The sequence below is a fragment of the Bordetella holmesii genome (assembly GCF_020735985.1).
GTDB lineage: Bacteria > Pseudomonadota > Gammaproteobacteria > Burkholderiales > Burkholderiaceae_B > Bordetella > Bordetella holmesii.
Window position 1 is genome coordinate 114,486 of record NZ_CP085973.1, and the last position, 56,227, is coordinate 170,712.

At 65.0% G+C, this 56,227-nt stretch carries 47 protein-coding genes and 3 pseudogenes (2 of these 50 only partly in view); 23 read left to right on the forward strand and 27 right to left on the reverse strand.

The genetic code is table 11. The annotated features are described in order from the left end of the window. Positions 1-435, reverse strand: the start of a protein-coding gene (locus LK440_RS00535; RefSeq protein WP_005020195.1) for a tripartite tricarboxylate transporter substrate binding protein. Its footprint begins 522 nt before the window's first position; only the first 435 of its 957 coding nucleotides appear in the window; the start codon lies at positions 433-435; its stop codon lies beyond the left edge, outside the window. Positions 436-614: 179 nt separating this feature from the next. Here LK440_RS00535 and LK440_RS00540 point away from each other — a divergent pair, with 179 nt between their 5' ends. The 7 genes and pseudogenes from LK440_RS00540 (at position 615) to LK440_RS00570 (ending at position 7,054) form a co-directional block, all read left to right on the forward strand. Continuing rightward, positions 615-1,382 (forward strand): crotonase/enoyl-CoA hydratase family protein, encoded by a 768-nt coding sequence (locus LK440_RS00540; RefSeq protein ID WP_005016532.1) that lies wholly within the window; start codon positions 615-617, stop codon positions 1,380-1,382. 64 nt (positions 1,383-1,446) lie between these two features. Beyond that, the gene (locus LK440_RS00545) at positions 1,447-2,970 is read left to right on the forward strand and encodes a fumarate hydratase (protein ID WP_005016529.1); all 1,524 of its coding nucleotides are present in this window, start codon (positions 1,447-1,449) and stop codon (positions 2,968-2,970) included. Positions 2,971-3,145: 175 nt separating this feature from the next. Next, positions 3,146-3,976, forward strand: coding sequence for an FAS1-like dehydratase domain-containing protein (locus tag LK440_RS00550; protein WP_005016526.1), 831 nt, complete (start codon positions 3,146-3,148; stop codon positions 3,974-3,976). Beyond that, positions 3,973-5,160 carry a CaiB/BaiF CoA transferase family protein gene (locus LK440_RS00555; protein WP_005016523.1) on the forward strand — a complete coding sequence of 396 codons (1,188 nt, stop codon included), beginning with the start codon at positions 3,973-3,975 and terminating at the stop codon, positions 5,158-5,160. Before LK440_RS00550 ends, LK440_RS00555 begins: the two co-directional genes overlap by 4 nt. Further along, a pseudogene (locus tag LK440_RS00560) lies at positions 5,160-5,895 on the forward strand (HpcH/HpaI aldolase/citrate lyase family protein); the annotation flags it as partial. The gene LK440_RS00555 and the pseudogene LK440_RS00560, both read left to right, overlap by 1 nt. Before the next feature lie 75 nt (positions 5,896-5,970). Continuing rightward, on the forward strand, positions 5,971-6,159 hold the full coding sequence (locus tag LK440_RS00565; RefSeq protein ID WP_230580976.1) for an SNARE-associated domain-containing protein: 189 nt from the start codon (positions 5,971-5,973) through the stop codon (positions 6,157-6,159). Positions 6,160-6,259: 100 nt separating this feature from the next. Beyond that, positions 6,260-7,054 carry a PhoX family protein gene (locus LK440_RS00570; RefSeq protein ID WP_005016519.1) on the forward strand — a complete coding sequence of 265 codons (795 nt, stop codon included), beginning with the start codon at positions 6,260-6,262 and terminating at the stop codon, positions 7,052-7,054. On the opposite strand, the gene LK440_RS00575 is transcribed toward LK440_RS00570, so the two are convergent. Then, positions 7,022-8,142 (reverse strand): IS3 family transposase gene (locus LK440_RS00575; protein WP_101557886.1). Its coding sequence is split into 2 segments (ribosomal slippage): positions 7,022-7,890 and positions 7,890-8,142, totalling 1,122 coding nucleotides; the frame shifts between segments, so codons are not numbered across the junction. The two genes, LK440_RS00570 and LK440_RS00575, sit on opposite strands and share 33 nt — an antisense overlap. Here LK440_RS00575 and LK440_RS00580 point away from each other — a divergent pair. Further along, complete coding sequence (locus LK440_RS00580; RefSeq protein WP_005016516.1) at positions 8,142-9,542, forward strand: PhoX family protein; 1,401 nt, start codon at positions 8,142-8,144, stop codon at positions 9,540-9,542. The two genes, LK440_RS00575 and LK440_RS00580, sit on opposite strands and share 1 nt — an antisense overlap. Before the next feature lie 72 nt (positions 9,543-9,614). Here the strand turns inward: LK440_RS00580 and LK440_RS00585 are convergent, their stop codons facing one another. Genes LK440_RS00585 through hda form a run of 4 tightly spaced genes read right to left on the reverse strand, consistent with a single transcriptional unit; the run spans position 9,615 to position 12,833 of the window. Continuing rightward, complete coding sequence (locus LK440_RS00585) at positions 9,615-10,088, reverse strand: 2-amino-4-hydroxy-6-hydroxymethyldihydropteridine diphosphokinase (RefSeq protein WP_005016512.1); 474 nt, start codon at positions 10,086-10,088, stop codon at positions 9,615-9,617. Beyond that, the gene (gene pcnB, locus LK440_RS00590; RefSeq protein WP_005016511.1) at positions 10,085-11,443 is read right to left on the reverse strand and encodes a polynucleotide adenylyltransferase PcnB; all 1,359 of its coding nucleotides are present in this window, start codon (positions 11,441-11,443) and stop codon (positions 10,085-10,087) included. Before pcnB ends, LK440_RS00585 begins: the two co-directional genes overlap by 4 nt. Continuing rightward, positions 11,443-12,141 carry an HAD family hydrolase gene (locus LK440_RS00595; RefSeq protein WP_005016510.1) on the reverse strand — a complete coding sequence of 233 codons (699 nt, stop codon included), beginning with the start codon at positions 12,139-12,141 and terminating at the stop codon, positions 11,443-11,445. The genes pcnB and LK440_RS00595 overlap by 1 nt, the downstream gene beginning before the upstream one ends. Continuing rightward, positions 12,138-12,833, reverse strand: a complete 696-nt coding sequence (gene hda / locus LK440_RS00600; protein ID WP_005016507.1) for a DnaA regulatory inactivator Hda — start codon at positions 12,831-12,833, stop codon at positions 12,138-12,140. The genes LK440_RS00595 and hda overlap by 4 nt, the downstream gene beginning before the upstream one ends. Before the next feature lie 254 nt (positions 12,834-13,087). Between hda and purM the strand changes: the two genes are divergently transcribed. Beyond that, positions 13,088-14,137 carry a phosphoribosylformylglycinamidine cyclo-ligase gene (purM, locus tag LK440_RS00605; RefSeq protein ID WP_005016502.1) on the forward strand — a complete coding sequence of 350 codons (1,050 nt, stop codon included), beginning with the start codon at positions 13,088-13,090 and terminating at the stop codon, positions 14,135-14,137. 52 nt (positions 14,138-14,189) lie between these two features. On the opposite strand, the gene miaA is transcribed toward purM, so the two are convergent. Both miaA and mutL read right to left on the reverse strand, forming a co-directional pair. Continuing rightward, entirely contained in the window at positions 14,190-15,140 is a 951-nt protein-coding gene (gene miaA, locus LK440_RS00610) for a tRNA (adenosine(37)-N6)-dimethylallyltransferase MiaA (protein ID WP_025341252.1), read from the reverse strand. A 2-nt stretch (positions 15,141-15,142) separates the two neighbouring features. Continuing rightward, complete coding sequence (mutL, locus tag LK440_RS00615) at positions 15,143-16,996, reverse strand: DNA mismatch repair endonuclease MutL (RefSeq protein ID WP_005016498.1); 1,854 nt, start codon at positions 16,994-16,996, stop codon at positions 15,143-15,145. A gap of 119 nt (positions 16,997-17,115) precedes the next feature. Here mutL and LK440_RS00620 point away from each other — a divergent pair, with 119 nt between their 5' ends. After that, entirely contained in the window at positions 17,116-17,748 is a 633-nt protein-coding gene (locus tag LK440_RS00620; protein ID WP_005016496.1) for a VTT domain-containing protein, read from the forward strand. 75 nt (positions 17,749-17,823) lie between these two features. Here the strand turns inward: LK440_RS00620 and LK440_RS00625 are convergent, their stop codons facing one another. Next, a complete protein-coding gene (locus tag LK440_RS00625; protein WP_005016489.1) occupies positions 17,824-19,200 on the reverse strand; it encodes an N-acetylmuramoyl-L-alanine amidase in 1,377 nt (458 codons plus the stop codon). Further along, the gene (locus tag LK440_RS00630; protein WP_005016487.1) at positions 19,131-19,664 is read right to left on the reverse strand and encodes a bifunctional alanine racemase/tRNA (adenosine(37)-N6)-threonylcarbamoyltransferase complex ATPase subunit type 1 TsaE; all 534 of its coding nucleotides are present in this window, start codon (positions 19,662-19,664) and stop codon (positions 19,131-19,133) included. Before LK440_RS00630 ends, LK440_RS00625 begins: the two co-directional genes overlap by 70 nt. Before the next feature lie 148 nt (positions 19,665-19,812). Between LK440_RS00630 and fumC the strand changes: the two genes are divergently transcribed. Then, positions 19,813-21,204, forward strand: coding sequence for a class II fumarate hydratase (gene fumC, locus LK440_RS00635; RefSeq protein WP_005016485.1), 1,392 nt, complete (start codon positions 19,813-19,815; stop codon positions 21,202-21,204). 54 nt (positions 21,205-21,258) lie between these two features. Here fumC and LK440_RS00640 read toward each other — a convergent pair. Continuing rightward, positions 21,259-22,149, reverse strand: a pseudogene (locus LK440_RS00640) (AEC family transporter). A gap of 223 nt (positions 22,150-22,372) precedes the next feature. Here LK440_RS00640 and LK440_RS00645 point away from each other — a divergent pair. Next, a complete protein-coding gene (locus LK440_RS00645; RefSeq protein WP_005016482.1) occupies positions 22,373-23,353 on the forward strand; it encodes a tripartite tricarboxylate transporter substrate binding protein BugE in 981 nt (326 codons plus the stop codon). Between the two features lie 100 nt (positions 23,354-23,453). On the opposite strand, the gene LK440_RS00650 is transcribed toward LK440_RS00645, so the two are convergent. Beyond that, positions 23,454-24,353: a LysR family transcriptional regulator gene (locus LK440_RS00650; RefSeq protein WP_005016480.1), complete on the reverse strand. Its 900-nt coding sequence runs from the start codon at positions 24,351-24,353 to the stop codon at positions 23,454-23,456. A 97-nt stretch (positions 24,354-24,450) separates the two neighbouring features. On the opposite strand from LK440_RS00650, the gene ggt reads away from it, so the two are divergent. Further along, the gene (gene ggt / locus LK440_RS00655) at positions 24,451-26,187 is read left to right on the forward strand and encodes a gamma-glutamyltransferase (protein ID WP_005016477.1); all 1,737 of its coding nucleotides are present in this window, start codon (positions 24,451-24,453) and stop codon (positions 26,185-26,187) included. 9 nt (positions 26,188-26,196) lie between these two features. On the opposite strand, the gene purU is transcribed toward ggt, so the two are convergent. The 6 genes and pseudogenes from purU to LK440_RS00685 all read right to left on the reverse strand — a co-directional run bounded on the left by purU (position 26,197) and on the right by LK440_RS00685 (position 31,210). Then, positions 26,197-27,051, reverse strand: coding sequence for a formyltetrahydrofolate deformylase (gene purU / locus LK440_RS00660; RefSeq protein WP_005016475.1), 855 nt, complete (start codon positions 27,049-27,051; stop codon positions 26,197-26,199). A gap of 28 nt (positions 27,052-27,079) precedes the next feature. Beyond that, on the reverse strand, positions 27,080-28,189 hold the full coding sequence (locus LK440_RS00665) for an NAD(P)/FAD-dependent oxidoreductase (protein ID WP_005016474.1): 1,110 nt from the start codon (positions 28,187-28,189) through the stop codon (positions 27,080-27,082). A gap of 5 nt (positions 28,190-28,194) precedes the next feature. Continuing rightward, complete coding sequence (locus LK440_RS00670; protein ID WP_005016471.1) at positions 28,195-28,698, reverse strand: flavin reductase family protein; 504 nt, start codon at positions 28,696-28,698, stop codon at positions 28,195-28,197. Between the two features lie 10 nt (positions 28,699-28,708). Then, entirely contained in the window at positions 28,709-29,341 is a 633-nt protein-coding gene (pdxH, locus tag LK440_RS00675) for a pyridoxamine 5'-phosphate oxidase (RefSeq protein ID WP_005016467.1), read from the reverse strand. A 70-nt stretch (positions 29,342-29,411) separates the two neighbouring features. Beyond that, positions 29,412-30,038, reverse strand: a pseudogene (locus LK440_RS00680) (gamma-glutamylcyclotransferase). A gap of 35 nt (positions 30,039-30,073) precedes the next feature. Further along, positions 30,074-31,210, reverse strand: coding sequence for an MFS transporter (locus LK440_RS00685; RefSeq protein ID WP_005016462.1), 1,137 nt, complete (start codon positions 31,208-31,210; stop codon positions 30,074-30,076). A 430-nt stretch (positions 31,211-31,640) separates the two neighbouring features. Here LK440_RS00685 and LK440_RS00690 point away from each other — a divergent pair, with 430 nt between their 5' ends. Genes LK440_RS00690 through LK440_RS00705 form a run of 4 tightly spaced genes read left to right on the forward strand, consistent with a single transcriptional unit; the run spans position 31,641 to position 36,986 of the window. Continuing rightward, entirely contained in the window at positions 31,641-32,822 is a 1,182-nt protein-coding gene (locus LK440_RS00690) for an efflux RND transporter periplasmic adaptor subunit (RefSeq protein ID WP_005016461.1), read from the forward strand. After that, positions 32,819-34,786: a MacB family efflux pump subunit gene (locus LK440_RS00695; protein WP_005016459.1), complete on the forward strand. Its 1,968-nt coding sequence runs from the start codon at positions 32,819-32,821 to the stop codon at positions 34,784-34,786. Before LK440_RS00690 ends, LK440_RS00695 begins: the two co-directional genes overlap by 4 nt. Next, on the forward strand, positions 34,783-36,153 hold the full coding sequence (locus tag LK440_RS00700; RefSeq protein WP_005016458.1) for an efflux transporter outer membrane subunit: 1,371 nt from the start codon (positions 34,783-34,785) through the stop codon (positions 36,151-36,153). Before LK440_RS00695 ends, LK440_RS00700 begins: the two co-directional genes overlap by 4 nt. Continuing rightward, entirely contained in the window at positions 36,150-36,986 is an 837-nt protein-coding gene (locus tag LK440_RS00705) for a tRNA threonylcarbamoyladenosine dehydratase (RefSeq protein ID WP_005016457.1), read from the forward strand. The genes LK440_RS00700 and LK440_RS00705 overlap by 4 nt, the downstream gene beginning before the upstream one ends. Before the next feature lie 14 nt (positions 36,987-37,000). On the opposite strand, the gene LK440_RS00710 is transcribed toward LK440_RS00705, so the two are convergent. The 3 genes from LK440_RS00710 to uvrA are packed head-to-tail and all read right to left on the reverse strand — an operon-like array spanning position 37,001 to position 44,540. Then, positions 37,001-37,633: an aminotransferase class IV family protein gene (locus LK440_RS00710; RefSeq protein ID WP_005016456.1), complete on the reverse strand. Its 633-nt coding sequence runs from the start codon at positions 37,631-37,633 to the stop codon at positions 37,001-37,003. A 7-nt stretch (positions 37,634-37,640) separates the two neighbouring features. Next, a complete protein-coding gene (locus tag LK440_RS00715; protein ID WP_005016455.1) occupies positions 37,641-38,771 on the reverse strand; it encodes an aminodeoxychorismate synthase component I in 1,131 nt (376 codons plus the stop codon). Positions 38,772-38,777: 6 nt separating this feature from the next. Further along, positions 38,778-44,540, reverse strand: coding sequence for an excinuclease ABC subunit UvrA (gene uvrA / locus LK440_RS00720; protein ID WP_005016454.1), 5,763 nt, complete (start codon positions 44,538-44,540; stop codon positions 38,778-38,780). A gap of 372 nt (positions 44,541-44,912) precedes the next feature. Here uvrA and LK440_RS17785 point away from each other — a divergent pair, with 372 nt between their 5' ends. The 3 genes from LK440_RS17785 (at position 44,913) to LK440_RS00730 (ending at position 47,690) form a co-directional block, all read left to right on the forward strand. After that, a complete protein-coding gene (locus LK440_RS17785; protein WP_005016451.1) occupies positions 44,913-45,041 on the forward strand; it encodes a hypothetical protein in 129 nt (42 codons plus the stop codon). Positions 45,042-45,240: 199 nt separating this feature from the next. Beyond that, positions 45,241-46,029 (forward strand): META and DUF4377 domain-containing protein, encoded by a 789-nt coding sequence (locus LK440_RS00725; protein WP_005020191.1) that lies wholly within the window; start codon positions 45,241-45,243, stop codon positions 46,027-46,029. 92 nt (positions 46,030-46,121) lie between these two features. Continuing rightward, on the forward strand, positions 46,122-47,690 hold the full coding sequence (locus LK440_RS00730; RefSeq protein WP_005016444.1) for a tetratricopeptide repeat protein: 1,569 nt from the start codon (positions 46,122-46,124) through the stop codon (positions 47,688-47,690). A 72-nt stretch (positions 47,691-47,762) separates the two neighbouring features. Here the strand turns inward: LK440_RS00730 and LK440_RS00735 are convergent, their stop codons facing one another. The 5 genes from LK440_RS00735 to LK440_RS00755 all read right to left on the reverse strand — a co-directional run bounded on the left by LK440_RS00735 (position 47,763) and on the right by LK440_RS00755 (position 52,254). Then, entirely contained in the window at positions 47,763-48,473 is a 711-nt protein-coding gene (locus tag LK440_RS00735) for an ABC transporter ATP-binding protein (RefSeq protein WP_005016442.1), read from the reverse strand. After that, complete coding sequence (locus LK440_RS00740; RefSeq protein ID WP_005016441.1) at positions 48,470-49,258, reverse strand: ABC transporter ATP-binding protein; 789 nt, start codon at positions 49,256-49,258, stop codon at positions 48,470-48,472. The genes LK440_RS00735 and LK440_RS00740 overlap by 4 nt, the downstream gene beginning before the upstream one ends. Continuing rightward, entirely contained in the window at positions 49,251-50,117 is an 867-nt protein-coding gene (locus tag LK440_RS00745) for a branched-chain amino acid ABC transporter permease (RefSeq protein ID WP_005016440.1), read from the reverse strand. The genes LK440_RS00740 and LK440_RS00745 overlap by 8 nt, the downstream gene beginning before the upstream one ends. A gap of 3 nt (positions 50,118-50,120) precedes the next feature. Beyond that, positions 50,121-51,002 (reverse strand): branched-chain amino acid ABC transporter permease, encoded by an 882-nt coding sequence (locus tag LK440_RS00750; protein WP_005016438.1) that lies wholly within the window; start codon positions 51,000-51,002, stop codon positions 50,121-50,123. Between the two features lie 97 nt (positions 51,003-51,099). Continuing rightward, positions 51,100-52,254, reverse strand: coding sequence for an ABC transporter substrate-binding protein (locus LK440_RS00755; RefSeq protein WP_005016437.1), 1,155 nt, complete (start codon positions 52,252-52,254; stop codon positions 51,100-51,102). A 543-nt stretch (positions 52,255-52,797) separates the two neighbouring features. Between LK440_RS00755 and LK440_RS00760 the strand changes: the two genes are divergently transcribed. Next, positions 52,798-54,087: an O-acetylhomoserine aminocarboxypropyltransferase/cysteine synthase family protein gene (locus LK440_RS00760; protein ID WP_005016436.1), complete on the forward strand. Its 1,290-nt coding sequence runs from the start codon at positions 52,798-52,800 to the stop codon at positions 54,085-54,087. 25 nt (positions 54,088-54,112) lie between these two features. Here the strand turns inward: LK440_RS00760 and LK440_RS00765 are convergent, their stop codons facing one another. Beyond that, complete coding sequence (locus LK440_RS00765) at positions 54,113-54,613, reverse strand: hypothetical protein (protein ID WP_227944751.1); 501 nt, start codon at positions 54,611-54,613, stop codon at positions 54,113-54,115. 144 nt (positions 54,614-54,757) lie between these two features. On the opposite strand from LK440_RS00765, the gene LK440_RS00770 reads away from it, so the two are divergent. Together LK440_RS00770 and LK440_RS00775 are read left to right on the forward strand one after the other, a co-directional pair. Further along, positions 54,758-55,714, forward strand: coding sequence for a LysR family transcriptional regulator (locus LK440_RS00770; RefSeq protein ID WP_005016432.1), 957 nt, complete (start codon positions 54,758-54,760; stop codon positions 55,712-55,714). A 130-nt stretch (positions 55,715-55,844) separates the two neighbouring features. Continuing rightward, positions 55,845-56,227, forward strand: partial view of a 2,4'-dihydroxyacetophenone dioxygenase family protein gene (locus LK440_RS00775; RefSeq protein ID WP_005016429.1) — the 5' portion only. Its footprint extends 85 nt past the window's final position; 383 of the gene's 468 nt are visible here — the first part of the coding sequence; the start codon lies at positions 55,845-55,847; the stop codon falls past the right edge of the window.

The window sequence follows — 56,227 nt, forward strand, 5'->3', positions numbered from 1 at the left end:
ATCGGCTTTGACCTGTTTGAGCAACTCCGGAATGTCGTTGGCCGGGAAATCCTTGCGGGCGACCAGGACGCTGGGCACTTGAGCCAGCATGCTGATGGGCGTGAAATCCTTGACCGGATCGAAGGGCAACTTGCGGTAGAGCGAGGCGTTGATCGAAAAGCCCGTAAAGGTCACCAACAGTGTGGTGCCATCGGCGCGGCTTTTGGCGACGTAGTCAGCCGCGATATTGCCGCCGGCGCCGGGGCGGTTTTCCACCAGGACCGTGCGCTGCAAATCTTTGGCCATCGTCTGGGCAATGCTGCGCGCGACGGTGTCGGTGGTGCCGCCCGGGGGGGCGCCGACCACCAGCTTGATGGCCTCCGTTTGCGCCCAGGCCGGGGCCAGGGCGGCGGCGCTCAAGAGTGCGCCGGCCGTCAGGCGTTGCCAACTCTGCATGTCTCTCTCCTGTTATGTTGTACTTACAATAATACAAGCGTACGGGACAGACCTCGTTCCCGGCAAGCGCGGCGAGGGCAGGATCCGGGCGGGATGGGCAATGGTCGTATGATTCTGGTTTCCGCAGTCTTATATAGAAGTTGGGAGCCGTTCCCAAACGCCTCAGGAAGGAGCACTACATGTCAGAGTTGGTCAAGGTCGACGTCGCCGACGGTATCCAGGTCATCACGGTCAATCGTCCCGATGCCAAGAACGCCATCAATCTCGAGACTGCCCAGGCCATGGCCGAGGCCCTCGATCAGCTCGATGCCCGTGACGACATCCGCATCGGTATTCTGACCGGCGCGGGCGGCACGTTCTCCTCGGGTATGGACCTCAAGGCGTTTGCCCAGAGCGGCCAGCGCCCGCTGATTCCGGGTCGCGGCTTTGCCGGTCTGAACGAGCGCCCACCCAAGAAGCCGCTGATCGCGGCGGTCGAAGGTTATGCGCTGGCCGGTGGCTGCGAAATGGCGTTGGCCTGCGATCTGATCGTGGCGGCCAGTAATTCCAAGTTCGGGCTGCCCGAGGTCAAGCGTGGCCTGGTCGCCGGTTCGGGCGGCATGATCCGCCTGCCGCGCCGTCTGCCTTACCACGTGGCCATGGAAATCGTACTGACGGGTGACATGCTCGGTGCCGAGCGGGCCCATCAACTGGGTCTGGTCAACCGCTTGACCGAAGCGGGCCAGGCCCTCGAGGGTGCACTGGCGCTGGCGCGCGTCATTGTCGAGAACGGCCCGTTGGCCGTGCAGACGGCCAAGAGCATCGTGCAGCAGTCGCTGGACTGGGAACAGGAAGGCATGTTCGATCGCCAGCGTCCGTTGATCGCGCATATTTTCACGTCCGCCGACGCCAAGGAAGGCGCCACCGCGTTTGCCGAGAAGCGCAAGCCCGTCTGGCAAGGCAAATAAATCGAATTCGCGGGCCGGGCCTGGTGTCCGGCCGATTGTCCCCGTTGTTTCTTACCGTAACGCCATGACAGTCATCATCAAAGAAGAAGACCTGATCCAGTCCATCGCCGACGGGATCCAGTTCATCAGCTATTACCATCCCCTGGACTACATCCGCCATCTGGCGCGCGCCTATGAGCGCGAGGAAAGCCCGGCCGCGCGCGACGCGATGGCCCAGATCCTGACGAATTCGCGCATGTGCGCCGAAGGTAAACGTCCCCTGTGCCAGGACACCGGCATCGTCAATGTGTTTCTGAAGATCGGCATGGATGTGCGCTTCGAGACCAAGCGCAGCCTGCAGGAACTCTGTGACGAGGGGGTGCGGCGCGGCTACACCAATCCGGACAATCCGCTGCGCGCCTCGGTGCTGGATGATCCGCTTTTCGCACGCAAGAACACGCGCGACAACACGCCCTGTATTCTGCACGTCGACCTGGTGCCTGGCGCCACGGTCGACGTGCAAGTGGCTTCCAAGGGTGGTGGTTCCGAGAACAAAACCAAATTTGTCATGCTCAACCCCAGCGACTCGCTGGTGGACTGGGTGCTCAAGACCGTGCCGACCATGGGTGCGGGCTGGTGCCCGCCGGGCATGTTGGGCATCGGCGTGGGCGGCACGGCCGAAAAAGCCATGCTCATGGCCAAGCAGTCACTGATGGAAGACATCGATATGTACGAGCTGCTGGCCCGTGGCCCGCAGAACAAACTCGAGGAACTGCGCATCGAGCTGTATGAAAAGGTCAATGCCCTGGGCATTGGCGCGCAGGGCCTTGGCGGCCTGACGACCGTGCTGGACGTCAAGATCAATACCTTCCCCACGCATGCGGCCTCCAAGCCCGTGGCCATGATCCCCAACTGCGCGGCCACGCGCCATGCGCACTTCGTGTTGGACGGCTCGGGCCCGGCACGGTTGGATCCGCCAGCCTTGAGCGAATGGCCCGATGTGCACTGGGCGCCGGACTACAACAAGTCCAAACAGGTCAATCTGGATACGCTCACCCGTGAAGAGGTGGCAAGCTGGCAACCCGGCCAGACGCTGCTCCTGTCGGGCAAGATGCTGACCGGACGCGATGCTGCGCACAAGCGTATCCAGGACATGCTCGCGCGCGGCGAGACGTTGCCGGTGGATTTCACCAACCGTGTCATCTACTACGTGGGGCCGGTCGATCCGGTCGGCGACGAAGTGGTGGGTCCGGCCGGCCCCACCACCGCCACGCGCATGGACAAATTCACTGACATGATGTTGGCGCAGACTGGCCTGATTTCGATGATCGGCAAGTCCGAGCGCGGTCAGGTCGCCATCGAAGCGATCAAAAAGCATCAGTCGGCCTACCTGATGGCCGTGGGCGGCGCGGCCTATCTCGTGTCCAAGGCGATTCGCCAGGCCCGCGTGCTGGCCTTCGAAGACCTGGGCATGGAGGCCATCTATGAGTTCGATGTCAAGGACATGCCTGTGACCGTCGCCGTGGATGCGCAGGGGGTGTCGGTGCACACCACGGGCCCCAAGGAATGGCAGGCCAAGATCGGCAAGATTCCGGTCGCCGTGGCCTGATCGGCCAGGTTCTGCCAGCGGTCTGAAGCGGCCCCCGCAAGCTGGATGCCTGTCCGGCCTGCGGGGGCCGTCGTGTTCTTAAGGTGGATCAAACCCGGGCTTGAGCAAAAACGAATTTACAGCCCGGGCCGGCCCCGGCATGCTCCTGTGGGACTACACGCAAAGGAGTGAATTCATGTCTGAGCAGGCCCTAGACCAGTGGATCGGCAGCACGGAGCGCATGGCCGATACCCTGGACCCGGTGCACGCGGCGCGTATTGCCGCCACGCTGGGAGTGGCGGCGCCAGCCGCCGGCGAGCCGTTGCCGCCGCTGTGGCAGTGGGCCTATTTCATCCGTACTGCCGACATGGCCGGACTGGGCCGTGACGGTCATCCGGCGCGCGGCGGGTTTCTGCCTCCGGCCGATGACCGCAACCGTATGTGGGCGGGCGGGCGCGTGGATTTCCATCATCCGTTGAAGGTCGGCGTTGAGGCCGAGCGTGTGTCGACGGTTGCGGCCATCAAAGAAAAAAACGGCCGCACCGGCAAACTGCTGTTTGTGACGGTACGCCACGAGTTTATGCAACAGGGCGAAGCGGCCATCGTCGAAGAACAGGATATCGTCTATCGCCAGCCGTCGCCGCCCAAGCTGGAAGGCACCGAGCAGGCTGAACAGTCGCAGTGGCGCGAAACGGTCGAGCCCAGCGCGGTACTGCTGTTTCGCTATTCGGCGGTGACCTTCAATGGCCATCGCATCCATTACGACTATCCCTATGTGACCGAGGTCGAGGGCTATCCCGGTCTGGTCGTGCACGGGCCGCTGATCGCCACCGCCATGTTGTCGGCGTTTTGCCGGGCGCATCCCCAGGCACGGCTCAAGCACTTCGCCTATCGCGGGCTGCGCCCGCTCATCTCGCCCAAGCCCTTCGAGGTCGCGGGCCTGATCGACGCGCCTGGCATAGCCCGTGTGTGGGCCGAGCAGGACGGCACCCTGGCCCATCAAGCTGAAGTGAGGTTCGAAGCATGAGCGCACCCCGTCCCCTGGATGGCATCACTGTCGTCAGTCTCGAACACGCCATCGCGGCGCCTTTCTGCACCCGGCAACTGGCCGATATGGGCGCGCGGGTCATCAAGGTCGAGCGGCCTGGCGTGGGTGACTTCGCGCGCCGTTACGACGAGCGTGTTCGCGGCCAGGCTTCGCACTTCATCTGGACCAACCGCTCGAAAGAGAGCCTCACGCTCGATTTGAAAAAGGCCGAGGCCGGGCAGATGATGGAGCGTCTTCTGGCCGGCGCCGATGTGCTGGTGCAGAACCTTGCTCCGGGCGCCGCCGCCCGCCTGGGGCTGTCCTTCGACGCGCTGCGCGAACGCTTTCCGCGCCTGATCGTCTGCGATATTTCGGGCTACGGCGAGGGCGGGCCCTATCAGGACAAAAAAGCCTATGACCTGCTGATTCAGAGCGAGAGCGGCTTCGTGTCGGTCACCGGTACAGCAGACGAGCCGGTCAAGGCGGGCTGCTCGATCTCGGATATCGCGGCGGGGATGTATGCCTATAGCGGCATCCTGAACGCGCTGCTGTTGCGCGGCCGTACGGGGCAGGGCAGCCGGGTGGATGTCTCCATGCTGGAGAGCATGGTGGAGTGGATGGGGTATCCCATGTACTACGCCTTCGAGGATGCTCCCCCGCCGCCGCGCGCCGGCGCCTCGCATGCCACCATCTATCCCTATGGGCCGTTTCCGGTGGGCGACGGTAAGACCATCGTGCTGGGATTGCAGAACGAGCGCGAATGGAAGGTGTTCTGCGACCAGGTGCTTCTGCAGCCCGAGCTGGCCGGCGACAGCCGTTTTGCCAGCAACTCGCTGCGCACGGCCAATCGCGAGGTCTTGCGCGCGCTCATCGTGCAGGCGTTTGCCGCCTTGACCATCGAGGAGGTCAGCGAACGTCTGGAGGCCGCGCAGATCGCCAATGCCCGCGTCAATGACATGAAGGGAGTGTGGGACCATCCCCAGCTCAAGGCGCGCGACAACTGGCGCGAGATCGACAGCCCGGCCGGGCGCATTCCATCGCTGCTGCCGCCGGCGCACAACAGCGCCTTCACGCCGCGCATGGATGCCGTGCCGGCCATCGGCGAGAACACCGACGCGGTGTTAGCATCCCTGGGGTATGCGCCCGACGAGGTGGCGCGCCTGCACTCCACGGAGGTTGTGTAATGGTCCCTGTCATCCGAACCGCGCTGTTCGTACCGGCCAACCGGCCGGACCGCTTCGACAAGGCCCTGGCCGCCGGCGCGGATACCGTCATTGTTGATCTCGAAGACGCGGTCGAGCATCTGGGCAAGGAGCGCGCGCGCCAGACCCTGGCCGAGTTTCTGGATACCCGGCCGGACCACGGTCAGCGGCATTGTGCTGCCCAAGACCGAAAGCATGGCTCAGGTCCGGCATGCGGCGCAGACCAATATCCCCATCATCCCCATCGTCGAGACGGCGCAGGGCGTGCTCCATCTGGCAGAAATCGCCGCCACGCCCGGTGTGCAGCGCCTGGCGTTTGGCTCACTGGACTACTCCCTCGATCTGGCCATGACACCCGATACCGAGGGAGCGGATCTGGTGCTGGACCATGCCCGTGTGCAGATGCTGCTGCATGGCCGCGTGGCAGGTCTGGGGCAGCCTCTGTATGGGGTGTTTCCGGGCATTCAGGATACGGCCGGCCTGCGTGCTGCGGCCATTCGCGCGCGCGACATGGGCTTTGGCGGACTGCTTTGTATTCATCCCACCCAGGTGCCGGTGGTGCACGAGGCGTTTCTGCCGCCGCTGGCCGATCTCGAATGGGCGCGCGAGGTGGTGCGCGCACACCGCGACAACGGCCTGGCGGCCTTCAAGCTGGACGGCAAGATGATCGATGCGCCCGTGATCGCGCGGGCACGCCGCCTGCTCGTGCGTTATGGCCATCTGGTCAAGATCACGCCAGAGCGGCTTGCCGCTCTGGAAGAACAGTTCCGCAAGCGCGGCTTGTATCTCGTGATGGGCGCCCGCTTCGTGGTGGTGCTGCGGCAGCTCAATGGCCTGATCGCAGGCTCGGCGGGCATGCCGTTTCACCGGTTTCTGGCGGCCAATGTCGTTGGCGCATTGGCCTGGACTGCGGTGTGGGGGGCCGGCCCGTATCTGGCGGCGGATGTGTTTGTGCCGTTCTGGCATTGGTTGCGAGGGTAGTCCATCAGCGTGAATTTGCGGCGCCTGTCATGAGCACTTAACGTTCAGTTCTTAGGATCTTGCTTCCCACAACTGGCGCGACTCTACGACAGGAGCCCACATGAGCAAGTCCATAACAGACAAGGTCATCCGCAATTCCAGCGGCAATCTTCCTTTTAGCGAAATCCTCGAGCGCAACCTGTCGCGCCGGGCGGTGATGCGCGGCAGCCTGGCCGCCTTGGCCACCATGGGGTCGCTGAGCCTGGCTGCCTGTGGCGGCAGCCACGACGACGACGATGACGAGGCCGCCACGCCGGAGACCGGCCCGGGCACGACGCCAACCACGCCGCCGCAGGCCTTGAAGCTGGGCTTCGATTCCCTGCCCGCGTCCATGACCGATGCCTGTGTGGTGCCGGCCGGTTATGTCGCGCATGTGATCGGTGCCTGGGGTACTCCGCTCAATGACAACGCTCAGGCCTGGGACAAGAACGGCAACAACAGCTCCAACGATTTGCTCAACTCCACCGGCATGCATCACGACGGCATGCACTACTTTCCACTGGAAGGCAGCGCCACCGAGGGCCTGCTGGTCGTCAACCACGAATACATAGACCAGGGCGCCCTGCACCCGAATGGCGCCACCCGTGTGGCCGGCAAGCGCCCCGCCGAAGAAGTGCGCAAGGAGGTCAATGCGCATGGTGTGGCCGTCATGCATATCCGCAAGGACAATGGCCGCTGGCAGATCGTCAACAACTCGCGATTCAACCGCCGCTTCACGTCGGCCACGGCCATGAAGCTGGCTGGTCCGGTCGCCGGTACCGACTGGGTCAAGACGCCGTTCTCGCCCAATGGCTCGCAAGTGCGCGGTGACCTGCCCCCAGATTTAGTACGGCACCGACATAGAGCCCAGGGGTAAAAGACCTTCTTTCTGATGAGCCTGCACGAATTGCGCCGGCGTTAAATATCCGAGCGCGCTGTGAGGCCGATCGGTGTTGTACTCGACTCGCCAGTTTTCGATCAAGCTTTTAGCCTGTCGCAGGGACAAGAACCAGTGCTCGTTAAGGCATTCGTCGCGGAACTTGCCGTTGAAACTTTCGATATAAGCGTTCTCCACCGGCTTACCCGGCCGAATAAACGACAGCTTTACGCCTGCTTGGTAGGCCCAGGCGTCCAAGGCTCTTCCGGCGAACTCTGGCCCGTTGTCCACGGTAATAGATCGCGGCAGGCCACGCATCTCCGCCAGCCGTTGCAGCACCATGGCAACACGCAGTCCCGGCAACGACGTATCGACCTCGATGGCCAGGCATTCGCGAGTGTAGTCATCGACGATAGTCAAACAGCGGAATCGGCGGCCATAGGCTAGGCCGTCGGCCACAAAGTCCATTGACCAACTCTGATTCGGCGCGATTGCCGCTGGGCGAACCACGCGCTCGGTCGCCGCGATTCGCTTACGCTTTCGTTTTCGCACGCTTAACCCTGCCAGACTGTACAGCCGCCAGATTCGCTTGTGATTTGCTTGCCAGCCTTCGCGACGTAAGAGCACATGGATCCTCCGATAGCCGTAGCGTCGTTTCGCCACTGCCATCTCTTTCATGCGCTCGGTCAGCGCAGCATCGCCTGAGCGTGTGCTCTCGTAGGCAAACAGCGACCGCGAAATTCCTACCAGCCCACAGGCCCGGGTAACACCCATGCTGCGCTCGGTCATTAATGTCCTGACCGCCTCGCGTTTGGCCTGCGGGCTGACTACTTTCGGCTTAGCAGATCCTGAAGCGCCGCCTTGTCCAGCATCGACTCGGCCAACAGCTTCTTGAGCTTGTTGTTCTCCTGCTCCAGCTCCTTGAGCCTCTGAGCGTCCGACACCGTCATGCCACCGAACTTCGCCTTCCAGTTGTAGTACGTTGCCTCGGAGATTCCGTGCTTGCGGCACAACTCTGCGGGCTTGGCACCTGCATCGGCTTCCTTGAGCACGCCGATGATTTGCTCTTCCGTAAATCGTTTCTTCATTGCCATTCCTTTGGGAACGGACTCTACATCGATTTCGTACTAATCACGGGGAGCAGGTCAGCGGCACCAACAACAACTGCGGCAATGGCACGACCCCGTGGGGCACCTACATCACCGCCGAGGAAAACTGGGCCTCCTGTTTCGTCAATACGGCCACGCGTCCGGCGCACCAGGTGCGGGTCGGCGTGAGCACCGCCACTGGCCGTTATGGCTGGGAAAGCGCGGCCAATGATCCTTCCGAAGTGCTGGGCGAATTTGCGCGCTTCAACATCACCCCAACGGGCATCGATGCCACTCAGGATTGGCGCAACGAGGTCAATGGCTTCGGCTATCTGGTCGAGATCGACCCGTACGACCCCAACAGCATCGCCACGAAACGCAGCGCGCTGGGCCGTTATGCCCACGAGGGCTGCGCTTATGGCAAGCTCGAAGCCGGCAAGCCGATTTCCTTTTATTCCGGCGATGATTCGCAGTTCGAGTACATCTACCGCTTCGTCTCGGAAGCCGTGTGGGATCCCAAGGACGCCGAGCGCACCGACCGCCTGGCGGTGGGCGCCAAGTATATGGATCGTGGCACGCTGTACGTGGCGCGCTTCAATGCCGACGGCAGCGGGGAATGGTTGCCGTTGACGCCGGCGTCGGTGGGAACGGGTGGGCGTACGCTGGGTGATGAGTTTGGTTCGCTGGAGAACATCATCATCAATACGCGTGGCGCGGCCGATTTCGTCGGTGCCACGCCCATGGATCGTCCGGAGTGGACGGCCACGCACCCGGGTAATGGCGACATCTATCTGAGCCTGACCAACAACACGCGCCGCAACGCCACCTCGGGCGTCAACGCCGCCAATCCACGGCTCAACAACGTCAACGGGCACATCGTCCGCTGGCACGACGAGGCAGGCGCGAATACGTTCAAGTGGGACATCTTCGTGTTTGGTTCGGGCGCCGGCGCCGATGCGGACACCAATCGTTCGGGGTTGACGGCCATGAACGAGCTGGCCAGCCCGGACGGTCTGGCGTTCGACGATCGCGGCATTCTGTGGATCCAGACGGACAACGGCATCGACAATGGCCGCAACAACGATGTGGCCCGCACCATCAACGACCAGATGCTGGCTGTCATCCCCGGCGCGCTGGCCGACAGCAGCGGCACCGGTCCGGTGATCAATGCGAGCAATCAGGCCGATCTGCGCCGCTTCTTCGTCGGGCCCAATGAAGCCGAAATCACAGGGTTTGCGTTTACGCCTGACTATACCACGATCTTTCTGAACGTGCAGCATCCGGTCAACTGGCCGGCCTACGACACTGACGATGCGACCGTGGCCACGACGAGCCGGGTGCGGCCGCGTTCGTCGACGGTGGTGATCCAGCGGGCCGACGACGGAAAGATCGGCGTCTGACGCCATCCGGCAGCGAGCCAGGCGGCCCCGAGCGGGGTGCGCGGTTCGTTGCCTGGTTTGCGCAGCACGGAGTCAGAGCCGCGCTATGCCCTGATCTTGCAGGCCGTGCAGCAGGTCGGCATAGCTGCCCTGCGGCAGGCGAAGATCCGGCGCCAGATCGCGTAGCGGATACAGCACGAAGGCGCGTTCGTGCAGGCGCGGGTGCGGCAAGATCAGGCGCGTGGTCTGCAGCTCCAGATCGTCGTACATCAGCAGATCCAGATCCAGCGTACGCGGCGCATTGCGGTAGGGGCGCTGGCGGTCATGGCGCTGCTCGATGGCCTGCAGCGCATCGAGCAGCCCCAAGGGCGTGAGCGTGGTCTGCAGGGCGGCTACCGCATTGATGAAGTCGGGCCCGGTGGCATCGACAGGCGCGCTGCGATACAGCGGCGAACTGCGGCAGTCCTGCACGCCGGGAAGGGCGGCCAGCTCGGTCAACGCCTGCCGCAGGGTGGCTGCACCGTCGCCGAGGTTGGCGCCCAGGCCGACATAGGCGCGCGAGCTCATTCGGCGCTGTTGCGCGTACTCCGGCGGCGGGGACGCCGGCGGCGACGCGACGGGCTGCTCTCGTCGCTGCTTGCTTCGCTTGGCAGATGGGCCGACGCTTCGATCATCTCGGCGCGGGTGGCGTCGTCGGCGTTGGCCAGATCCATCCACCACTGGGCCTGCACGCTGTCAAACTCGCCGGCGGCGGCGCGCAGTTGCAGGAAGTCGCAGGCGGCGCGAAAGCGCGGCTGCTCGATCATGCGATAGATGGTCTTGCCGCCACGGCGTTCAAAGCGTGGCTGCATGAACCAGATTTCGCGCATGTCCGAAGAAAAGCGGCGCTGGATGGCGAGCTTCTCGGTCTGCTCGTCCAGTACGGAGTCCGCCGCCTGAAGCAGGGAGGGGATATTGTGCTCGCCACGGCCGCGTAGTTCTTTCCAGCGCGATTCGACCTGTTGCCAGAGCAGCGCGGCAAAGAGGAAGCTGGGGCTGATGGTTTTGCCGGCCCGTACGCGGGCGTCGGTGCGCTCGAGCGCCAGTTCGACGAAGTGTTCGCCGCCGGGTTGCTCGAGCACCACGTCAAGCAGGGGCAGCAGGCCGTGATGCAGGCCATCGGCACGCAGTTGGCGCAGACAGTCCATGGCGTGGCCGCAGGTCAGCAGCTTGAGCATCTCGTCGAACAGCCGCGAGGCGGGCACGTTCTCGATCAGCTCGGCCATGGTGCTGATGGGCTGACGTGTGGCTGGATCGATGGTGCCGTTGAGTTTGGCGGCAAAGCGCACGGCGCGCAGCATGCGCACCGGGTCTTCGCGATAGCGCTTGACCGGGTCGCCGATCATGCGGATCTGGCGTTTTTTCAGATCTTGCACACCGTTGTGATAGTCGATGACCTCTTCGGTATGCGGGTCGTAGTAGAGCGCGTTCATGGTGAAGTCACGCCGCGCGGCGTCTTCTTCCTGACTGCCGAAGACGTTGTCGCGCAGAATGCGGCCATGCTCGTCGGTTTCCTGGTCGGCCGAGGCCGGTGCCCGGAAGGTGGAGGTCTCGATGATCTCCTGCCCGAAAACGACATGCACCAACTGGAAGCGCCGGCCGATGATGCGGGCGCGGCGAAACAGCGGGCGGATCTGCTCCGGCGTGGCATTGGTGGCCACGTCGAAGTCCTTGGGCTCCAGGCCCGTGATCAGGTCACGGACGGCGCCGCCAACGATATAGGCCTCGTAGCCATGCTGGCGCAGCACTTCGCAGACTTTGATGGCATGGCGCGAGACGTTGCGGCGGTCGATGCCATGTTTGTCGCTGGCGATGCGTTGCGGGCCGCGATTGACGGGCCCGAACAGGCGTCCGACGAATTTTCGTATGGTGTCGGTGATCATCAGGACTTATGGTCCTCGAGGTGGTCGAACATGTCCAGCACCTGCCAGCCGCGCTCCGTCGCGGTCTGGCGCAGGCTGGGGCTGGGGTTGGTGGCGATGGGACGGGTGACGACTTCCAGCAAGGGGATGTCGTTGGTCGAGTCGCTGTAGAAAAAAGATTCGGAAAAGTCGCCCAACGTGAGGTGCTGAGCGGCCAGCCATTGGTTGACGCGCAGCACCTTGCCCGCCTTGAAGCTGGGCATGCCTTCGATGCGGCCCGTGTAGCGGCCATTGAGGTACTCGGCATCGGTGGCGATCAGATGCGGGATACCGAAAGCCCTGGCGATCGGCGCGGTCACGAAACTGTTGGTGGCGGTGACCACGACGCACAGATCGCCTGCGGCCAGGTGGCTGGCAACCAGTTCCATCGGGCGGGCCTGCAGGGCCGGCCGGATCACCTCGGTCATGAACGCCTCATGCCAGGCGGCAAGGTCGAAGGGACTATGCGCGGCCAGCAGACCCAGCATGAACTCGGCGGCCTGTTCGGCGGTGAGCTCACCCTGGTTGTAGCGCTCCATCAGGTCGTCGTTGCGGCGGCGGGCCTGCTCCGGATCTCCTGCGCGGCCCGTGCGAGCCAGGTAATCGGCCCATTGGTAGTCACTGTCCAGAGGCAGCAGGGTGTGGTCCAGATCGAACAGGGCGAGGCGGCGGGTGCTCATGTGGCTTGAGATTCGGCAAGCATGGCGCGTAGAAGCGCGGTGGTGATGGGGCGGCCTGTGGCCAGGGAGTAGCGGTCGAGCGCATCGAGCAGCGCGGCCAGCTTGCGGATGTCGCGCTCGTGGTGCGTCAACATCCAGTTGATGACTTCGGGTGCCAGTTGCAGACCGCGGTCGGCCGCTTGCGCGGACAACGCGGACAACTTGTCTGCGTCCGACAGCGGTTCGAGTCGAAAGACCAGATCCCAGCCAAGTCGGGTACGAAGATCTTCGCGCAGCGGCAGCGACATGGGTGCCCGATCGCCGGCCACAGCCAGCGCGAAGGCGCGGTCGGTCGCAGCCGATTCGCGCCAGCGATTGTACAGGGCAAAGAGCGCCGCCTGCCGCGACTTGTCCATCAGGTGCACGTCGTCGACGGCGATGATGGCCGGCATGGGGGCGGTGGAGTCGGCTTGAGCGAGCTGGCGCAGCAACTGCGGCCCGCTGGCCGCATCGAGATAGACGGCCTGGGTCCGTGTGGCCAGTCCGCGCAACAGGTGGCTGCGGCCGCATCCGGCCGGGCCCCAGAGATAGATGGCGCGCCCGGCCGCGAGCGCGCGAGCGGCGGCCAATGCCTCGCCGTTTGGGCCGGCAATGAAGTTGTTCAGCGATGGCGCTGGCGCAGGAAGTACGTCAAGCAGCAGCTGGCGGTTCATTGAAAGTGCAAGAAAACGAGCTCGGGGCTGGGCGCGGCGGCTTGCCGTGCGCGGCTAACCCTTAACTTTAAACCACGAAAGCCTCTGCCGTCCTGCTGCGCTGCTCCGGTCGGGCGCTCATCGAAAAAAAATGGTGCCGGAAAGCAGCGAAACCACGGCCGGTGAACGTCGGATTGGGTCTGTTCGCGGCTTCGTCTAAAATCCCGCTCTAGCCCCCCGAATCCGAAATTATTACATTTCCCACGGTTTTTCCCATGACCACTGAAAACAACGCACCTCTGACCTACCGCGACGCCGGGGTTGATATCGACGCCGGCGACGCGCTGGTCGATCGCATCAAGCCTTTGGCCGCGCGCACCATGCGCGCTGGCGTGCTGGGGGGCATTGGCGGCTTTGGCGCCTTGTTCGAGGTGCCCAAGAAGTACCGTGAGCCGGTTCTGGTCTCGGGTACCGATGGCGTGGGTACCAAGCTGCGCCTGGCGTTCGACTGGAATCGCCACGACACCGTCGGCATCGACCTGGTCGCCATGAGTGTGAACGACATTCTCGTCCAGGGCGCCGAGCCCCTGTTCTTCCTTGACTACTTTGCCTGCGGCAAGCTGTCGGTGGATACCGCTGCGGCGGTGGTCGGCGGCATCGCCCGCGGCTGCGAACTGGCCGGTTGCGCGTTGATTGGCGGCGAAACCGCCGAAATGCCGGGCATGTACCCTGAAGGCGAGTATGACCTGGCCGGCTTTGCCGTCGGCGCGGTCGAGAAATCGGCCATCATCGATGGCAAGTCCATTCAGCCGGGCGACGTGATCCTGGGGCTGGCATCCAGCGGCGCGCATTCCAACGGCTATTCCCTCGTGCGCAAGATCCTCGAGCGCGCAGGTGCCCGCCCGGACCAGGACTTCGATGGCCAGCCGCTGGTCGACGTCGTCATGGCTCCCACCCGCATCTACGTCAAGCAGGTGCTCGCTGCCATGGCGCAGCACGGCACGGCCATCAAGGGCCTGGCCCACATCACCGGTGGTGGCCTGGTCGAGAATGTGCCGCGTATTCTGCAGCCTGGCCTGTCCGCCAAGCTCAACCGCGATGGCTGGACCATGCCCAAGCTGTTCCAGTGGCTGCAGCAGCAAGGCGCCGTGGCCGATGCGGAAATGCCCCGTGTCTTCAATTGCGGCATCGGCATGGTGCTGGTGGTGGCGGCCGATCAGGCCGACGCCATTGCGACGACCCTGCGTGGCCAGGGCGAAGTGGTCAACCGTATCGGCGAGATCGTGGCCCAGGAAGACGGCATGGCCCGGACCTTCGTGGTCTGAACCCGCGCTTTGTACGGAAAAAAAACCGCTCTCAGCGGGTTTTTTCATGCTTTCACGTGTGGATGGCGGCGTCGAGGTAGGGCGCAGCCAGGTCGACCACGCGCGCAGCGGTGCCCGGCGCCAGGCAGTTGATGACCCGGCGCTCGGGCTGGGCACGCAGCCAGGTCAGTTGCCGTTTGGCCAGTTGACGCGTGGCGGCGACGCCTTGCTCGCGCGCGTCGTCCAGGGCGAGCTCGCCATCCAGATAAGCCCAGATCTGGCGGTACCCGACGCAGCGCACCGAAGGCAGGCCGGGATTGAGGTCCGCGCGCGCATGCAGTGTGCGCACTTCATCGACCAGCCCGTCGCCGAGCATGGCGTCAAAGCGCTGCTCGATACGGGCATGCAAACCGGCCCGGTCGGCGGGCTCCAGGCTGATGGTCAGGAACTGATGATCGCCGGCCGGCTGGCGCGCGGCGCCGGTCAGCAGCGATGACATGGGCTGGCCAGAGAGCAGGCAGATCTCCAGCGCACGTTGAATACGCTGGCTGTCATTGGGCGAGAGCCGGGCCGCGGTCACCGGGTCGCGCAGCGCCAGCTCGGCATGCAGGGCTGGCCAACCTTGAGCGGCCGCCTGGGCCTCGAGCTGCGCGCGCAGGGTCGGATCGGCCTGGGGCAGGTCGTCCAGGCCTTCGCGCAGCGCTTTGTAATAGAGCATGGTGCCGCCGGCCAGCAACGGAATGCGTCCGCGCTGCCGGATGTCGGCGATCAGGCGCAAGGCGTCGGCGCGGAACTCGGCGGCGGAATACGCCTGGGCCGGGTCGCGGATATCCAGCAGATGCTGCGGCACCTGGGCTTGCTCGGCCAGCGATGGTTTGGCCGTGCCAATGTCCATGCCGCGATAGATGGTCGCGGAGTCGACGTTGATGATTTCCAGCGGCCAGCGCTGCGCCAGGGCGAGGGTAGCGGCGCTTTTGCCCGCGGCGGTGGGGCCGGCCAGGCAGATCAGGGGGGGCGAGGTCATGCTCATTGTCCGCGCAGAAACAGTTTGTCCAGGTCGCTCACGGACCACTGTATCCAGGTGGGCCGGCCATGGTTGCACTGGTCGGCGCGTTCGGTGGCCTCCATCTGGCGCAACAGCGCATTCATTTCCTCGAGGCTCAGGCGACGGTTGGCACGCACCGAGCCATGGCAGGCCATGGTGGACAGCAGTTCGTTGCGTTGTTCGGTCAGCAGCCGGGACTCGCCCACCGACCCCAGGTCGCGCAGCACCGCGCGCGCCAGGCTTTCGATGTCACCGCGCGCCAGCAAGGCCGGGACGCTGCGCACGGCGATGGCGTTCGGGCCGGCCGGGCGCATCTCGAAACCGAGCTCACCCAACGGGTCGGCAAACTCTTCGACCAGGGCGACGTCTTTTTCCTGCGCATGAAAGACCACGGGCACCAGCAGGTCCTGACGAGGCAGGCTGCGTGTGTCGAGCGCACGCTTGAGTTGCTCGTAGACCACGCGTTCGTGCGCGGCGTGCATGTCCACCAGGATGAGACCGCGGGTGTTCTGCGCCAGGATGTAGATGCCGTGCAATTGACCAAGCGCCATGCCCAAGGGCTGTTCTTCATGCTCGGGCAAGGCGCTGGCCGCCGCGGCGGCTTCCGCCAGCCCGGGCGTAGCGGCGGCCGTCTCGGGCAGCGGGCGGTAGAGGGATTGCCAGTCGCGGGCGGCAACACCCTCAGGCTCCTGCAGACGGAAAGGCACCTGCGTATGCGGGCGCGTGGCGGGCGCATAGGAGCTGGGCGGCAGCATGGGCGGGGGCAGGGGCTGTTCTGCGCGGGCCGCTTCGGCAGGTGCGTCTGTCGTGACGGCCGCCTGGGGCGTCGGTTCGGGCAGTTGCGAGCCGCCGGTCTGCGCCAGCGCCTGGCCGACCACTTGCGCCACGAATCGGTGCACGGCGCCACTGTCGCGAAAGCGCACCTCATGTTTGGCCGGATGGACATTGACGTCCACGGCGGCCGGGTCCACGTCGAGATAGAGCACGTAGGCGGGCTGGCGGTCGCCATGCAGCACGTCGGCGTAGGCGCTGCGCAAGGCATGGCTGACCGTGCGGTCACGCACATAACGGCCGTTGACATAGAGGTACTGGCGGTCGGCGCGCGCGCGTGCCGCGGTCGGGCGGGTCACCATGCCCATCAGGCCGATGGCGCCATAGCGCGTGTCGACGGGCAGCGCCTGGCTGGCGAACTCGGCGCCGAGCACATCGCGGATACGCTGGCCCGGATCGGCGGGCAGCCATTGGCGTTGCGCCTTGTCGTGATGAAACAGCCGGAAGGCGATGTGCGGATTGGCCAGCGCAATGCGTTCCAGGGCATCGAGGCAATGGCCGAATTCGGTCGCCTCGGAACGCAGAAACTTGCGCCGTGCGGGGACGTTGTCGAACAGTTGCCGCACATCCACCGTGGTGCCGGCCGGCCCGGAGGCGGGGCTGATCTCGCCGCTGGCCGCGTCGATCTGCCAGGCATGCTCGCCCTGGCGCACGCGCGAAATGATGCTCAGGCGGGCCACCGACGCAATAGAGGCCAGCGCCTCTCCGCGAAACCCCATGGAGGCGACGGACTCCAGTTCCGACAGCGACCGTATTTTGCTTGTTGCATGCCGTGCCACGGCCAGCGGCAGTTCGTCGGGAGGGATGCCAAAGCCGTCGTCGCTGACGGCAATGCGGCGAATGCCTCCACCTTCCAGACGGATCTCGATGGCGCGGGCGCCGGCGTCGATGGCGTTCTCCAGGATCTCCTTGAGCACCGACGCTGGCCGCTCGATGACTTCACCGGCCGCAATCTGGCTGATCAGCAGGTCGGGAAGTTGAGCAATGGAGCGGCGATCGGACATGGCGGGCGGGGAACAGGCAGGAAAGAGCGCTGATTTTAGCCCCTGCCTGCCGCTGGGCTATAGTGTCTCTTCTTTTCTAGGCAAGGCTGGGGCGCTCGCGGACGATGGATTTTCTCTCTATGATCCTGCACATCGATCAGACGTTTGGTGTCTGGATCGAGCAGTATGGCGCATGGGTCTACCTGGTATTGTTTTTGATCGTTTTCGCCGAGACCGGATTGGCCGTGCTGCCTTTTCTGCCGGGTGATTCGTTGCTGTTCATCGCTGGCGCTTTCGGCGTGAATGGGGCCATCGATCCGGTGCTGCTGGGTGTTTTGCTGGTCATTGCCGCCATCACGGGCAACACGCTCAATTACTGGATAGGCCGTGCGGTCGGGCCTCGGGCCTTCACCATGAATGTGCGCTTTCTGGATCGCGGCGCGCTACTCAAAACGCATGTGTTCTACGAGAAGCACGGCGGCAAAACCATTGTCATGTCGCGCTTTATCCCCGTGGTGCGCACGTTCGCGCCTTTCGTGGCCGGCGTGGCGCAGATGCCGCAGGCGCGGTTCCAGTTTTTCAATATCACCGGCGCCTTGCTCTGGGTCGTGGGATTGGTGACGGCCGGTTATTTCTTCGGCAACATTCCGATTGTCAGGGACCACCTCAATACCATCGTCCTGCTCGGCCTGGCCGCGGCCGTCGTACCCGTCGCCGCGGCGGCGGCCCTGCGCGTGGTGCGAGGCAGACGGCGCAACGGCAACGCCCGCTGAGCGCGGGCACGACAGCGCTGCCATCGGCGAAAAAAAATCCATCCCGAGGGATGGATTTTTTGTTGCCTGCCGATCTCAGCTGACATCCGCCATGCGGGCCAGCGGCGGGTTGGCCGTGAAGTAGCGATCTATGCCGGTCAGCATGGCCTGGGCCAGCTTGTCCAGGTGCGCATTGCTGCGCAGCTTGGATTCTTCTTCAGGGTTGCTGATGAAGGCCGTTTCGACCAGGATGGATGGAATGTCCGGCGCCTTGAGCACCGCGAAACCGGCCTGTTCGACATGGTTCTTGTGCAGGCGGTTGATCTTTTTTATCTCATCGAGAAAGGCCGTGCCTACCTTGAGCGAATCATTGATCTGCGCGGTGGTCGACAGATCCAACAGCACCTTGGCGACCTGACGGTCGTGGCTGCCGAGGTTGACGCCGCCGATCAGGTCGGCCGCGTTTTCTTTGTCGGCCATCCAGCGCGCCTGCGTGCTGGATGCGCCGCGCTCGGACAGCGCAAACACCGAGGAACCATTGGCCGACGGTTTGACCCAGGCGTCGGCATGAATGGAGATGAACAGGTCGGCACGCACACGACGCGCTTTTTGCACCCGCACATGCAGCGGCACGAAGTAGTCGTCGTCGCGTGTCAGATAGGCCCGCATGGCAGGCTGTGCATCGATCAGGGTCTTGAGGCGGCGTGCGATGCGCAGCACCACGTCTTTTTCGCGCAAGCCCGTGGCGCCGATGGCTCCCGGGTCTTCGCCGCCGTGGCCGGGATCCAGCGCGATGGTGAGCATGCGACGGCGCGTCCGACCCGGTGCGGGTGTCGCCGGTTTGGGCGTGGGCACTGGCAGTGCCGCCGCGGGCTCCTGGCCGCGCGCCAGCGGGGCGGGAGCGGGCGTGGGCTGATTGCGCGAAATCTCGTCAAGCACGCGGGCCAGCGGGTCGTCGACATCCGGGCTGGCCGATTTGTTCAGGACGGCGACCAGCGGATCCTGGGCAATCTTGGGATAGAGGTCGAGCACCAGGCGGTATTGATAATCGCCCACGGGCTTGAGCGTGAAGACCTGCGGCGCGACGGCCTGCTTCAGATCGAATACCAGGCGCACGACGTTGGGGCGATTCTGCGCCACGCGCAGGCCCTGGATGTAGGGATCGCCCGGCCGTACCTTGGCCACCAGATCGTTCAGCGCGGCGTTGGTCGTCAAGCCTTCGATGTCGACCACCAGGCGGTGCGGATTTTCGAGGGTGAATTGCTCGGCCTTGAGCTCGCGGTCGAGCTCCAGCGTCACGCGTGTGTACTCTTCGGCCGGCCAGGTGCGAACGGCCAGGATGGTGGCCGCATGTGCCAGCCGTGGAAGGACCGGCAATACGAGCAGCGTTGCCGCGACGCTGATCAGGCGTCGGCGCGTGGCGGCGCGTGGCTGGAGTGCGCCGCTATCGGAGGGACAATCGCGTTCAACCATGTTTGTCCTCGGGCCGTGTAGGCGGTCAGGTTGGCATCGCGTCCCTGCTCGGTATGAAGCAGGGCGATCTCCAGATCCGGCACCGGTAAAAACGCACCGGCCCGCTCGGGCCATTCGATCAAAACGACGGCGTCGTCACGCAGTAAATCGCGAAATCCTGCGTCCAACCATTCTCGCGTATCACTAAGTCTATAAAAATCAAAGTGATAGAAGTATAAGTTAGAAACTTTATAGGATTCAAGCAGGGCATAGGTCGGACTTTTGATCCGGCCCTTGATGCCGCTTGTGCGCAACAGCGCCCGGGTGAACGCGGTCTTGCCGGCGCCCAGGTCGCCCCGCAGGTGTATCCGTCCCCCTGCCGGGCCGTTGGCGCCATTGACCAGGGGCGCCAGTTTCTCAGCCAGCGCGTCGGTGGCGTGTTCGTCGGGCAGATGCAGTTCGAGATGGGCAAGCGGAGCGGACATGGCGGCGACCAGGTGGTAAAAACAAATTGGTGAGTCGGATTATAGGAAGAGCTATCTTTCTGCTACGCTTTCGAGTTGATAGTGATTCTCATTGTTCTTGCCGGATCCGACCTGGCAGGATTGTCTCGTTGTTACGGAGCCGTGATTCATGAAGACCCGCACCGAAAAAGACACTTTCGGCCCAATCGAAGTCCCTGACGAGCATCTTTGGGGCGCGCAGACCCAGCGTTCGCTGCATTTTTTTGCGATTTCCACCGAAAAAATGCCGGTGCCGCTGATCACCGCCATGGCGCAGCTCAAGCGCGCCGCCGCCCAGGTCAATGCCGAGCTCGGTGAGCTCGACCCCGCGATCGCCAAAGGCATCATCGCCGCCGCCGACGAAGTCATCGCCGGCAAATGGCCGAACGAGTTTCCGCTGTCGGTCTGGCAGACCGGCTCGGGCACGCAAAGCAATATGAACATGAACGAGGTGCTGGCCAACCGCGCCTCGGAGATTCTGGGCGGGGTGCGTGGCGAAGCGCGCAAGGTGCACCCCAATGACCACGTCAATCGCGGCCAGTCGTCCAACGACACGTTCCCCACGGCCATGCATGTGGCCGCTGCCGTGCAGGTCGAGCAGCACCTGCTGCCTTCGCTGAAGACGCTGCGCGCGACGCTGGCGGAAAAAAGTGCTGCCTTCTATGACATCGTCAAGATCGGCCGCACCCATTTGCAGGATGCCACGCCGCTGACGCTGGGCCAGGAAATTTCCGGCTGGGTTGCCCAGCTCGACCTGGCCGAAGCGCAGATCCGCGCCACGCTGCCTGGGCTGCATCAACTGGCCATCGGCGGCACGGCGGTCGGCACCGGGCTCAATGCCCATCCGGAATTCAGCGCCAAGGTCTCGGCCGCGCTGGCGCACGACACGGGTGTGGCTTTCGTGTCGGCACCGAACAAGTTCCAGGCGTTGGCCTCGCACGAAGCGTTGCTGTTTGCGCATGGCGCGCTCAAGGCACTGGCTGCGGGCGCGATGAAGATCGCCAACGACGTGCGCTGGCTGTCCAGCGGCCCGCGTTCGGGTCTGGGCGAAATCAGCATCCCGGAAAACGAGCCAGGCAGCTCCATCATGCCGGGCAAGGTCAACCCGACGCAGTGCGAAGCCCTGACCATGCTGTCGGCACAGGTGCTGGGCAATGACGTGGCCATCAACATCGGTGGGGCCAGCGGCAATTTCGAGCTCAACGTCTACAAGCCTGTGATTATCCACAATTTCCTGCAGTCGGTGCGCCTGCTGACGGACGGGATGGCCAGTTTCGACGCGCATTGCGCGCGCGGGATCGAGCCGAATCTGGAGCGTATCGCCGAGCTGGTCGATCGTTCATTGATGCTTGTGACGGCGCTGAATCCGCATATCGGCTACGACAAGGCCGCGCAGATTGCCAAGAAGGCGCACAAGGAGGGCTTGTCATTGAAGCAGGCCGCCCTGGCGCTGGGCCATGTGTCGCAAGAGCAGTTTGCCGAGTGGGTGGTGCCCGGCAACATGACCAACGCCAAGACCTGATTCCAGGCATGGCATACGTGCCGCCCGCCCTATAAGGCGGGCGGCACTTTTTTTTCAGCCTGCCATCAGCCAGAGTGGGATGGTCAGCGCCGAGATCAGGGTGCCCAGCGACAGCAGAACGGCCACCATGCGGCCGTCTCCGCCCATGCGCATGGCCAGAACATAGCTGGCCGAGGCCGTGGGCAGGGTGGTGAACAACAGCAACATGCGGGCCTCCAGGGCGGGCATCTGCAAAAGCCGCGCCACGCCCAGAGCCACCAGCGGCAGCGCCAGCAGTTTGACGACCAGCATCCAGGTGATCAGACGGCCATGCCCGCGTCCGCCCTCCCAGGAAAGGCTGGCGCCCACGCACATGATGCCCAGGGCGATGGCGGCCGCGCCCAGTCGCCCGAGTACGGTGTCCACCGGGCCGGGCAGCGACATGCCGGCGAGATTGCAGGCCAGGGCCAGCAGCGTGGAGACCACGAGGGGATTGCGGGCCAGTTCGCCCAGCAGTCTGTTGCCGTTATGCCGGGCCAGGCCGTAGACGGCAGCGATATTGGCCATGGGGACGGCAAACCCGATGATGAGCGCCATGACCGTCTGGCCGGCAGCGCCGTTGAGGCTGGCCGCCAGGGCCAGCCCGATGTTGGTATTGAAGCGATAGCCGCACTGTGCCGCCGAGGCCAGGGCCATGGGCTGCGGTTTGAGCACCGGGGCGGCCAGCTAGGACAGCGCCACGCCGGCAGCGATCACGGCAAAGGCAGCCTGCAGCAGCAGTACGGCATTGCCCGCGCTGATGGGCGTGCGCAGAATGGACTGAAACAGCAGCGCCGGAATGAGCACGAAGTACACCAGACGCTCGCAGCCTGCGAAAAATTCGCGCGTAAAACCCAGCCTGTGACGCAATACCCAGCCCAGGGCGACCAGTAGAAAATCGGGCAAAACGAGGAGGGCAACCGACATGGTTCAGCGCGGGGCGAGGTGTTTGGCAAGGCTGAATCCTACCGCGTGTGCGTCGTTTGCTGCTATTCTGCGACATCGAACGCACGCTGTACGGCCCCCCGGACAGCGGCAGACGCAGATCGCGTTCGCAAATAACCATACAGACAGAGGCCGTCTACAGATGGCCGATCCCGCACACCAGCGCTGCTCACGCGTGGCGCTGCTTATCAGGAGGAACTCACCGATGATCAAAACACGTACTCTCGTTCAGGCGTTGGCCGTGGCCATGGGCGTTGCCGCAGCCGCCGGCGCGCAGGCCGCCAACTACCCGGACAAGCCGATACGCGTGATTGTGCCTTTCGCACCAGGCGGTTCGACCGACATCATCGCCCGTATCGTTACCCAGCGCATGTCCCAAGAGCTGGGTCAGCCCATGGTGGTCGAAAACAAGGGCGGCGCAGGTGGCGCCATTGGCGCGGCGGAAGCGGCGCGCGCAGCTCCGGACGGCTACACGCTGTCGATCGCGACCGTGTCGACCATGGCCGTGAACCCGGCCTGCCGCCCGAACGATCTGCCTTATGACCCGATCAAGGACTTCCAGCCTGTCACCAACTTCGCCAATACGGCCAACGTGGTGGCGGTCAATCCGAAATTCCCCGCCAAGGACTTCAAGGGCTTTCTCGAAGAACTGAGGAAGAACCCCGGCAAGTATTCGTATGGCAGCTCGGGCACCTGCGGCGTGCTGCACCTGATGGGTGAATCCTTCAAGATGGGCACCGGTACGGACATCGTGCACGTTCCCTACAAGGGTTCGGGCCCGGCCGTCGCCGATGCCGTGGGCGGCCAGATCGAACTGATCTTCGACAACCTGCCGTCGTCGATGGCGCAGATCCAGGCGGGCAAGCTGCGCGCCATGGCCATCGCGTGGCCCAAGCGCATCGACGCCATTAAGGATGTCCCCACCTTTGCCGAAGCGGGTTTCCCAGCGTTGAACCAGCCGGTCTGGTATGGCTTGCTGGCACCGAAGGGCACCCCGCCGGAAATCGTCACCAAGCTGCGTGACGCGGCCGTGGTCGCTCTGAAGGATCCCAAGGTCCTGAAGACGCTGGATGACCAGGGTTCGGCGCCGTCGGGCAATACGCCGGAAGAATTCGCCAAGGAGATCAAGGAACAGTACGACTGGGCCGCTGATGTGGTGAAGAAGCAGAACATCAAGCTGGACTGATCCCGGCCTGAGCGTGGCGAAAAAGCCGTGTATTTACACGGCTTTTTCATTTGCTGCGGACCTGTGTTGCGATTTGCCGGAGTCCGACGCACACCCGGCTCTAGTCGGTGCGGGGCAGGCCGGCACGCTCCAGGGCCCGGCAGTGCGCGCGCAGACGGTCGACGAAGTCCTGGTAGAGCGTGGGCAACGGGTCGCGGCTGCGCGTCAGAATGCCGATCGGCACGCGCAGCGCAGGCTCCAGGGGCCGCACCGTCATGCCGGGGCGCAGCATGGCGCGCGCGGTGATGGCGTCGACGATGGCGTGGCCGCAGCCCGCTTCGGCCAGGGCGCAGGCGACATAATGCGTCTGCACCTGTATGGCCACCGTGGGCGCCAGTCCCAGCGTATCGAGCGCGGCCTGTAGCAGCGACCCGGAGGCGTCGCGCGCATCGAGGACGATCAGGGTGTCCTCGGCCAGATCGGCCAGCCGCGCGGGCCCCTGGCCTGCCTGGCGGCTCAGGTGTACCAGCGAGGTGTATCCCAGCTCGCTGCGTGTCAGACCGGGATGCGCGTTGGTGTCGAAAGTGACGGCCAAGTCCAGCTCGCGCGCCAGCAGGCCCTGTACGAGCTCGGCACTGTGGTGGGTATGAATGTCGAAGGTCAGGCCGGGATGATCGTCGCGGCAAGCGCGCACCACTGCCGGCAGCAGACCCAGGCCGAGCGCCGGGGCGCAGCCTAGCCGCAGGTGGCCATAGGGGCTTTCGCGCAGCGAGGCCGCCAGCCTGCGCACGCTGTTGAGGTCCTTGTTGAGGCGGGCGATTTCCGGGGTAAGGATATCGGCCTCACGCGTGGCGACCAGTCGGCCTTTGACGCGCTCGAACAGTTTGAAGCCAAGCTGCGCTTCGGCATGGGCAAGCAGTTTGCTGGCCGCTGGCTGCGAAATGTGCAGCGCCGCGGCGGCCTCGGTCAGCGAGCCCGTGCGTCGGATGGCTTCGAACACTTCGATATGGCGCAAGCGCATGGCGGTCGGCAGAATCCAAAAAAACCGATTTTAAGGCCGAAAGCTCAGCCGGCGGCTTAAGATGGGGGCTTACGCCCATCCCGTCGAGACTGCTGCAATGCCGCGTTTATCTGCCCGTTACACCGTATTTGCCAGCCTGGTCCTGGCGTTGCTGGCGTGTGGGCCGGCGTGGGCGCGGGACGTGAATCCGGAGGGTGCCAGCGGGTATCAGGCCAAGTCGCTGGCGATCGCGCACACATACATGATCGCCACGGCCAACCCGCTGGCCAGTCAGGCGGGCGAGGCGATGTTGGCGCGCGGCGGTAGCGCGGTCGATGCCGTGATTGCCGCGCAACTGGTGCTGAACCTGACCGAGCCGCAGTCCTCCGGCATCGGGGGCGGTGCTTTCATGCTGCACTACGACGCTGCCACGCATGAACTGATCGCCTACGACAGCCGGGAGACCGCGCCGGCGGCCGCGCAGGCGGATCGGTTTCTGCGCGAAGGCAAGCCTATCCCTTTTGCCGAGGCCGTCAATAATGGCCGCGCCGTGGCCACGCCGGGGCTGCTGCGCGGCCTGGCTCTGGCGCACGCCGACAAGGGGCGCTTGCCCTGGCCCGATCTGTTTGCACCAGCCATTGCCCTGGCAGAGCAAGGGTTTGCGGTCTCGCCACGCTTGCACACGCTGATCCAAAGCAGCCCTCAATTGGCTGCGCAGCCCGCTGCGGCGGCGTATTTTCTGGATGAGCAGGGCCAAGCCTGGCCAGAAGGCCATGTGATGCGCAATCCTGCGTTTGCCCGCCTGCTGCGGCGCATCGCTGCGGAAGGGCCGGATGCCTTCTACACGGGAGAGGTGGCGCACGATATCGTGGCTGCCGTGCGGTCCCATCCCCAGCCGGGCGATTTGAGCGAGGCCGATCTCGCGGGCTATGAGGCCGTCAGGCGCGAGCCGATCTGTGGGCGGTATCGGGGCTACCGGCTGTGCGGTCCACCGCCGCCGAGCAGCGGGCCGTTGGCGGTACTGCAGATACTGGGGCAGTTGCAGCCCTACCGACTGCAGGGTGCGCAATCGCTACGTACGGTGCATTATTTCGCCGAAAGCGGCAGGCTTGCTTTTGCCGACCGCGATGTTTATGTGGCCGACCCGCAGTTCGTGCCGGTGCCCACGGCGGCCATGCTCGATCCTGAGTATTTGCGCCAGCGTGCCGCGCTCATCCGTGCGGATCGGAGCATGCGGCACGCCCTGCCCGGCGACCCGGAGGGATTGCGTCAGGCGCGTGCGCAAGACGATGCCTTCGAGGTGCCGTCCACCAGCCATCTGGTGGCCGTCGATGACCACGGCGATATTGTGTCCATGACGTCCACGATTGAATCGGCCTTTGGCAGCAAGATCTTCGTGCACGGCTTTCTGCTCAACAACGAGATGACGGATTTCTCGTCCTCGTGGCGCGATGCCCAGGGCCGGTTAGTGGCCAATCGTATCGAGGGCGGCAAGCGGCCGCGCAGCTCGATGGCGCCGATGATCGTATTCCGCTCGGGCAAGCCGTGGCTGGCGCTGGGGTCGCCGGGCGGCAGCGCCATCATCAACTATGTCGCCAAGACCTTGGTGGGGGTGATCGACGGGGGCCTGGACATCCAGGCCGCGATTGCCCTGCCCAACATGGGCAGCCGCAATCAGGCGACCGAGCTGGAGCAGGGCAGTGCGTTGCAGGCCCTGGCGCCAGGCCTGCGCGCGCTGGGGCACAAGGTCGAGATGGTGGAGTTCACCAGCGGTGTGCAGGGCATCATGATCGAGCCCGGGCGGCTGGCGGGCGGCGCCGATCCGCGCCGCGAAGGGGTCGCGCTCGGGCGCTGACGGCCCGTCCTAGCGGAAGACGACGGTCTTGTTGCGATTGAGCAAAATACGGTGCTCGACGTGGCTGCGCACGGCACGGGAAAGCACCATGGACTCGATGTCGCTACCGACTTGCGTGAGATCCTGCGCCGTCATGGTGTGGTCTACGCGCTCGATGTCCTGTTCGATGATGGGGCCTTCGTCCAGGTCGGAGGTGACGTAATGGGCGGTGGCGCCAATGAGCTTGACGCCACGGGCATGCGCCTGGTGATAGGGGCGTGCACCCTTGAAACTGGGCAGGAAGCTGTGGTGGATATTGATGGCGCGGCCGGCCAGTGCGTGGCACAGGTCGGCCGACAGGATCTGCATGTAGCGGGCCAATACCACCAGATCGATGCGTTCGCGCTCGACCAGCTCCAGCACCTGGTGTTCCTGCGCCGTCTTGGTGTCGGCCGTCACGGGCAGATGATGGAACGGGATGCCGTATGACGCGGCCAGCCCGGCGTAGTCATCGTGGTTGGACACGATGGCGGCGATCTCGGCATGCAACTGGCCGCTGCCCACACGGAACAGCAGGTCGTTCAGGCAATGGCCCTGCTTGCTCACCATGATGAGCAGGCGCGGCTTCTGGCGCGCATCATGAATCTGCCAGTCCATGCCGTAGTCGGTCGCCACGGTGGCGAAGGTTTCGCGCAGCATCGCGGCGTTGCCTTCGCCCGGCAGGTCAAAATGCACGCGCAGGAAAAAGCGCCCCGTTTCTTCGTCGCCGAACTGCTGCGAGTCGAGGATGTTGCAACCCAGTTCGAACAGCAGGCCGCTGACGCGATAGACGATGCCCGTACGGTCAGGGCAAGACAGGGTCAGGATGTAGTCGTTGTGCTGCATGTTCTTGGGATCAATAAAAGCGGTACGATCAGCCGACCAGCAGGGCCAGGGTTTCTTCGGCCAGCGCGAGGCTGGAGGTCAAGCCGGGGGATTCGATGCCATACAGGCCCACGAAGCCGGCGATGCCATGTTGGGCCGGCGCCGAAATCATGAAGTCTGCGGCCGGTTCGTGAGGGCCCGAGATTTTAGGCCGGATGCCAGTGTAGCCGGGTGCGAGCGCATGGTCGGGCAATTGCGGCCAATAGCGGCGCACAGCCTCGTAAAAGACGTCCGCGCGCTCGGGGTGCAAGGTGTAGTCCTCGACCGGAATCCATTCGGTATCGGGACCGAACTTGGCCTGCCCACCCATGTCCAGCGTCAGGTGCACGCCCAGGCCGGCGTGTTGCGGCACCGGGTAGATGAGACGGCCAAAGGGTGTCCGACCGGCCAGCGTGAAGTAGCTGCCCTTGCAGAGGTATTCGGCCGGGATGCTGGCCGCCGGCAGGCCTTCGATGCGGCGCGACAGCGTCGGGGCATGCAGCCCGGCGCTGTTGATGAGCACGTTGCAGCTCAGTGTCATGGGCTCGGGGCCGCCGAAGTCCACGTCGAAGCCGCCTTGGGCGCGCACGCGCGCGCCAAGCATACGGGTGTGAAACACGAACTGCGCGCCCGCGTTTTCGGCCTCGCCCTGGTAGGACAGCATCAGGGCATGGCTGTCGACGATGCCTGTCGACGGCGACAGCAGCGCGGCCGTGCAACGCAGTGCGGGTTCGAGCGCCTGGGCCTGCTGTGCGCTCAGCGGCTGGAGATCGTCCACGCCATTGGCAGCGGCGCGCTGCGCGATGCCGGCCAGGCTGGCGGCCTCGGTTTCGGAAGTCGCGACGATGAGTTTGCCCAGACGATGGTGGCCGATGCCCCGCGTGGCGCAGTATTCGTAGAGCAGGTGTTTGCCGCGCACGCACAGGCGTGCCTTCAGGCTGCCTGCCGGGTAGTAGATGCCGGCATGGATGACCTCGGAGTTGCGCGAGCTGGTGCCCGTGCCGATGGCTTCGGTGGCTTCGGCCACCAGGACCTCCCGGCCGGACAGCGCCAGTGCGCGGGCAATGGCCAGGCCGACGACGCCGGCCCCAATGACAATGCAATCGATGTCGGTGTTCATGGCGTTCAGGTCTGACGGGCAGGAGTGAGATCGAATCCGCCGGCATGAAAGACCAGCGGGTCTTCGGTGCTGCAGCCGCAGGCCAGTACCTCGCCGACCATGATGACATGGTCGCCTTCTTCGTATTGGCTGCGGTTGCGGCATTCGAACCAGGCGGCGTTGCGGTCGTCCAGGCGCGGTGTGCCGTGAGGCGCGCTGATCTCGGGCAGGCCGTTGAAACGCTCGCTGGTCGTGCCGGTGGCGAAATGGCGGGCCAGGGCGATCTGCTCGGCCGACAGCACGTTGACCACGTAATGCTGACACTGCAGGAAGGCCGGCAGCGACGAGGACGTGCGCGACAGGCTCCAGAGTACCAGCGGCGGATTCAACGAAACCGAGTTGAACGAACTGACGGTCATGCCGATGCGTTCGCCGGCCAGGCCGGTGGTGCTGACCACGGTCACGCCCGTGGCAAATCGCCCCAGTGCGGTGCGGAAGAATGCGGCATCAAATTCGGTAAGAGGGGACATTCGGCAGGCGTCAGGGCGAGAGGCGATCCATCACCCAGCCCTGCTTGCCATCGGCGCGATAGCGCAGGCGGTCGTGCAGACGCGACGGGCGGCCTTGCCAGAATTCGAAGCACGTCGGCACCAGGCGATAGCCGCCCCAGTGCGGCGGCCGCGGCGGGTCGTCGCCATAGCGAGAGCGGAAGTCGCGTTCGCGCGCTTCCAGGTCGTCGCGCGTGACAGGTTGGCTCTGGTTCGATGCCCAGGCGCCGATGCGCGAGCCGACCGGACGGCTTTTGAAATAGGCTTCGGACTCTTCGGGCGAGACGCGCTCGACGACTCCCTCGATGCGCACCTGGCGCTCGAGCGGCTGCCAGAAAAACAGCAGCGCGGCGCGCGGGTTGGCCAGCAAGTCCTGGCCTTTGCGCGAGTCGTAATTGGTGAAGAAGGTAAAGCCCCGGTCGTCGTAACCCTTGATCAGGACGATACGTGCCGACGGCTGGCCGCTGGCATCGACCGTGGCCAGGGTCATGGCGTTGGGTTCGGGGACCTTGGCGGCGATGGCCTCGTCGAACCACAGCGCAAACTGGTCCAGAGGAGCAATGGCGGCCTGGTTTTCCAGCAGGACGCCTCTTTCATAGCTTTGACGCAGATCGGAAACGGACATGATGGTCAGCGGTGGCGTGGGGAAGTTGTCAGTTTACCGCCAACCGCCGCGGGTTTCCCCGGGGCGGCCGTCAGATCGCGGGCGTTTGCCGCGGGTCACGTTCGAGATGGCGGGCCAGGCCCTCCAGGCGCGCGTCATGGATGCCTGCGGCGCGCAGGGCGCGGGCCGTCTCGACCACGTAGTCCGTGCAGGGGCCGTACCGCCCGGCCGCGCGGCGCACGATGGCCAACACCTCGTCTTCAGGCAGGGCGCGGATATAGGCCGGGTTGGCGCGGTTCATGATGAAGACCAGCGCCTGAACCGGGCCGGTCTCGGTCTGGCAGTTGATCCAGCGCGGCAGGTAGGCGCCGGTGGACATTTCCCGATCCCAAAGCGCGGGGAAATATTCCGGTACTTGGGCGCCGGCGAGGCGGTAGACCACCCCGCGGCAGGAACCGCCACGGTCCAGCCCAAAGACCAGGCCCGGGCACTCGGGGGTGCCGCGGTTGACGCGCGACCACAGGCACAGCGCGCGGTGATGTCCGCGCAGCATGGCCAGGCGGCGCTCTTCGAAGGCGAAATCCGGGCGCCATATCAGGGAGCCATAACCATAGACCCAGAGATCCTGATCCTTGCGCCAGTGCGCCAGGGCGCGGTCGAGCGACGCACGGCGCTCTTCGGGGGTCTAGAGGCGAAAGGGGGTGGAGGCGCCAGACAGAACAGGCGCGTCGGCGGAGGCAGAAAACGGCGAGGTCACGACGGCATTTCAGTATCTTGCGGCGGATGGCGGTTGAACCAGCCCCCGGCCGTCAGGGCCAGGGCATAGGCCCAGAACAGCGGCGCCACGCCTATGATTGCGCCCAGAGCGCCGAAAGTCAGCGGCAGGGTGACCTGCGACGCATTGATCAGGGCCATGCGGACCCCGACGGCTTCGGCTGCGCGCCCATGCGGCGAATAATGATGCAGCATTGAAAGCATACTCGGTTGGCAGCAACCCAGGGCCAGGCCAAGAATGAAAGACAGCACGATCAGGGTGCTGACGTCGGTGAAAAACGGGTAAAGCATGAAGTCGACGGCCGCGGTCGCCATGGCTACACGCACCAGGGTCCACGACCGTACGCGCTTCTGGATGACGGGCAGAAGAAGACGAATGACGAATGTTGCCGCCGCGAAGGCGGCGAGTATGAGACCGATGGTGGTGGCCGACAGCCCGAAGGCAACCCCGAAGATGGGCACGACGAACAGATGCGTGTCCCAGGCGCCGGACAGGATGGTGTTGACCATGAGCACGCGCCGCAGGGGAGGGACGGCCAGCAGTTCGGTGACCCGGCGCTTTTGCGCGGCGCGCTGTGTGCTGGCGCCGGCCAGCGCCTGATCGGCGCGCGTGAGGCGCCGGCGCAGGAGGTAGAGACCGCCAATGGATAGCAGGGGCCCCAGCGTCAACAGACCGAAGGCCATGCGGTTGCCAAGGTGATCGATGGCCAGGCCGGCGATCAGTGGCCCGGAAAAGCCCGAACCCGCCAGCGCCAGCGACATCCAGGAGAAATTGCGCAGGCGCTCGCGGGGTTCGGCGTGGCCCAGCAGATCCTGGGTCGCCACCTGATGCAACATAAAACCGATGCCGATGCAGCAGGAGGCAATGAGCAGCGCGCTCTGGGTGGTCGTCAGAAAGGGCAGGGCAGTGCCCAGGGTGACCAGCGAGGTGCCGATGATGAGCGGGCGTCGAACCCCGACTTTGTCCACCCAGCGCCCGGCATGGACCGAGAAAATCATGGGTAGCACGGCGAACACCGCGACCAGCGTGCCGACCTTGAAGGTGGACAGACCGATTTGCAGCGCAGTCAGCGAGACGGTGATACGGCCGCCGGTCAGGGCCACGTGGTTGAACATGGCCAGCAGGCACAGCCAACTGGCTCCTCGGAATGCGGAGCCGGACGATGAATGCGAAGGGGCTTCGGGGGGCTTGGACACGGCTATTGCAATGATTCTGTGCCTAACGTCGGCGAGTGTCGAGGCGCAAGCCCGGGGATCCGCCTCAAGCGCAAGCCCGGCACGAGAAGGCCGCCACGGTGCGGTACGCGGCACCAAGCGTGAGATTGGCAGTAAGTTAGAGGCATTTGGCGCCAGAACGCGCGGTGCCTGGCGGCAGCTCCGCGTTGTCACGGGCCAGGGGGTGTGTCCTGCATACAACGCTTTAGGTTTAGACCGTTGGGGTGTCAGCTATCTCGCCTGATGCCGGCTTTGTCACCGGCCCCGTAGAATGCGGACAGCTCGCAGATAAAACTTCTTCTTGTTCAGGGGCAGTGCCCCAAGGGTGTCGATGAAAGCCAACTCCGGCCGCTTCAAGCGCTATGTGTGGATCGCCGTCGGCCTGTTGGCCGCCGCTTTGTTGATCAAATGGCTGGTGTTTCCCGGCGCGGCGGCACCCACCTTTGCCACGGCCACCGTCAAACGCGGTGATCTGGAGAACAGTGTCCTGGCCAGCGGGACGCTGGAAGCCGTGCGCCAGGTCAGCGTGGGGGCCCAGGTCTCCGGCCAACTGAAGTCGCTCAAGGTGAAGCTGGGCGATGAGGTCAAGCAGGGCCAGTTGATCGCCGAGATCGACGACATGACGCAGCAAAACGAGTTGCGTAATGCGCAGGCGGCGCTGGAGACCCGGCGGGCCGAGCTGCGCGCCAAGCAGGCCACGCTCAAGCAGGCCGAACAGGCCTATGCGCGTCAGCGCAAGATGCTGGCTGCCGATGCGAGTTCGCGCGAGTCGTACGAGTCGGCCGAGGCCACGCTCCATGTCACCCGTGCCGACATCGTGGTCCTGCAGGCGCAGATCGCGCAGGCCGAAATCGAGGTGGACAAGGCCAAGGTCAATCTCGGGTATACACGCATCGTCTCGCCGATGGACGGCAAGGTCGTTGCGGTGGTGACCAAAGAGGGCCAGACGGTCAACTCCATCCAGAGCGCGCCGACCATCATCAAGGTCGCCCAAGTGGGCACCATGACGGTCAAAGCCCAGATCTCCGAGGCCGACGTCACGCGGGTGCATCCCGGCCAGAAGGTGTACTTCACCATTCTGGGCGAGCCGGATACCCGTCATTACGGCGTGCTGCGCGCCATCGAACCGGCGCCGGACTCCATTCAACGCGACGAAAGCACTTCTGCACTGACCGGCAGTTCCAGCACGTCGACCTCTTCGGCGGTCTACTACAACGGGCTGTTCGACGTGCCCAATCCGGACGAGGTGTTGCGGATTTCGATGACGGCGCAGGTGTTCGTGGTGCTGGGCGAGGCCAGCCAGGTGCTGCAGATCCCGTCGTCGGCCTTGGGCAAGAAAGACGAAGACGGCCGTTACTGGGTGCGAGTGGTGGGCAAGGACGGGCAGCCGCAGGAACGTCAGATCCGCGTGGGCATGAACAACAACGTCATGGCCGAAGTGCTCGACGGGCTCAGTGAAGGCGAGAGCGTGGTGTCGGCGGATTCGGCGCCCATGCCGGCGGGGCGTCCGTGAGCGGCGCGCTGATCCAGTTACGCGATGTCTGGCGGGAGTTTGCCGCCGGCGATCAGGTCATCGCCGTCTTGCGCGAGGTCAATCTCGAGATCGAGGCTGGCGAGATGGTGGCCATCGTGGGCGCGTCCGGGTCGGGCAAGTCCACCCTGATGAATCTGCTCGGCTGCCTGGACCGGCCGTCGCGCGGCGTGTATTGCGTCGACGGGCGCGAAACCTCCAGCATGGGTCCGGACGAACTGGCCGAGTTGCGGCGTGAGCATTTCGGTTTCATTTTTCAGCGCTACCACCTGCTGGCGGATCTGACCGCGCAGGGCAACGTCGAGATGCCGGCGATTTATGCCGGGCTGGCGCGCGGGCCGCGCCAGCAGCGCGCCGCCGGGCTGCTGCGGCGGCTCGGTCTGGCCGAGCGCCTGGACTATCGGCCGGGGCAATTGTCCGGCGGGCAGCAGCAACGGGTCAGCATTGCGCGCGCGCTCATGAATGGCGGGCGGGTCATTCTGGCCGATGAGCCCACCGGCGCGCTGGACAGCCAGACGGGTCAGGATGTGTTGCGCATTCTCGAGGAGCTGAATGCGGCAGGACACACCATCGTGCTGGTCACGCACGATATGAGCGTGGCGCGCCATGCACGACGCATCATCGAGATCAGCGATGGCCGCATCGTGTCGGACCGCGCCAATCCGGATGCGCCCGCGCGCGCCGCGCTGGCCGGCGACGCCGGGCCGGACGCAGACAAACCGCCGCAACGGCCATGGCGAGCCTGGTTGGACCGGGGCCGCGAGGCCCTGGGCATGGCGCTGCTGGCCATGAACGCCCACCGGCTGCGTACCTGCCTGACCATGCTGGGTATCATCATCGGCATCGCCGCCGTGGTGTCGGTGGTGGCGCTGGGCACCGGGTCGCGGCAGAAGATTCTGAGCGACATCAGCGCCATGGGTACCAACACGGTGGATATTTTCCCGGGCAAGGATTTTGGCGACGAGAAAGCGGCCACCATCCGCACGCTGGTGCCGGCCGACGCCCAGGCCCTGGCGCGCCAGCCCTATGCCGATAGCGTATCGCCCGAAGTGTCCACGACCACCACGCTGCGTTATCGCAATGTATCGGTCAATGGCTCGGTGCAGGGGGTGGGCGCGCAGTATTTCCGGGTGCGCGGCGTGAGTATTGCGCAAGGACAATTCTTCGACGAGACCGGCGTGACGCGCCGCAGCCAGGACGTGGTGATCGACACCAATACCAGCAAGACGCTGTTTGGCAATCACACCGATCCCATCGGGCAGGTGATTTTCCTGGGTTCGGTGCCCGCGCGGGTGATCGGCGTGACCCGGCCGCAGGAGACGCTGTTCGCCAATGCGGATACCCTGCATGTCTGGATCCCCTACACCACCGCGCTCAGCCGCATCCTGGGCCAGCAGCATCTGCTCAGCATCACCGTGCGGGTGAGCGACAGCATGCCGACCAAGGCCGTCGAAGACGCCATCACGACGCTCATGCAGCAGCGGCACGGGACGAAGGATTTCTTTGTCTTCAACACCGACACGATTCGTCAGACGATCGAGCGCACGACGGCCACCCTGACGTTGCTGGTGTCGTTGATCGCCGTGATCTCGCTGGTGGTCGGCGGCATCGGCGTGATGAACATCATGCTGGTGTCGGTGACCGAGCGGACCCGCGAGATCGGGGTGCGCATGGCGGTGGGCGCACGCCGCAGCGACATCATGCAGCAGTTCCTCATCGAGGCCATTCTGGTCTGCCTGATCGGCGGGCTGTTGGGCATCCTGCTGTCGCTGTCGATCGGTATGCTGGTCTCTCAGGCCACGCGCGGCGCCTTCGAGATGGTCTATTCGGGCGCGTCCATGGTGGCCGCCTTTGTCTGCTCCACGCTGATCGGCGTGGCCTTCGGCTATCTGCCGGCGCGCAATGCGGCGCGTCTGGATCCCATCGAATCGTTGGCACGAGAATGAAGCCAGTCTTTCTTCTGACGTCCCTGTTGCTGGCTGGATGCCTGCACACGCCCTACGAGCGTCCCCAGGTGCAGACGCCCGCACACTGGCAGCAGGGGCAGGGGGCCGCCGCTGTGGCGCCTGCCGGCGGCCAATGGTGGCGCAATTTCCAGGATCCGGTGCTCGATACATTGGTCGAACAGGCGCTGGCGCGCAACAACGACCTGACCGTGGCCGCGTTGACGGTGCGCCGTGCGCGTCTGCAGGCCGGGCTGGCGCAAAGCGATCTTTATCCCACGGTCAGTGGCACGGGCAGCTTCAACCGCAGCCGCAACCTGGATGGGGGGCGAGCCAGCGTCCGGACCACCAATGTCGAACTTGCCGCCAGCTGGGAGCTGGACCTCTGGGGCCGTCTGGCGCGTGCGCGTGATGCGGCGCAATGGCAGGCCGTGGCCACGGAAGAAGACAGGCAGGCGGCGGCACTTGCGCTGGCCGGAACCACGGCCGAGCTCTATTGGCAGACGGCCTACCTGAACCAGCGGCTGGCCAGTAGCCGCGAAAGCATTGCGTATGCACGCCGCACGCTGGAACTGGTGCAGGCACAGTACGCCGCAGGCGGCACCTCGGGCCTGGAAGTCGCCGAAGCCAGGCAGACGCTGGCCAGTCAGCAAGCCACGCACACCGAGTTGCTGCAACAGCGCGTGGAGGCCATCAATGGCTTGACCATTCTGTTTGACGGGCCACCGGATCGCATCGTCGCCGACCCGCAGCGGCTGCCGCAGGGGCCGCTGCCCGGTGTGGATCCTGGCCTGCCCGCGCAATTGCTGGCCCGGCGGCCCGATCTGCGCGCGGCAGAGGCACGCCTGCGTGCCGCGGTGGCGGCCACGGATGCCACGCGCGCCAGCTATTACCCGCCGCTGACGTTGACCGGCGCGCTGGGCTCGGCCAGCGACTCGCTGGGCAACCTGCTGGCCAATCCGGTCGCCGCGCTGGGCGCCGGGCTGGCCTTGCCGTTTCTGAACTGGAACCAGATGCGGCTGAACATCCGAATCTCCGAAACCGACTATGAGATTCTGGTGGCGCAGTTCCGTCAGGCGCTCTATCAGGCCATGAGCGACGTGGAGAATGCCTTGTCGGCGCGCGGCCAACTGGCGCAGCGGGCGCGCTTGCTGCAGGACTCGCTGGAAGCCGCCCGTGAGGTGGAGCGTCTGTACGAAACCCGCTGGCGCGCCGGTGCGGTGGCGCTGCGTATCTGGCTCGATGCGCAGGAAAAACGCCGCGCCGCCGAAGTCGCCGTGGACGAAAACCGCCTGCAGCAGTTGCGTAACCAGGTCCAGGTCTATCAGGCGCTGGGGGGCGACGCCATCGTGGGACAATACGGGCCATGATTCTGCCCGACACTGTTTCCTGCGATATCGACGCCGAGCGCCGGTTCGGCGGCCTGGCCCGCCTTTATGGCCCCGAGGCGCCCGCCCGCCTGCGCGCCGTGCATGTGGCGGTGGCGGGCTTGGGCGGCGTGGGCTCCTGGACCGCCGAGGCGCTGGCGCGCTGCGGGGTCGGCGCCCTGACGCTGATCGATCTGGACAATATCACCGAGTCCAACGTCAATCGCCAGATCCATGCCTTGAGTTCCACCGTGGGACAGGCCAAGGTGGACGCGATGGCCGAACGCATTGCGGCCATCAACCCGGAGTGCCGCCTGACCCGGGTGGAAGATTTTGTCGAGCCGGGCAATGTAGGACAGGTGCTGGCCGGCGAGTACGCGATGATCGTCGATTGCACCGATCAGGCAGCGGCCAAGATCGCCATGGTGCTGTATGCGCGGGCGCGCGGCCTGCCCATGCTGTTGTGCGGCGGCGCCGGGGGCAAAACCGACCCGCTCACCTTGCGCGCTGGCGATTTGTCCCAGGCCGTCAACGATGCGCTGCTGTCCAAGTTGCGCAATACATTGCGGCGCGAGCAGGGGTATCCGCGGGGCAGCGATGCGCAGGGGCGGGCCCTCAAGCGCGTGCCGCGCATGGGTGTGCGCGCGTTGTGGTTTGATCAGCCGGCCATTCTGCCGTCAGCCTGGCAGACCGCCGAGCCGGCTCCTGACGGTGCGCCGCAAGGGCTGTCATGCGCGGGTTACGGCTCGGTCGTCATGGTGACGGCCGCCATGGGGATGGCGGCGGCCAACGAGGCCGTTCAGGCCATTTTGGCCGCGCCCGCTACAGGCGGCTGAGGCGCTGGCGGTGCTCAGTAGTCGTGCAGGGTGACATCTATCCAGCCGCGCAGGGCGTTGGACAGACGCAGCCCGTCGGCGCGACGCAGATCATCGACGTCGAGCACGCGTTCGCGAACCTGGCCGGTTTCGAGCAGTTCGGCCCGTTGCACCCCGGGCAGCAGGCCGCACTCGACCGGCGGCGTATACCACTGGCCCTGGAGCTGCAGATAGAGATTGCTGCGGCTGCCCTCGCAGAGCTGGCCTTTTTCGTTGAGAAACACCATGTCGAAGATCTGCGGGTGCGCCGGCAGCCAGTCGGCCGCCTTGGCATACCACGGGCGGAAGGTGGTTTTGTAGCGCAGCAACGGCTCGCGCGAGTCCAGCGGTTCGGGCGCCAGCAGGATCTCCTGGACCAGCGGCAAGGGGGGCAGCGGCGCGGTCTGGATGTCGTAATGGCCGCTACGTTCGAGCAGCAGACGCATGCGGTAGGGTTCCAGGCCGGCCGGCGCATGCGCTGCCGTCAGGAGGTCGCGTTCGATGGCGGCCTGGTCGCAGTGATAGCCCAGGGCCTGGGCGGCAGCGGCCAGTCGGGTCAGGTGCCGGCCCAGCAGCGGCAGGCTGCGGTCGGCGGTCACGAGTAGGGTTTCGATGAGCTCGGGGGCCATGGCTATCCTAGTGAGGCCGGCCCAGGATGCGGGCCTTCCATTGGCATTCCTGCCACTCTAACTCGGGGTCCGAGTCATGCACAATCCCGCCCCCCGTGCTGTAGACCCCTTGCCCCTGGTCATCGAGCACCAATGTGCGGATGGCGACGTTGAGTGAAAAGTCCCCGTCCGGCGCCAGCCAGCCCACGCTGCCGCAGTACAGCCCGCGCGGGGCGACCTCCAACTGGCGGATGCGGCGCATGGCCGAGATCTTCGGGGCGCCGGTGATCGAGCCGCAGGGAAACAGCGCGCAGAGGACCTCGGCCAGGCTGGCATCCGGCACATGGGCGCTGACCGTCGAGGTCAGGGTCCAGACGGTGGGGTAGCGCTCGAGGGAGAACAGGGCATCCACGCTCACCGAGCCGGTTTGCGCCAGGCGGCCCAAGTCATTGCGCAGCAGATCGACGATCATCAGGTTTTCGGCGCGGTCCTTCTCGCTGGCAAGCAGGCGCTGGCCCAGGCGCCGATCTTCGTCGGGGTCGGCCGAGCGTGGCGCCGTGCCTTTCATGGGGCGCGTGACGAGGCGCTCTGCCTGGCGGGCGACAAAAAGCTCGGGCGAGAAGGACAGCACCGTGCGGCGGCCATCGCGGATGTACGCGGCGTGGGCCACGGGATGACGCTGGGCGATGTCGCGATACAGCGCGGCCGGATCGCCCTCGATGCGAACGTCCAGGGGCTGGGTGTAATTGACCTGATAGAACTCGCCCTGCGCAATGCCGGCGCGAATGCGTTCGATGCGGTCGATATAGTCGGCGCGCGACTGCCGCGGCCGCACGGCGGCCACGCGCGCGCCGGTCTCGCCCGTCCATGGTCCGGTGAGCTCGGCGTGCTCGAACACCAGTGCGGTCAGGCGGGGTGGCAGGTCGGTGCGAGCAGGCGGGTTGGGCCCGTCAGCGGGAGCGCGCAGCGATTGCGGCAGCAGCCACTCGCCTAATTCGTAATCCAGCAGCAGCGCCACCCAATGCCCGGCGCGGCGCGCGGCCTCGATGGCCGCCCAGGCAGCCGGCAGCTCTTGCGGCTGTGCGGCCTGGATACGCGCGACCTGCCCCGACAGGCGGCGCGACCGCCCGGCCAGGCGGTCTTCGAACCAGCAATCCATATTTCTCTATTGGTTGAGGAACTCGGCGAGTACTTGCCCCGTGTGGGACTGTTTGCGCAGGCTCATGATGTGTTCCGGAGAGCCTTCGGCCACCAATTGGCCGCCGCCCGTCCCGCCCTCCGGACCGAGGTCCAGCAGCCAGTCGGCTTCGGCGATGACATCGAGATTATGCTCGATCACGACCACCGTGTTGCCCGCCTCGACCAGCCGGTGCAGCACGTGGATGAGTTTCTCGACATCGGCCATCGACAGGCCCACGGTGGGTTCGTCCAGGACATACAGCGTGTGCGGGATGCGCGAAGCCCGGCCCGTTTTGATGACGCCGTCGGTCAGACGGGCCTTGGCCAGCTCGGTGACCAACTTGATGCGCTGGGCCTCGCCGCCGGACAGCGTGGGCGAGGGCTGACCCAGGGTCAGATAGCCTAGGCCGACGTCCTGCATCAATTGCAGAGGGCGGTGGATCTTGGGGTGCGCAGCAAAGTAGTCCAGCGCATCGTCGACCTCGAGCGCCAGTGCTTCGCCGGCGTTCTTGCCGCGCATCTGCACGCTCAGGGTGTCGGCGTTAAAGCGTGCGCCATTGCAGGCGTCGCATGGCACTTTGACGTCGGGCAGAAAGCTCATCTCGATGGTGCGCATACCCTGGCCTTCGCAGATCGGGCAGCGGCCATCGCCGGTATTGAAGGAGAAGCGTGCCGCGCTCCAGCCGCGCATGCGCGCTTCGCGGGTGTCGGCAAACTGCTTGCGGACATCGTCCCAGAACCCCACGTAGGTGGCCGGGCACGAGCGCGGTGTTTTGCCGATGGGGGTCTGGTCGACCTCCAGGACGCGATCGATGGCCTCCCAGCCTTCGATGCGTGCGCAGCCCACCCAGTGCTCTGCGCTGCCTGCCGCCACGACGCGGCTCAGATTGTCCAACAGAACTTCGCGCGCCAGGGTGGACTTGCCCGAGCCGGATACGCCGGTGACGACGGTGAGCCGCCCGACCGGTACGCTGGCATTGACGTTGCCCAGGTTATGCAAGTGCGCGGCCTTGATACGCAACATCGGGGTGTCGCGGTCGACGGCGTGCCGGCCCTGCAGAGGATGCACCAGTGGCCGGGCGAGATAGCGGCCCGTGACGGATTCGGGTGCATCCATCAGGTCCTGGGCCGTGCCTTGGGCAACCACGCGGCCGCCACGGATGCCGGCGCCCGGGCCGATGTCGATGATGTGCGAGGCGCGCCGGATGGTGTCGTCATCGTGTTCGACCACCACCAGGGTGTTGCCGTTGCCTTCCAGGCGCGCGAGGGCGTCGAGCAGGATGCGGTTGTCGCGCGGGTGCAGGCCGATCGTGGGTTCGTCCAGCACATAGCAGACGCCTTGCAGGTTGGAGCCCAGCTGCGCGGCCAGACGGATGCGCTGGGCCTCGCCGCCGGACAGCGTGGGCGCGGCGCGATCCAGCGCCAGATAATTCAGGCCGACCTCCTGCATGAAATCCAGCCGCCCGCGGATTTCGGCCAGGATGTCGCGCGCGATCTCGGCTTCGCGGCCCCGCAGGACCAGGCCGGTGAAGAAGCTGTGCGCTTCGGACACGGGCAGGCAAGCGAGTTGGGCGATGGAGCGATCGCGCCAGCGTACGGCTAGTGCCGTGCGGTTCAGGCGCTGGCCGTGGCAGACGCCGCAGGCCTTGGCCTCGCCTTCGTACCAGGCATTCCAGGCGGTTTCCTCGCCCGTCTGTTCGGCGTCAAAGCCCTGCAGTTGCAGCCCGGTACCGAAGCATCCCTCGCACCAGCCATGTTTGGAGTTATAGGAGAACAGGCGTGGATCGGGCTCCGGGAAGCTGATGCCGCACGAGGGGCAGGCACGCTTGACCGAAAAATGCTGCTGCTGCAGGTGCGCGCTCAGGCCAGTCTCGCGGCGCAGCGGCGCGTCGCCTTCGGCGCCGGGCGTCAGATCCCAAAGGATGCTCATCACGCCCTGGCCGTGTTCCAGCGTGCGTTTGACGGCCTCGCGCAAGGCGGTCTCGTTGTCCGGGTCGACCACCAGGTCGGCCACGGGCAATTCGATGGTGTGCTCTTTGTAGCGATCCAGCCGCGGCCAGGGGCTGACGGGGATGAACTCGCCATCGACGCGCAGATGCGTGTAACCCTTGCCGCCCGCCCATTTTGCCAGGTCGGTGTAATAGCCTTTGCGCGCGGTCACCAGCAGCGCCAGCAGACCCAGATGGCGTCCCTTGTGCTCGCGCATCAGGCGCGCGACGATCTGTTCGGTGTTCTGGGGCTCGACCGGCACGTTGCAGTCGGGGCAGTACTGTGTGCCCAGCTTGACGTAGAGCAGCCGCAGGAAGTGATGGATTTCGGTCATGGTGGCCACGGTGGACTTGCGTCCGCCACGGCTGGTGCGCTGCTCGATGGCCACCGTCGGCGGGATGCCGAAGATGGCGTCCACATCGGGCTTGCCGGCCGGCTGCACAATGGCGCGCGCATAAGCGTTGAGCGACTCGAGGTAGCGGCGCTGACCCTCATTGAACAGGATGTCGAAGGCCAGGGTGGACTTGCCGGAGCCTGACACCCCGGTGATGACGGTGAACGTATCCCGTGGGATCTCGACGCTGATGTTCTTGAGGTTGTGCTCGCGGGCGTTGCGGATCTCGATGGACCCGGCCTGTTGGCGGCGCCGGCGCATGAGGGATTGCAGTGGCGTGCCGCTTTCATAAGGCGTGGCGGGCTCTTCGATGACGGCGGTCAGCCCGGCCTGCTCGGCTTCCTGGCGGTCGGCATCGGTGCTCACGACGACGTCGGGCGGCAGAATGCTCGTTGCGTAATCGCGCAGCGCCCGGCCTGTGTAGGAGCGTGGATTGTCCATCAGGTCCTGGGGCGTGCCCACGCCGACGAGTTCGCCTCCGGCGTCGCCGCCATCGGGGCCGAGATCGATCAACCAATCCGCGGCGCGGATGACGTCGAGGTTGTGCTCGATGACCAGCAGGGTATGGCCAGCGGCCAGCAGCTTGCGGAAAGCGTGCATCAACCGCGCCACGTCGTCGAAATGCAGGCCCGTGGTGGGCTCGTCAAACAGGAAGAGGCTGCCTTTTTTGGCCACCTTGGCGGTGGAAATGCCCGACCGCGCGGCTTCGGCCAGGTGGCCGGCAAGCTTCAGGCGCTGGGCTTCGCCCCCGGAGAGCGTGGGCACGGGTTGTCCCAGGCGCACATACTCCAGGCCCACGTCGGCCAGGGGCGCCAGGCCGGTCTGCACGTCGCGCAGACCGCGGAAAAACTCCAGCGCTTCGCTGACGGTCATCTCCAGCACCTGGTCGATCGAGGCGCTTTTACCCAGATGTTCGACGCGGACTTCGAGAACCTCGGGGCGGAAGCGTTTGCCATCGCAGTCCGGGCAGCGCAGATAAACGTCGGACAGGAATTGCATCTCGACGTGTTCGAAGCCGGTGCCGCCGCACGTGGGGCAACGTCCATCGCCGCTGTTGAAGCTGAAGGTGCCCGCCGTGTAGCCGCGCTCTTTGGCCAGGGGCGCTTGCGCGAACAGTTTGCGGATGGCATCGAAGGCGCCGACATAGCTTGCCGGATTGGAGCGGGCCGTCTTGCCTATCGGTGTCTGGTCGACCATGACGACGTCGGCGATCTGCTCGGCGCCCAACAGGCGGTCGAAGGGACCGGGTGCTTCCGACGGTTTGCCTTGGTGCTTGAGCAAAGCCGGAAAGAGGACATCCTGCACCAGCGTGGACTTGCCCGACCCCGAGACCCCTGTCACGCAGACCAGGCGGCCCAGCGGCAACTCGATCGAGACATTCTTCAGATTGTGCGCCCGCACGCCTTCGAGCAGCAGGCGGGGCGTGTTGGGCGCCACCGGCATGGGCCGGGGCGCCTCGACATGGCGCCTGCCACCGAGGTAGTCGCCGGTCAGGGTGGGGGCTGTGCGCAACTGATCGGGCGTGCCGTCAAAGACAATGCGCCCGCCGCGCTCGCCGGGGCCGGGGCCTACGTCGATGATACGGTCGGCAGCGACCATGACTTGCGGGTCGTGCTCGACCACCACCAGCGTGTTGCCGGCGTCGCGCAGGCGGTGCATGACCTCGACCACGCGATGCATGTCGCGCGGATGCAGACCGATGGAGGGTTCATCCAGCACGAAAAGCGTATTGACCAGCGAGGTCCCCAGTGCCGTCGTGAGGTTGATACGCTGCACCTCGCCGCCGGACAGGGTGCGGCTCTGGCGGTCCAGAGTCAGGTAGCCCAGACCGACATCGCACAGGAATTTCAGCCGCGCGCGCGCCTCGGTCAGCAGCAGGTCGGCGGCGGCATCCATGGCGCCTTGAAAACGCAGCTCATCGAAGAAGCGCCGCACGCGCTCGATCGGCAGCAGCATCACATCGTGCACCGACAGGCCGTCGAGGTGTTCGAGCAATTCGCGTGTCCAACTCACGCCGGCCGGCATGAAGCGCTGATAACGTGCGTCGCCTGGCGGCAGCACGGCATCGGCTTCGGCTTTGCTGCCCAGGCGCCAGAGCAGCGCATCCGGTTTGAGGCGGGCGCCGTGGCAGGTGGGGCAGGGGGTGTAGCTGCGATATTTGGACAGCAGCACCCGTACGTGCATCTTGTAGGCCTTGCTCTCCAGCCAGGCGAAGAAACGGTGCAGGCCATACCACTGATGTTTCCAGGCCGACGCGCCGCCTTTGAAGTCCGGATCGCCATCGAGCACCCAGTCACGTTGGGCCTGGGTCATGGCTTTCCAGGGGACGGAGACAGGCACGCCGGCGCGCGGCGCGTACTTCATCAGCTCGTCCTGGCACTCCTTGAACGAGGGGGTTTGCCAGGGTTTGATGGCGCCTTCTTTGAGCGTCTTGTTTTCATCCGGGATGACCAGGCCCAGGTCAATGCCGATCACGCGGCCAAAGCCGCGGCAGGTCTCGCAGGCGCCCAGCGGCGAATTGAAGGAGAAACTGCTGGGCAGGACTTCGCTGTATTCGATGTCGCAGTCCGCGCAATGCAGGCGGTCGCTGTATTTCCAGACGGCGCTGTCGCCGCCGTCGGCATCCATGGCATAGACGGCCAGGTGGCCGGCGCCCATGCGCAAGGCCGTATCGAGCGCTTCCATGACGCGCTCGCGTTCAGCGCCGCCAAACCGCAGGCGATCCTGGACGACATGCAGCGTGCGGCGGGCTTGGGCCGCGTCCGTCTTCTTGCCGCGGGTCTTGCTCTTGGCCGGTGCCGCGACCGCGGCATCTTCGTGATGCACGCGGGTATAACCCTGGCCCTCGAGAAAACCTTTGACCTCTTCCTCGGTGAAGTTGGCCGGGACCGTGATCGGGAAGGTGATGACCAGGCGCGGATCGGCCGCTGCCGCGCTGCGCTCGGCCAAGGAATGGTAGATGGATTCGGGTGTGTCGCGCCGCACGCGCTTGCCACAGCCACGGCAGAAGAGTTGCGCGCCGCGGGCAAACAAGAGCTTGAGATGATCGTTGAGCTCGGTCATCGTGCCGACGGTGCTGCGCGAGCTGCGCACCGGGTTGGTCTGGTCGATGGCGATGGCCGGCAGAATGCCTTCGATGCGGTCGACCTGCGGCTTGTCCATGCGATCCAGAAACTGGCGCGCGTAAGGCGAGAAGGTTTCCACATAACGGCGCTGGCCTTCGGCATACAAGGTGTCGAAGGCCAGCGAGCTCTTGCCGGAGCCGGAAACCCCGGTCACGACGACCAACTCGCCGGTGGCGATGGTGAGATCAAGATTCTTGAGGTTGTTCTGGCGGGCGCCAACGATGCGGATGTGGGAGCTCATGAGGCGTAATCGTAGCCGGTGAGGGTGGGCCAGTCCGAGCGCGGGTCGCCGGACTGGCCAGCACAATTGGGGCACAAGGGTCTGCCCACATTATGGGCGGGCCGGTGCGGGGGCGCTGGCAAAACTGGATGAATAAACAGTACAACAAATTTATGGCCGGATCGCAAATCCGGCACACGCCGAGGACGACCGCCGGCACGGGCGACATCTGCCGCTGCGGCGGGATAAGGGCGTTAATAGGGGCGGATTGACAAGCGCAGGTTTGTCGCTTGCCCCCGTTTCGGGCTAGAATCCCGAGTTACCCGAATTTTCGCCACGCGCAGCTTGCGGGGCGGCTCGAACCCTACGAATCCTTTAACGGAGTAATTCATCATGGCTGAACGCAAGCGCGTACGTCGCAACACCCTCGAACGCCGTTGCCTGGGCAAATCGTTCAAGCGTCTTTTCGTCAACGCTCCGAAGGGCGTTTTCAAGATGCTGGAAAAGATCAAGCGCGTCTAAGCCGCTTGCTGCTTCCTTGGTGGAGCCCGCAGTCAGAAGCCCCCGCAAGGGGGCTTTTGCTTTGGGGGCTCAAGCGCGGACAAGCGTGTCCGTGTGTAAAACTGCCCCGGGGGCGGGTGGGGCGGGTTTAGATTCTGTAAAGCTCCCGACAGACAGCGCCAGGGGCGCTCCGTAGAATGGGTGCTCTCATCCAAGAGGTATGTCGATGAAACATCTGCTTCTGGCCCCCGTGCTTGCCGCCGTGCTGGCAGCATGCGCGCCCGCCTCCGCTCCTGGCGAAGGATCCACGTCCATGACCGCTGACACGGCCTCGCTGCCCCTGACCGCCTACACCTGGCGCCTGAACGGCGCGACCGATGCCAAGGGCCAGCCCATCCTGCGCACGGGCGTCGAGCGGGGGCTGCGACTGTCGTTTACGCAGGATGCGCTGAGCATCCAGGGCGGCTGCAATACCCAGTTCGGCGGCTACCGGCTTGCCGCCGGTGTGCTCAGCGTCGCGCATCTGGCAGGCACCATGAAAGCCTGCGAGCCGGCCCTGATGCGTCTGGATGCCGACGTTGCAGGCGTGCTCAAGGGCGACATGCGCCTGCGCCGGTCCGGCGATGCCGCCGCGCCCGAGCTGACGCTGACCGCCCCTGACGGTAGTGTGCTCCGCTTTGCCGGCGAGCCGACCGCCGAGACGCGCTATGGCGGGCCGGGTGAAACGGTGTTTCTGGAAGTGGCTGCCGCGACCGTTGCCTGCAACCATCCCATGATGCCGGGCCAGCGCTGCCTGCAGGTGCGTGAGCGCCGTTACAGCGAATCCGGTGTCGCATTGCCTGCGCAAGAGGACTGGCACCCGCTCTATCAGACCATCGAAGGCTATCAGCACCACGACGGCGTGCGTACGGTGCTGCGCGTCAAACGCTATGAGCGCAAGAATCCGCCGGCCGATGCATCGGCCACGGTCTACGTGTTGGATATGGTGGTCGAGCAGCAACTGAGCTGATCGCGCCAACCGGGCCGGCTTAAGGGGCGATAGAATCAGCCTCCCTTTCTCTTGCGGCCTGCGACAGGCCCTGCCCGGACTCTGACCGAAGCATGACTGACTCGACCTCCGATCTGCACCAGCGCGCCTCGCAGGCGTTTTCTTCCGGCGATTATGCGCAGGCCGCTGACCTTCTGTCGGCAGCCTTGCAACGGGCGCCGGATGACGCCAGCCTGCTCAGTGCCGCCGGCTATGCACTCGCCCGCCTGGGCCGTCTGGCCGAGGCAGCGGATCGCTTCGACGCCGCGGTGCGTCTGCGTCCGGCCGACGTAGCCTTGTTGCGCGATGCCGGCTCGGTCAATCGCAAGGCCGCGCGCCTGGAGGCCGCACTGGGCCATTTTCGGGCGGCGTACCGGTTGTTGGGCAACGATGTTGCCCTGCTGGGCCAGATCATCGCCGTGATGCAGCAACTGGGGCGGGCCGATCAAGCCCTTGTGCTGATCGATGGTACGTTGGCCTTGGCGCCGCAGTCGGCCGCATTGCATTATCTGCGTGGCGTGGCGCTCAGCGCGCTCGGACGCCGTGCCGGAGAGCGACAGGCCTACGAAACCGCGCTGCGGTTCGATGCGCGTCTGGTAGACGCCCACACCAATCTGGGCGTGCTGGCCCGTGACGAATTGCGTCTGCAGGATGCGCTGCGGCATTTCAAACAGGCGCTGGCCATCGACCCCGACAACGCCGGGGCGCGCAACAACCGCGCGCAGACCAATCTGCTGGCAGGGCGCTATGCCCACGGCTGGCGCGATTACGAATGGCGCTGGCGCGATGGTGTGCAAACCATGCCCTTCGAGGGCGCACCCTGGCTGGGCGAGCCGTCGCTGGCCGGCAAGACGCTGCTGGTGCACGCCGAGCAGGGCTTGGGCGATACGCTACAGTTCAGCCGCTATGTGCCGAGCGTGGCCGCGCAGGCCGCGCGCGTCGTGCTGCAGGTGCAGCCCGCCTTGCAGGCATTGCTGCAGGCGAATCTTCCCGAGGTGACCGTACTGGCGGTGGGCGATGTCCTGCCGCCCCATGACCACCACGTGCCGCTGTTGAGTCTGCCGCTGGCGCTGGCTTCCCAGCGTGCCGAGCCCTGGCCGCTGGCACGCCCCATGCAGGCCGAATCGTCGCGCACGGCAGCCTGGGCGGCTCGTCTGGACGGCGTGTTCGACGGCCCAAGGCGACCGCGTATCGGGCTGTCGTGGTCCGGCAATGCAGCGCATCCGGATGACCGCAACCGCTCGATTCCGTTCTCGCAGCTGGCCGCGCTGCTCGATGTCGCCTGCGACTTCGTGTGCGTGCAGAAAGACGTGCGGGAGTCGGACCGGCAGGCCATCGACGCCTGGCGCGGCCAGGGCAGCGCGGGACGGCTGTATGTGCCGGCGCTGGACGATGTCAGCGACACGGCCGCCTTGATGGCCAACCTCGATCGCGTCATCAGTGTGGATACCGCGGCCGCGCATCTGGCCGGCTCCATGGGGTTGCCTACCTGGATTCTGTTGCCCGCCATGCCGGATTGGCGCTGGCAGTTGCAGCGCGCCGATACCCCCTGGTACGGTTCGGTCGAGCTGTGGCGCAGCACACAGCAGGGCTGGCCGGTGCTGATCGAGGCATTGCGCCAGCGTCTGCCGGCGCCCGCTTGAGTCCCTCCGGGGCTGCGCAAGGCGAAAAAATGCCTGCGAGTCGCAGGCATTCAGGTTGGAGCGGCGGGCGCGTCACGCGCCCAGATAAGCTTCCAGGACGCGGGGGTGACCGAGCAGTTCGCGTCCGCTGCCTTCCAGCGCCATGGCGCCGTTTTCCAGCACATAGCCTTTCTGGGCGATCTTCAGTGCCTGGCGCACGTTCTGTTCGACCAGGAACAACGTCAGGCCGTCGGCGTTGATGGCGCGCAGCGAACGGAAAATATCCTGCACGACGATGGGAGCCAGGCCCATGGACGGCTCATCGAGCAGCAGCAGTCTCGGTTTGGCCATCAGCGCCCGGCCGATGGCCAGCATCTGCTGTTCACCGCCGGAGAGGTTTCCGGCCATTCCCTGAATACGCTCTTTGAGCCGCGGGAACAGGTTAAACACGTATTCCAGATCGCTGTCGAGGTTCTTCAGACCGCGCCGGTAGGCGCCCAGCTCGAGGTTCTCCAGCACCGTCATGGTCGTCAGGATGGCGCGGCCTTCCGGGACCTGGACGATGCCGCGCGCTACCAATTGGTGCGGCGCGAGATGGGTGATGTCTTCGCCTTCGAAAAGGATCTGGCCGGCGGCCTTGGGCAGCAGCCCTGACAGCGCCAGCAGCGTGGTGGACTTGCCTGCGCCGTTGGCGCCGACCAGTGCGGTGATGTCTCCGGCGTGCAGGCTCAGGTTGATCCCGCGCACCGCTTCGATATGGCCGTAGTTCACTTCGAGCCCACGGACTTCCAGCATGGCGCTCATTGCACGGCCTCCGCCTGTTCGGTGTCTTCGTCGTCTTCGCGGCCCAGATAGGCTTCGATGACCTGCTCATTGTTGCGGATCTCTTCCGGACCGCCGCAGGCAATGATCTTGCCGAAGTTGAGCACCGCGATGTTCTCGCACAGCCCCATCACGAAGCGCATGTCGTGTTCGATCATGAGGATGGTGTAGCCGCGGTCGCGGATGGCGAGGATTTCGCGCATGAGTTCGGCGCGTTCGCCGGTGTTCATGCCCGCCACCGGCTCATCGAGCAGCAGCAGCTTGGGTTCGGTGGCCAACGCGCGCGCCAGCTCCAGCCGGCGCTGTTCGCCGTAGGAGAGATTGTCCGCGATGTCGTTGGCCTTGTGGTCCAGGCGCATCCAGGTCAGCAGTTCATGGGCGCGCTCGCGGGCGCGCCGCTCGGCCTGGCGGAAAGCCGGCAGGCTGAGCAGGAGCCCGGGCAGGCCGTAATTCATGTGGCGGTAGGCGCCCACCACCACGTTCTCCAGCAGCGTCATCTCCTTGAACAGGCGGATGTTCTGGAACGTGCGCGCAATGCCCATACGGGTGATTTTGTGCGGCGGGCGCTTGAGCAGGCTTTCGCCATTGAAGCGGATATTGCCGCCGCTGGGCGGCAGCAGACCGGTGATGAGATTGAACACCGTGGTCTTGCCGGCGCCATTGGGGCCGATCAGACCGTAGATACTGCCTTGCGGCACCGTCAGGTTCACATCGTGCAGCACGTGCAGGCCGCCAAAACTCTTGGAAACGGAGGAAAGCTCAAGCATGGCGTTTGCCTCCTTGACGCAACCAGCGCTTGAAACGCGCCGGATCCCAAATGCCTTGCGGCAGGAACAACACGATCACAACCAGGATCACTCCATTGATGACCAGACGGAAATCCGCGAAACCGCGCAGCAGCTCGGGCAGAACCGTGACGATGGTGCTGCCCAGCACGGGGCCGGCCAGACTGCCGATACCGCCCAGAATCGCCATGGTCAGAATCTCGACGCCACGGTCAAAGCCGTACTCATTGGGGCCGATGAAGAAGGTCAGGTGGGCATTGAGGCCGCCGGCCAGACCGGCAATCATGGCGCCCAGGACGAAGGCCAGCATCTTGTTGGCGCGCACGTCGATGCCCATCAGGCCGGCGGCGGTTTCGTCGCCTCGAATGGCGTCGAACGCGCGACCGATCTTCGAGCGCCGCATGCGCCAGAGCACGAGCAGCACGATGACCAGCGACAGCACCACATGCCACCATTGGGTCAGTTGCGGGATGCCATTGAGGCCCAGCGCGCCGCCGGTGACCGACTCGGTGTTGAGGATGGTGACCCGCACCACCTCGCCAAAGCCCAGCGTCGCCATGGCCAGATACACGCCCGACAGCCGCAGTGTCGGCAAGCCGATCAGGGCCGCCACCACGGCCGGCGCAAGCATCCCGCCGGCCAGCGCGCCCGGAAAGGACGCGTCGTAGTTCATCGTCAGCAGTGCCGCCGCATAGGCGCCGATACCCATGAAGGCCGCATTGGCCATGGCCAGCATGCCGCAGGCCAGGGTCAGCCAGATGGACAGCGCCAACAGCGCGTTGGTGCCCAAGGTAAGCACCAGGTTGCCATAAATGGCCCAGAAGTTCTCAAATCCGCTCATCACTTACGCCTTGCGTTGAACCACTTTGCCGAACAGACCTTGCGGGCGCACCAGCAGGATCAGGAACAGCAGGCCGAATGCCACCGCATCGCGCATGGTCGAGCCGATATAGGCGACCGACAGCACCTCCGCGAATCCCAGAAAGAGACCGCCCAGCATGGCGCCGCGTATGTCACCCATGCCGCCGAGAATGATGACCGCGATGCCCTTGTGCAGCATGGGCTGGCCCATGAGCGGAAAGAGCGCGTTGGAGTACAGGCCGATCAGCACGCCGGCCACGCCGCCCAGGGCAGCCGCGGCGAACGAGGTAGTGATGAACAGCTTTTCGACATTGATGCCTAGCAGCCAGGCGGCCTTGGGCGATTCGGCGATGGCGCGCAGCGCCCGGCCGAACTGCGTGCGGCGCATGACGAACATCAGCACGGCCATCAGGGCAAAGGACAGGAAAATGATGCCCAGTTCGATGACGGTCAGGTGCAGGCCGGCGATTTCGATGACTTCCTCGGGCACGGTGCCGTGCGGGAAGCGCATGTTGCCAGCGCCGAAGATGCCTTGTGCGGCGTTATTCAGGATGATGCCCACGCCGATGGTGGCGATCATCGGAATCAGGTGGGGAGCGTTGCGCTTGCGCAAAGGCTTGAGCACCAGGAAATCGATGAGTACACCGGTCACGCCGGCGACAAAGAAGGCGACGACGAGCGCCAGCCACAGCGGCAGCGCGAACAGCTGGACCACGGTCAGGGCCGCGTAGGCGCCCACCATGAAGACGGCTCCGTGCGCCAGATTGATGACGCCGAGAACGCCGAAGACCAGTGTGAATCCCAGCGCAAAGAGGGCGTAAACGCTACCCAGAGAGAGCGCGTTGACGAATTGTTGTTCCAACATAAGGGACTTCCCAAATCAAGCGCCTTGCGGAGGATTGTGTCTTCCGCAAGGCGCTGTGCTTCCCGATAGAGAGGCGGCTTACCGGTAACGCGGCAGCTTACTTCTCGATGACGTACTTGCCGTCCTTGGTGACGCTGATGATCGGCGCCTGGTCGGCGTCATAGCCGGCCGGCTTGCCTGCACGGTCGTTGGCCTGACGGAACTTGAACGGGCCGGTCGCGCCGGTCCATTGCACCGCGGGCAGCGCTTCACGCAGTGCGGCGCGATCCTTGGGCAGGTCGCCAGTCAGCTTGGTGTTCTTCAACGCCTGAGCCGCGATATACATCGCGTCGTACGATTGCGCCGAGAATTGATCCGGAGCATTGCCGTACTTGGCTTTGTAGGCCTCGATGAACTTGGTGTTCTGCGGCGTCTTGTTCTCGATCGACCAGGGGCTGCCGATCCAGAGGTTGTTGGACGCGCCGCCCGGGGCCAGTTCGAAAATCTTGACCGAGTTCATGCCGTTGCCGCCGATGACCGGCACGTTCAGGCCCAGCTGGCGCGCCTGCACCATGATGGGGGCACCTTCGGCCAGCAGCGCCGACAGCACGATGGCGTCGGGGTTGGTGCCTTTGATCTTGGTCAGTTGGGCCTTGAAGTCCACGTCGCCCTTGGCGAAGGTTTCAGTGGTGGTGACCGGAATCTTCTGGTCTTCCAGGGCCTTCTTGAAGTTGTCGTAGCCGCTCTTGGTGAAGACGTCGTCGTTGCCGTAGAGCACGGCGACGTTCTTCAGGCCGGTCTTGGCCTTGACGGTCGAGATGGTCGCCGGCAGGACGTCGGCTTCGGTGACCGAGTTGCGGAACACGTAGTTGCCGATGGAGGTGATGCCGTCAGCCGTATTGGACGTGCCGAAAGCCACGGTCTTGGCGGCTTGGGCGATCGGGTCGGCGGCCTGGGCGGAGTTCGACAGCGTCGGGCCGAAGACCATCAGGACGTTGTCCTTGAAGATCAGTTTCTTGAAGACGTTGATGGCTTCTTCTTTCTTGCCTTGCTCGTCTTCGACAACCAGCACCAGCTTGTTGCCGTTGATGCCGCCGGCGGCGTTGATCTCGTCGGCAGCCAATTGGAAACCATTGCGGATCGAGTTGCCGTACTGGGCAGCGCCACCCGACAGGGCCTCGGCCACGCCGAGCTTGATGTCAGCAGCGTGGACCGCCGGGATGAGGCCGGCAGCGGCGATGGCGATCAGCAGTTTCTGGGGCTTGAATTGCATGTTGGGTACCACCCTCGTTGTCTCGAATAACTAATAGGGATCCGGCCAAGTCGTGCCCAGCCTGGAGATCGAAGACGCGTCGGACGCGGATTTTCGATCAAGAGCACGAAGAATACCTGTTTGATCCCGGGGTTTATGGAATCTCGCTACGAAAAGTTGCCGTTAGATGTGGGTTTTTCGCAAAAAAAGCGGCAAACCCAGGGTAAACCCGCAATATTATTGTGCCAATGGCTTCCAGAGCAAGCCGGGCTCGCCCCTGGGCTGGAGGCGCCGGGTTTCAAAACGTGCCTGACCGGTGCGGGCCGTAACGCGCCGGCCCATCGGACGGCGTGCCAGAGCCACGATAATCGGCCGCGTCGGCGGCCGAGGCAGCCCGGGGCCATGTGTTGAATCAGTCGCTCCCTTCCGGGCCATTACATGGGCCGCAGACCCGGCGGCACGGTATATGGATATGCCCGCGCCGCCTGCTGCCGGGTCCTTCATCGCGCCTACAATCGTGCGCAAACCTGGCTTGATCAGCGTACGAAAAATGAGGAGAAAGACATGAATGCATCCCCCAAATGGCGCCTGGAAACCGTTGCCGTGCACGGCGGCTATCGGCCCGATCCGACCACGCGTGCGGTAGCCGTGCCCATCTACCAGACCGTCGCCTACGCTTTCGACGACACGCAGCACGGAGCGGATCTGTTTGATCTGAAGGTGCCGGGCAATATTTACACGCGCATCATGAACCCCACCACGGATGTGCTGGAGCAGCGGGTCGCCGCCCTGGAAGGCGGCATCGCCGCGCTGGCGCTGGCCTCCGGTCAGGCGGCGGTCACCTATGCCGTGCTGACGATTGCCGAGGCGGGCGACAACATTGTGTCGTCGAGCACGCTTTATGGCGGCACCTACAACCTGTTTGCGCACACCCTGCCGCAGTATGGGATTACGACACGGTTTGCCGATCCCCGCGACCTGAGCAGTTTCGAGCGCCAGATCGATGATCGCACCAAGGCGATCTTCGCCGAGTCCGTCGGCAACCCGCTAGGCAATATCACGGATATCGCCGCACTGGCCGAACTGGCTCATCGCCACGGCCTGCCGCTGATCGTCGACAACACCGTCCCCTCACCCTATCTGCTGCGCCCCATCGAACATGGTGCCGACATCGTGGTGCAGTCGCTGACCAAATACCTGGGCGGCCATGGCACCAGCCTGGGCGGTGCCATCATCGATGCGGGCACGTTCCCGTGGGCGCAGCACAAGGCGCGCTTCAAGCGACTGAACGAACCCGACGTCAGCTATCACGGTGTGGTCTATACCGAAGCCTTTGGCGCGGCCGCCTATATCGGCCGCGCGCGGGTCGTGCCGCTGCGCAATACGGGCGCGGCCATCTCGCCTTTCAATGCCTTCCAGATTTTGCAGGGCATCGAGACGCTGGCGCTGCGGGTCGACCGTATCGTCGAGAACGCCGTCAAGGCCGCCGGGTTTTTGCGCGGCCACGCCAAGGTGGAGTGGGTCAACTACGCCGGGCTGCCGGATCATCCCGAGCACGCGCTGGTGCAGAAATATCTGGGTGGCAAGGCGCCGGGCCTGTTCACGTTCGGGGTCAAGGGCGGGCGCCAGGCCGGGGCGCGCTTTCAGGATGCGCTGCAGCTCTTTACCCGGCTGGTCAATATCGGCGATGCCAAGTCACTGGCCACGCATCCCGCTTCGACCACCCACCGCCAGCTCAATCCCGAAGAGCTGGCGCGGGCAGGGGTGCGGGAAGAGACGGTGCGGCTGTCCATCGGGATCGAGCATATCGACGACCTGATTGCCGACCTGGACCAGGCGCTGGCGCAGGTGTGAGGCAGCGGCGGGCAGGCCTGGGTGCCTATTTCGAGAGCTTGAAAGCCTGGTTCATGGCTTCGGTGACATAGGCCTGCAGCACGGGGGTGGAGCGCACGCGCATGTCTTCGCCGATGTCTCGCTGGCGCTCGGCGAACTTGGCGGCCACCGGCGAAGCCTGGCCGTCACGTGCCAGCGACGCCAGTTCGGACGCGTCGAATACGCTGGCGTAGGCCGCAGCAAGGTTGGCATTCCATTGGGGTTGATAGTTGGGCAGCGCGTGCTTGAGTTGCTGGCGCACCAGTGCGCCGGCCTGCTCTTGCCCCAGGCGTTTGACCAGCACCGCATAGGTGGAGGTACGGACGGCGACCTGGGCACCCAGCGCGGCCAGGTTGTCGCCCAGATGGCGTTGCGCGATCAGCGCCAGGGCAGCGGCCTGGCCGTCTTGCGCGCAGGCCGGCATGGCGGCGGCAAGCAGCAGGGTCAGGCAGGCGGCGCGCGCCAGACCGCGGCCGCTGCGGCGCAGAGAGGTAGCAGCAAGGAGCATCGCAATCAGGCGGCCGTTGGAACGGGCGTTACGGTAGCAGAGGCCGCGCCGGCGCGCCATGAGAACGACTACCGGGGCCAGCGGCGGCGCTAAGGCGTGGGTGATAATGGGTTTCTCCGTTACCGACCAAGCCCGTGCGCGCCGATGGAACTCCGACAGCTTCGCTACTTCATCCGTATCGTCGAATTGGGTTCGATGAGCCGCGCGGCGCTGGAGCTGGATATGGTGCAGTCCGCGCTCAGCCAGCAGATCAGCCGGCTCGAGGGCGAGCTGGGGGCTCGCTTGCTCAAGCGCAACCCGCGCGGTGTGGAACCGACCGAAGCCGGAACCGCCTTTTTCCGCGAGGCCAGACTGACCTTGCGCCATGCGGAGCAGGCCAAGCGCAGCGCGCAGCAGCCGCGCCTGACGGGCACGGTCAGCATCGGCCTGCCAGCCACCACCGAATCCATGCTTGGCCTGCCGTTGATCGCGGCGGTGCGCAGCCGCCTGCCCGACGTGCGGCTGCACATGGTGGGCGGGATGTCGGGCATGTTGGCCGATATGCTCAACGCGCGGGCCCTGGATATGGCCATTCTGTTCGACCAGCGTGGGCGCCAGAGTGTTTTTTCGGGACGCGACTGGAGCGTGCGCGCGCTGTTCGAAGAGGAGCTGTTTCTCATCCGGGCAAGGCGCCGCCAGGGTCCTGCGCTGCCGGCGCACGTGCGGCTGACGGATCTGGACGGCGAGCCGCTGATCCTCCCGACGGCGGGCCATGGCCTGCGCGCCGTGCTCGACGCGGCGTTCGCACGCGCGCAGATCCAGCCCCGGATTGCGCTGGATGTCGATTCGCAACCCATGACCATGGCGGCGCTGGCAGCGGGACTGGGCGCGGTCATTCAACCGTGGGCGGTCATGGGTAGTGTCAAGGACGCCGCACAGCGCTTCGAGTGGGCACGGATCCAGGATGAGGACGCGCTCAGGATCAATGTGTTGTGCAGTCTGAATGAAGACACCCTGTCGCCGGCCGCGCTGACCGCGCGCACGGTCATGGCCGAATGCATCCGTCAACTGATCGCCGACGGTGTCTGGCAGGGGACCCGCCTGATCCATCACAAAAACTGATGGCGCCATTCCCGCTGCGGGGTACATAGCCCTTCAGACGCTCCCTACACTTTTCTCTCCGATCATCAGAGCAGCAGAGAAGGGAATCGTGGAGCAAATCAAGCCTTACACCGGGCCGCAGGAGCGGCATATGTTGCCGGAGCTGTTCGTCCCCGACGTGCTGGCGGCCGACGACGACAGGTTGTGGGTGCCCAACGGCGAGAACCGTTGGTCCAGGCCGCTGTGCCTGAACCTCTCGCAAGGATATTGGGTGCATCTGACCCGCTTCAAGGGGCGCGGCTTTCTGTCGCGCCACCGGCATCCGGCGCCGGTGCATGCCTACGTCATCAAAGGCTCCTGGCGTTACCTGGAAAGAGACTGGGTCGCGCGCGCCGGGTCGTATCTGTACGAGACGCCCGGCGACATCCACACACTGGTGGTGGACGAGGACCAGGACGAAATGATCACGCTGTTTCAGAACCACGGTGCCATCACGTACTACCGGGAGGACGGCAGCATCGAGAAAGTGGTCGA

What these genes read in the sequence shown, in the direction of transcription:
- LK440_RS00540 (WP_005016532.1), top strand. Translation starts at nt 615, where the DNA reads ATGTCAGAGTTGGTCAAGGTCGACGTCGCCGACGGTATCCAGGTCATC.
- LK440_RS00545 (WP_005016529.1), top strand. Translation starts at nt 1,447, where the DNA reads ATGACAGTCATCATCAAAGAAGAAGACCTGATCCAGTCCATCGCCGAC.
- LK440_RS00550 (WP_005016526.1), top strand. Translation starts at nt 3,146, where the DNA reads ATGTCTGAGCAGGCCCTAGACCAGTGGATCGGCAGCACGGAGCGCATG.
- LK440_RS00555 (WP_005016523.1), top strand. Translation starts at nt 3,973, where the DNA reads ATGAGCGCACCCCGTCCCCTGGATGGCATCACTGTCGTCAGTCTCGAA.
- LK440_RS00565 (WP_230580976.1), top strand. Translation starts at nt 5,971, where the DNA reads ATGGGCGCCCGCTTCGTGGTGGTGCTGCGGCAGCTCAATGGCCTGATC.
- LK440_RS00570 (WP_005016519.1), top strand. Translation starts at nt 6,260, where the DNA reads ATGAGCAAGTCCATAACAGACAAGGTCATCCGCAATTCCAGCGGCAAT.
- LK440_RS00585 (WP_005016512.1), bottom strand. Translation starts at nt 10,088, where the DNA reads ATGAGCTCGCGCGCCTATGTCGGCCTGGGCGCCAACCTCGGCGACGGT.
- pcnB (WP_005016511.1), bottom strand. Translation starts at nt 11,443, where the DNA reads ATGATCACCGACACCATACGAAAATTCGTCGGACGCCTGTTCGGGCCC.
- LK440_RS00595 (WP_005016510.1), bottom strand. Translation starts at nt 12,141, where the DNA reads ATGAGCACCCGCCGCCTCGCCCTGTTCGATCTGGACCACACCCTGCTG.
- hda (WP_005016507.1), bottom strand. Translation starts at nt 12,833, where the DNA reads ATGAACCGCCAGCTGCTGCTTGACGTACTTCCTGCGCCAGCGCCATCG.
- purM (WP_005016502.1), top strand. Translation starts at nt 13,088, where the DNA reads ATGACCACTGAAAACAACGCACCTCTGACCTACCGCGACGCCGGGGTT.
- miaA (WP_025341252.1), bottom strand. Translation starts at nt 15,140, where the DNA reads ATGACCTCGCCCCCCCTGATCTGCCTGGCCGGCCCCACCGCCGCGGGC.
- mutL (WP_005016498.1), bottom strand. Translation starts at nt 16,996, where the DNA reads ATGTCCGATCGCCGCTCCATTGCTCAACTTCCCGACCTGCTGATCAGC.
- LK440_RS00620 (WP_005016496.1), top strand. Translation starts at nt 17,116, where the DNA reads ATGATCCTGCACATCGATCAGACGTTTGGTGTCTGGATCGAGCAGTAT.
- LK440_RS00625 (WP_005016489.1), bottom strand. Translation starts at nt 19,200, where the DNA reads ATGGTTGAACGCGATTGTCCCTCCGATAGCGGCGCACTCCAGCCACGC.
- LK440_RS00630 (WP_005016487.1), bottom strand. Translation starts at nt 19,664, where the DNA reads ATGTCCGCTCCGCTTGCCCATCTCGAACTGCATCTGCCCGACGAACAC.
- fumC (WP_005016485.1), top strand. Translation starts at nt 19,813, where the DNA reads ATGAAGACCCGCACCGAAAAAGACACTTTCGGCCCAATCGAAGTCCCT.
- LK440_RS00645 (WP_005016482.1), top strand. Translation starts at nt 22,373, where the DNA reads ATGATCAAAACACGTACTCTCGTTCAGGCGTTGGCCGTGGCCATGGGC.
- LK440_RS00650 (WP_005016480.1), bottom strand. Translation starts at nt 24,353, where the DNA reads ATGCGCTTGCGCCATATCGAAGTGTTCGAAGCCATCCGACGCACGGGC.
- ggt (WP_005016477.1), top strand. Translation starts at nt 24,451, where the DNA reads ATGCCGCGTTTATCTGCCCGTTACACCGTATTTGCCAGCCTGGTCCTG.
- purU (WP_005016475.1), bottom strand. Translation starts at nt 27,051, where the DNA reads ATGCAGCACAACGACTACATCCTGACCCTGTCTTGCCCTGACCGTACG.
- LK440_RS00665 (WP_005016474.1), bottom strand. Translation starts at nt 28,189, where the DNA reads ATGAACACCGACATCGATTGCATTGTCATTGGGGCCGGCGTCGTCGGC.
- LK440_RS00670 (WP_005016471.1), bottom strand. Translation starts at nt 28,698, where the DNA reads ATGTCCCCTCTTACCGAATTTGATGCCGCATTCTTCCGCACCGCACTG.
- pdxH (WP_005016467.1), bottom strand. Translation starts at nt 29,341, where the DNA reads ATGTCCGTTTCCGATCTGCGTCAAAGCTATGAAAGAGGCGTCCTGCTG.
- LK440_RS00685 (WP_005016462.1), bottom strand. Translation starts at nt 31,210, where the DNA reads ATGTTCAACCACGTGGCCCTGACCGGCGGCCGTATCACCGTCTCGCTG.
- LK440_RS00690 (WP_005016461.1), top strand. Translation starts at nt 31,641, where the DNA reads ATGAAAGCCAACTCCGGCCGCTTCAAGCGCTATGTGTGGATCGCCGTC.
- LK440_RS00700 (WP_005016458.1), top strand. Translation starts at nt 34,783, where the DNA reads ATGAAGCCAGTCTTTCTTCTGACGTCCCTGTTGCTGGCTGGATGCCTG.
- LK440_RS00705 (WP_005016457.1), top strand. Translation starts at nt 36,150, where the DNA reads ATGATTCTGCCCGACACTGTTTCCTGCGATATCGACGCCGAGCGCCGG.
- LK440_RS00710 (WP_005016456.1), bottom strand. Translation starts at nt 37,633, where the DNA reads ATGGCCCCCGAGCTCATCGAAACCCTACTCGTGACCGCCGACCGCAGC.
- LK440_RS00715 (WP_005016455.1), bottom strand. Translation starts at nt 38,771, where the DNA reads ATGGATTGCTGGTTCGAAGACCGCCTGGCCGGGCGGTCGCGCCGCCTG.
- uvrA (WP_005016454.1), bottom strand. Translation starts at nt 44,540, where the DNA reads ATGAGCTCCCACATCCGCATCGTTGGCGCCCGCCAGAACAACCTCAAG.
- LK440_RS17785 (WP_005016451.1), top strand. Translation starts at nt 44,913, where the DNA reads ATGGCTGAACGCAAGCGCGTACGTCGCAACACCCTCGAACGCCGTTGC.
- LK440_RS00725 (WP_005020191.1), top strand. Translation starts at nt 45,241, where the DNA reads ATGTCGATGAAACATCTGCTTCTGGCCCCCGTGCTTGCCGCCGTGCTG.
- LK440_RS00730 (WP_005016444.1), top strand. Translation starts at nt 46,122, where the DNA reads ATGACTGACTCGACCTCCGATCTGCACCAGCGCGCCTCGCAGGCGTTT.
- LK440_RS00735 (WP_005016442.1), bottom strand. Translation starts at nt 48,473, where the DNA reads ATGAGCGCCATGCTGGAAGTCCGTGGGCTCGAAGTGAACTACGGCCAT.
- LK440_RS00740 (WP_005016441.1), bottom strand. Translation starts at nt 49,258, where the DNA reads ATGCTTGAGCTTTCCTCCGTTTCCAAGAGTTTTGGCGGCCTGCACGTG.
- LK440_RS00745 (WP_005016440.1), bottom strand. Translation starts at nt 50,117, where the DNA reads ATGAGCGGATTTGAGAACTTCTGGGCCATTTATGGCAACCTGGTGCTT.
- LK440_RS00750 (WP_005016438.1), bottom strand. Translation starts at nt 51,002, where the DNA reads ATGTTGGAACAACAATTCGTCAACGCGCTCTCTCTGGGTAGCGTTTAC.
- LK440_RS00755 (WP_005016437.1), bottom strand. Translation starts at nt 52,254, where the DNA reads ATGCAATTCAAGCCCCAGAAACTGCTGATCGCCATCGCCGCTGCCGGC.
- LK440_RS00760 (WP_005016436.1), top strand. Translation starts at nt 52,798, where the DNA reads ATGAATGCATCCCCCAAATGGCGCCTGGAAACCGTTGCCGTGCACGGC.
- LK440_RS00765 (WP_227944751.1), bottom strand. Translation starts at nt 54,613, where the DNA reads ATGCTCCTTGCTGCTACCTCTCTGCGCCGCAGCGGCCGCGGTCTGGCG.
- LK440_RS00770 (WP_005016432.1), top strand. Translation starts at nt 54,758, where the DNA reads ATGGAACTCCGACAGCTTCGCTACTTCATCCGTATCGTCGAATTGGGT.